Below are 57671 nucleotides of genomic sequence, written 5' to 3'. Positions count from 1 at the left end.
CGCTTCCCTAGGGTCGCGGTCCCGTCTCCCGGGAATGCTTCAGCCTGCCTCGGCGATCTTACCCTGCAGACTTAATAAAAGAACCGGTTACTAAATTTGTTATAGATCATATCATATCTTGTTTATTTTTTAAGGGATTTGATTCCGGGTCAATAGTAGGGATTCGGTCCCCGGTCGAGGGCAAACACGAAGGATCCGGCAATCGATCAGGATTGGCTTTAACGCAACTCCCCCTGCCCTTCTTCGGCAGTTCCTTCCACCCCCGCTGCTTCTCCGGTATCCTTCCACTCGGGATGGTCCTGCCGGCGACCCTCCGCCTTGGCCCGCAGCCAGGCGCGCACGGCGGCCTTCCTCTCCTCGGGGTCCTCAAGGTCGTAGACGCGACCGTCTATCTCCAAGCGTCTTCCGTCCACCGCCCTCACCTTGACCGTAGTGGGTCGCCCGGGCTCCTTGCCGTGCCCGGTCGAGTCCGCCCCATCGCGGAAGCACATGTTGCGGCTCTTCTTGCCGCGGGTGAGTGCCTCGGGTTTCTCCGGCGCTGCTGAGAGGCCCGCCGGGACTCGTTCCCCACGCTTTAGATGTTACTCGGCTGGAAATCGGGCGGGCTTGACACGGGAAGGGATTTTGTCTGCCGGCCCAAGGCCGGGGTGGGATGAACGGGCTGAGGGCTCTATCGCGGCCAGGTCGCTTTGCAGCGGCTCATAGGGGCGAGTGCAAGGTTTCGTCCTCCTCTCGGGTCGGGGCTTCAGAGCCGGTCGGCCGAGGCGTCCGTATCAACCTCTGGAGGGGCGCGGGAGACCCAAGCGCTTCTGGCTCAAGGCGGCCAGCTTGAGCAGCCAGGGATACTGGCGGGCCCTGATCCCCAGGAAGCGGGTCTGGATGAACTCCAGGATCACCCCCACGGAGTCCAGGGTATCGAGGTAGGCGTAATCGATGGTCATCCCCAACTGTTTTAGGGTACCCCTCTGGAGTATCCCAATCCCCGCCGCCCTGGCCGCCTCCAACCTTTCCTCCAGGTTGTCCACCGCGAAGCCCAGGTGGTGGAGCCCTTCATCCCTGTCCCCCAGGGTGTGGAGGTGAAAGCTGTCCCCTTCCAGTATCTGGATGAGCTCCAGCTGGATCCTCCCGCTGTACCCCATGGCGATACGTCCCTTGAGGGTGGTCTCCCTCCCGCGGTCCAGACAGTAAGCCGTCTCGCCCTCGAGAACCAGCCAGGGTCCGATGCCGAAGACCTCCTCGAAACGGCGGATGGTGCTCTCCATGTCCCTGACCACCAGGCCTATCTGGGCCAGGCGCGGCATGTGCAGGAGTTCCCTCGAGGACATGGCCCCTCCTTTCAGCGACGGCGGGGCGGGAGTTGGGCGAGGATGTTGGCCACCCCGCGCACCAGGTTCTCCTCGTATACCTCCCGTGGGTATTTGCGGAAGTTCATCCAGTGGATGACCGTCGATTCCACCATGCCCACGATCATAACCGCGGTGATATAGATGCGTTCCGGAGGCACGGCGTCGGTGTCCGTGTAGTAGGTTATGCGGTCCTTCACCAGGTCTATGATGGAGGACCTGATTTCGGCCACTCTCTCCTGGGAACGCTTGTCCACATTGAGGTCGGTATCGTAGATCAGGCGGAACCCGGATTCGGAATAATCCACGAAGTCGAAGTAGGACCGCACCCCGCTGCGGATAGCGGTTATCCAGTCCACTTCGGAAGTGTCCGGTTTGAGCAGCGACTGGCGGAGGTTCTCTCCTGCCCTATCGATGATGGCCAGGAGGAGGTCGAGCTTGCTCGGGAAATGCCGGTAGAGTATGGGCTTGGTCACCTGCGCCCTCTCGGCGATGGTGTCCATGAGAGCGCCGTGGTATCCGAATTCGGCGAAGGTTTCCAGGGCGGCGTCAAGGATGACCTTTTTCCGCTCCGGGGCCGGAAGGCGTTTCTTCACCCGGTTGTTCCCTGAATCTCTCATGTCTTCTTCCATGTTTCCACCCGGTAATATATTACCATCGGGTGAAGTCGCATAAAACCTCTCCCGCATCCGTTTCCTTCTTGGAGCGGCCTCCTCATTACGCTCGCGGCACCGCTATGGCGGTAGTCTAAGACGGGGCGGGGCACGGGCCGAGCCGGGATCAATCAGGGACGGAGAAGGAGAAGACGCTTCCCTCGCCGGGCGTGGATTCCACCTCCAGGCGCCCCTTCCAGCGGCTCACTATGCGTCGCACGGTGGATAGGCCAATGCCGAGCCCTGGAGATGAATCGTCCATCCTCTGGAAGGGCTCGAAGAGGCGCCCGAGTTGTTCCTCCGGGATCCCCGGCCCGTTGTCCTTCACGCACACCACCGTCTCCCCGCCCTTTTTCCGCGAGCCGACCCGTACCAGGGGGGAGGGGTGGCGGAGGTTGAACTTCACCGCGTTGTCCAGCAGGTTGGCCATCACCTGCTTGAGGAGGGCGGGGTCCGCGTTAACCGTGCGCCGGTCGAGCTCCAGTTCCAGGCGTGCGGAGGGAGCCCGCTCCTTCATGCCGAGCTCCTCCCACACCTGGAGCACCAGCTCCTCCAGATCCACCTCCCTCCAATTTTCCGGCTGCAGGCCGGACCTTGCCATCTCCAGGATGGAGGAGATGATGTCCTCCATCCCCCGGCAGGCCCTGGAGATGTATTCGAAGTACTCCATCTCCCCGGGTTCGAGTTTTCCCTCCGCGGCGGCTCGAGCCAGGGCGGCGAAACCCTCGATGCTGGTCAGGGGGGCCCGCAGGTCATGGGAGACCATCTGGGCGAAGGCCTCCAGGTCCTGGTTGCGTTCCTGAAGCTCGATTTCCAGGCTCTTCCTTTCGGTGATGTCCAGGTCCATGCAGAAGACCTCCTTGCATTCCCCTCCTCTCCTTATGGGGAAGATGGTCGAGTACACCCAGCGCGTCCGTCCATCCCTGTCGCGCGTGGCCCATTCCCGGGGCGGCGCCGGCTCACCGCCCGCCCAGAGCCGCTCCAGTTCGCGTATGAACTCCCCCGCGTCTTCCGGGGTGAGGATGAGCTGGTCCAGCGTCTTCCCGAGAGCTTCCTCCCGGCTGTAACCGTAGAGGGCCTAAGACGCCCTGTTCCAGAAGGTGACCCTGCCCTCGCGGTCGTAGCCCTGCACGGCAACCAGGGGAGCCTGGTCGACGGCCGCCTCGAAGCGCTCTCTGGCCTCCAGGGCCACTTTCTCCTCGAAGGCGGTGGCGTCGATGGCCTCGGGTATCTCCTTGACCAGGCTGAGGAAGAGAGGCCGTTCGCTTCTCTTGATCACTGTCCCCGTGACCGCGCACCTCTTGCGGCTTCCGTCCTTGCACAGGCCGGTGCCCACGAAACCGAAGAACTCGCCCCAGCGTGTCTTGAGCAACTCCTGCTCGGAGAGGCTCCTCTCGTCGGGGATGTGGAGGTCCTGCACTCGCATGGAAAGGAGTTCCCCCTCGGAATAGCCGGTGAGCTCCGTGGCCGCGGGATTGACCTCCAGGATGTTCCCCTCCAGGTCGTGGAGGAAGATGGCGTCGCTGGCCTGTTCGAAGAGCAGCTGCAGCCTCTCCTCGGCCTGCTCGGCTCGCCGCTCGGCGAGCTTCTGGGCGGTCAGGTCCCTGAGGACCGCCAGGGTATACACCCCGTGTTCGTCGTGCATGATGGAGGCGGTCAGCTCCAGGCACATCTCCCGTCCATCCTTGTGGTACACCCATATCTCGTAGGTGGGAGGGAGCTCCTCGCCCGCCTGGCGCCGACGGTACCTGTCCATGACCTCCTCCCGGTAGGCGGGGACCACGAACTCCAGAAAGGGTCGGGAGGTGAGTTCCTCGGCCGTGTACCCGGTCATCTCGCAGAGCTTGGGGTTCACGTAAACGAACCTGTCGCCTCTGGCCAGGGCGATACCGGCGTTGACGTTCTCCACCAGATGGCGGTAGCGCTCCTCCGCTTCCCGACGCTCCATGCGGGCCCGGTAGGCCTCCCACTGGCGCCTCACGGTGAGCGCCACCCGCTTGAACTGCAGGAGCCCCGAACGTTTGATGACGTAATCGTCGGCTCCCTCGCGTAGGGCCAGAGAGGCCACCTCCTCGTTGCCCTGGCCGGTCAGGAGGATGAAGGGCAGCTCGGGATCCCTTTTCCTCACCTCCTTCAGGAGGTCGATACCGTTCATCCCCGGCCCCAGGACGTAGTCGCTGATCACCACCTGGAACCCGTCCTCGTCGAGCATCCGCAGCGCTTCCTCCGCCGTGGCCGCGGAGGTTATCTCCAGGCCGGAATCCTCCCTTTCCAAGCTGCGGCGGATGAGCAGGGCGTGATCCGGGTTGTCCTCCACGTGCAGGACACGTATCTTCTCTTCCATAAGGACCCCGATGCATTATTACCGCGAGACCGCGGTGTACGATGCCCACAATTGGGCCTAAAACCATTTTATAGGAAAGTGAAATATTTCGGACTCTTTATTGTCAGCCTGGCCCCTCGGTTATGTGGTCGCTGGTCATGGGCGGAATTACGGCGAGGGCATTCCGGCTTTTCCCGATGGGTTCTTCCTTCCCGCTTCCGGTCTCCGCGTTCGTTTCCGCCGCTACTCACCGCCGATCTCCGTCGGCGCGGAAGACCTCTTTACTTTGGGTCGTTCAAAGGATTCGGAGATCGGCTTGCCCTTTCCGTCGCTCGGATGTCGGTTTTTTGATTGTCAAGCCAATCCTGCGGTGGTGTCCGTGGACTGTCCTCTATAGAGACCGGCCGCGCTCCCCATATACGGATGCACGTCTATAATACTTGCATGGTCGATTTCATGTACGTGGACGATGCCGAGAGCCTCCGGGAGGCGGTCCGTCACCTCGGACGTTGCCGCCGCTTATCGGTGGACCTGGAATCGGACAGCTTTCACCATTACGGGGACCGCATCTCTCTCCTGCAGTTCAGCGACGGTCGCCGGGCATACATCGTCGACACCTTGAGGGTGGACCCGCATCCCCTGTCCGAGCTTCTGGGAGACGTTTCCAGGGAAAAGGTCTTCCACGACGCGGACTACGACGGACGCATGATACTGACCTTTCTGGGGGTGAGGCCCTCGCCCGTCTTCGATACCATGATCGCCGCGCGCATATTGGGAAAGGAAAAGGTGGGCTTGGCCGACCTCATGGAGGAGTACCTGGGCATCGCCATGGACAAGGCCCTCCAGAAGGCGGACTGGTCCCGCCGCCCCCTGGCGCGGGAAATGCTCCACTACGCCGCCTTGGACGTGCTGTACCTCCTCGAGATAAGGGACAGGATGGAGGAGGAGATGGCTAGGCTGGGGCGGTTGGAATGGGCACGGGAGGAGTTCCGGCTCGTGGTGGAAGGACTCTCTCCCATGCGGGAACGGAAGCCCGATTTCACCCGGGTGAAAGGAGCCAGGGAATTGGATCCCCACCGCCTGGCCGTTCTCCAGAAGCTTCTGGAATGGAGGGAGGAACGGGCGAGGAGGATGGACCTCCCCCCCTTCAAGGTGGTCGGGGCGGAAAGGCTGCTCAAGCTGGCGGAGACCGTTCCCCGCAACCGCCGGGAACTGGAGGCTTCCGGCGCCCTCTCACCCCGCCAGATACGGAGCTTCGGCGAGGAGGTATTGAGGGTCGTGGAGGGAGGTTGGAGGGAACCGCCGGAACGCTGGCCTCGCTTTCCGGCCCCCGAGAGGGTCAAGAGGGACCTGGAGGCGGAGAGGCTGTTGCGCCGGTTCAAGGAGGCCAGGGACCGCCGCGCGGCGGAGCTGGGCCTGGACCCCGGTTTCCTCCTCCCCAACGCCTCCCTCAAGGAGCTCGCCCGGAGGAAGCCGCGCGGGCTGGAGGACATCCGGAAAAGCGGCATCCTCAAGGAATGGCAGCTCAAGGAGATGGGCGCCGCCCTGGCGGCGTGCATCGGGTGAGGGTCCTTTGGTTCGACCTAGGGCACCCTCCGGTTCGGTTGCCAGAAAATGGTTGAAGGCACGAGAAATCCGGCTTCACCGGTAACCGTCTTCGAGGGCTGTATCGGGGACTGGCTTTGGTATGCTAAAATTGGCAACTATGGAACTCAAGGGCCTTATCCTTTCAGGCGGGGAAGGGACGCGCCTGCGTCCCATAACCCACACCAGCGCCAAGCAACTGGTGCCGGTGGCCAACAAGCCGATCCTCTTCTACGGGCTGGAAGCCCTTCGCGACGCCGGCCTGCGGGACATCGGCATCATCGTCGGCGACACCGAGGAGGAGATCCGCGAGGCGGTGGGCGACGGCTCGCGCTGGGGTGTTAGGATCACCTACATCAGGCAAGAGGCCCCGCTGGGGCTGGCCCACGCCGTGCTCACGGCCGCCGATTTCCTGGGGGACACGCCTTTCGTGATGTACCTGGGGGACAACCTGATAAAGGAGGGGATCACCGCCTTCGTGGAGGAGTTCCGCAGCAAGGAGGTGGACGCCCTCATCCTCCTGGCCCACGTCGTCGATCCCCAGAGGTTCGGCGTTGCCCGCCTGGAGGGAAACCGGGTCGTGGAGCTGGTTGAGAAACCCAAGGACCCTCCCAGCGACCTGGCCCTGGTGGGCGCATACATGTTCCGGCCGGTCATCCTGGAAGCGGCCCGGGCCATCAAGCCCTCCTGGCGCAACGAGCTGGAGATAACCGACGCCATACAGCACCTCATCAACCACGGTTACCGCGTGGAGGCCCACATCATAAAGGGCTGGTGGAAGGACACCGGGCGCCTTGAGGACCTCCTGGAGGCCAACCGTATGGTCCTTGAGGACCTGGAGCCCCGTTGCGACGGGGAGGTGGACGGGGAGAGCCGCGTGCTGGGGAGGGTAGTGGTGGAGGAGGGAGCGGAGATAATCCGCTCCACGCTGCGAGGGCCTTCCATCATCGGACGCGGTTCCCGTATCGTGGATTCCTATATCGGGCCCTTCACCTCCATCTATTATGAGGTCACCGTGGAGGGCAGTGAGCTGGAACACTCCATCATCATGGAGAACAGCGTAATCCGGAACATACCCGGTCGCATCGAGGACAGCCTCATAGGGAAGAACGTGGAGATCACCAGGTCCTTCGACCTCCCCAAGACCTTCCGCTTCATGCTGGGAGACAATTCCAAGGTAGGGCTGATATGAGGTCCAGGGTGGGGCTGATATGAGGTGGCGGGGATGATCGAGGGGCTGCGGGTAAGGGAGCTGCCGTCCCGGTCGCATGTCCGGGGCTACACGGTGGACCTCTGGCAGGGAGAAGAAGCGCCCCCCGCCTCATATGCCAGACTGCATCACGTCTTTCCCGGATGCGTCGAGGCTTGGTGGGTGAGGGAGATCACGCCGGAACGTGTCGTCTGCCTGCGGGGCATGATCAAACTGGTGGTATTCGACCGCCGGGAGGGATCTCCCACCCGTGAGGAAGTGGTGGAGGTCTACCTGGGGGAGTACCGCTTCCGGGAGGTGGAGATACCGCCCGGCGTGCTCCTGGGGTGGAAGGCTGTGGGGCACGAGCCCGCCCTTGTGCTCCGGTACGCGGAGGCCGCGGAGGAGGGACGGAGGCTGAGCCCGGAGGAGGCCGGTGTGCCCTACGACTGGGAGATCGTCATGCGTTGAGGGAAGAGAGGGAAGAGGAAAGCGGCCCATGCGTTTGCTGGTCACCGGGGGATGCGGGTTCATCGGCAGCAATTTCATCCGCCACCTCATGCGGGAACATCCCGAGGACGAGGTGTTGAACCTGGACAAGCTCACCTACGCCGGGAATCCCGAGAACCTGCGCGACGTGGAGGGTGATCCGCGCTACACGTTCCTCAAAGGGGACATCTGCGAGGAGGCGGATGTGGGGAAGGCCTTCGAATGGGGGCCGGAGGCGGTGGTCAACTTCGCCGCCGAGACGCACGTGGACCGCAGCATCACCGACCCCGAGGCCTTCGTGCGCACGGACGTCCTGGGGACCTTCCGGCTGCTCGAAGCGGTCCGGGGGGCGGGTGTCCGATTGGTGCACATAAGCACGGACGAGGTCTACGGGAGCATCGCCGAGGGGTCCTTCACCGAGGAGAGCCCCCTGCGGCCCAACAGCCCGTACGCGGCCTCCAAGGCGGGAGCGGACCTCCTGGTGCGCTCCTACGTGCGCACTTACGGGATAGACGCGTTGATCGTGCGCAGCTCCAACAACTACGGGCCTTACCAGTACCCCGAGAAGGTCATCCCCCTGTTCATAACCAACCTCCTGGAGGGGAGGAAGGTCCCCCTCTACGGCGAGGGAGCCAACGTGAGGGACTGGCTCTTCGTGGAGGACAACTGTCGGGCTATCGACCTGGTGCTCCGCAGGGGGGAGAGCGGCGGGGTGTACAACGTGGGAGCCGGGCAGGAGAGGAGCAACCTGGAGCTGACCCGCTCCATACTGGCCCTTCTGGGTATGGGTGAGGAGCACATCCAGAAGGTCCCCGACCGGCCGGGCCACGACTTCCGCTACTCCCTGGACTGCACCAGGATACGCTCCCTGGGATGGGAGCCCCTCTATGACCTGGAGAGGGGCCTGCGGGAGACGGTCCGCTGGTACCGCGAGAACCGAGACTGGTGGATGCCCATAAAGAGCGGCGAGTTCCGGGAATATTACCGACGCCGCTACGGGGACATCTGAGCGGGACGGCCCCTTACCCGCTGGGCGGCCAGGGGCTCTTGCTCCGGGGAGGAGCAGATGAGGAGGGCTCCCGGACCGTGGACCTCGTCGGGGGTATGACCTGGGGCGGGCGGTCACGTTTCCTCACCTTGCAACGACGCGGAAGGCCGCCCCGTCCGTGGTCATCAACCGTTTCCGGCGCATCATGGCGACTGTCTGGAATGGAAACCATCCCCTTTTCTCGAACTATTATTTATGGAATGTAGTGATTAGAATAAGCCCGTCGGGATCGACGGACCTTGACTTGCGGAGGTAGGGGAGATGAAGCTTTCCGTGGTCATCCCCGTTTACAACGAACGAAACACCATAAAGGAGGTACTGAGGCGGGTTCGCCAGGTGGACCTGGGAGACATAGAGAAGGAGATCGTGGTGGTGGACGACGGCTCCACGGACGGGACGCGGGACATCCTGGCCATGGAGGAGAACTCCGCCACCCGGGTGATCTACCACCCGGAGAACAGGGGGAAGGGCGCCGCGGTGCGCACGGGGCTCCAGGCGGCCACCGGCGACCTGATCATCATCCAGGACGCCGACCTGGAATATGATCCCGAGGACTACCCCAAGCTCATGGAGCCCATCCTCAAGGGCAAGGCGGAGGTGGTCTACGGTTCCCGCTTCACCGGCCCGCGCAAGAACATGCTCTTCTGGCATTACGTGGGGAACCGTTTCCTGGCCCTGGTGACCAACATCCTCTACAACACCACCCTCTCGGACATGGAGACCTGTTACAAGCTCTTCACCCGCAAGGCGCTGGAGGGGATAACCCTCAGGTCGGACCGCTTCGACATCGAGCCGGAGATAACCGCCAAGATATTGAAGAAGAAGATCCGCATCTTCGAGGTGCCCATCTCCTATTCGGGGCGGGAGATTGAGGAAGGCAAGAAGATTACCTGGAGGGACGGCTTTCCCGCCCTCTGGGCGCTCATCAAGTACCGTTTCGTGGATTGACGGAAGAAACGGCGGGGGCACGTCGAGGCGCCCCCGCCGTCATTCTACTTCGCGCGTCCGCTACTTCAGGCTCTCGATGAAGGTATCCACGTCGATGGCCGGGAGGGTCATGATGCGCACCGTCCCGCGCGAAGCGAGCTGGACCGAGATGCGGGCGATGGTCTCGTTGTTGGGGGCCTCCACGATGTTGATGAAGTCGTACTGTCCGAGCACCACGTACTGCCCGACCACCTTCCCCCCCATAGCCTCCACGTCCTTGTTCACTTCCTTGATGCGGTCCGGGTTCTTGGTGAGGGTGGCGCAGCCCTCGTCGGTGAGCCGGCTGATGAGGATGTAGGTCGCCATCTGCCCTCCTCCTTTCTCTTCCCTTTTGCTTTTTGCCCCGACAATAACACTTAATACCCTGTGAACCGGCGACCTAAACGGGCGGACGGCCCCCTCTTCGCCCGTCGCGCCGCTTTTTCGCCGCGAGATCGTCACCGTTTTCCTTCGGGCTCACCGTCATATGCCCGCGGCCGTGTGAAGGGAATAGGGATATGGGGGATGAATAGATGCTATGGTTATGGGTGAAGACGGGACTCGGAGGTAGGGATATATGCCAGCCGAGGGGAAGAGGTGCAAGGTGATAGTGGTCTACCACCCGGATTTCGCCGCCCAGGGATACCCGGCGCTGCGGGAGAGGATCGCCCCCGCCTTCGAGGAGCTGAGGACAAGGGGCCTCCTGGATAAAGAGGGGGTAAGCCTTATGGAGCCCAGGCCGGCGGAGGAGGAGCTGGCCGAGGAGGTGCACACGGAGGGGCACATACAGGGAGTGAAGAGGAGCGGATATTACCAGGTGGCACTGCTGTCCGCGGGTTCGGTGATCCTCGGGGCGGAGGAGGTGGCAAGCGGGAAGGCGGACGCGGCCTTCTGTTTCACGGGCACCGCTGGCCATCACGCCTCGAGGGACGGATTCTGGGGGTTCTGCTACCTGAACGACGTGGCCATGGCCCTGGTCCGGCTGCGCCGGGAGGGCCGGGGGAGGAGGGTGGCCATCCTGGACATCGACCCGCATTTCGGTGACGGCACGAGGGACATCCTGGGAGAGGACCCGAAGGTCCTGCACGTGAACCTCCATTCCGGGTATGTGATGCGGGGGTCAGGCGGCTCGAACAACCTGGACCTGGCCCTCTTCCATGATGCCGGGGATGCCCAGTTCCTGCACGCCGTGGACAGGGCTCTGGAGGCGGTGGGGAGATTCCGGCCCGAACTGTTGTTCGTGGTCTTCGGGCACGACAGCCACCGCGACGATTACGGGGCCTTTGAGCTGAGCGACGGGGTGTACCGGGAATTCGCCCTCCGGGTCAAGAGGTCCTTTCCCTCCGGGGTCGTCTACGTCCTCTCAGGCGGTGCCCGTCCCCACGTCGCCAGGCGGGCCATCGGAGACGTGGTGGAGGTCCTCGCCGCGACAAGCCCGTAGGATGATGGACGGCGAAACGAGGTGCAGGGAAGGATGAGGAGGATGCTCGGAGGAGCAAGACGGGGGAACGGCGGAGGGGATGGAAAGCAGGCGAAGAGCGCCTCAAGGGCGGTGAGGTCGCGGGTCCGGGCCATGCCCTTGGTCTTGCTGGCCTCCCTTTTCCTGGCCGGGGGGCTCGGCCTTTCGGTCCCCGGAGCCGCGCGCCCGGTCGCCTACGCCGCCTCTCCTCCCCGCGTCGCCCTGACCTTCGACGACGGATACGGGCTGGACCACCGTTTGCTGGAATTTCTTTCCTCCCAGGGCATTAGGGCCAGCGCATTCCTCATCGGTTCCTGGGCGCAGCGGAATCCTTCCCTGGTGCAGGAGATGAACGCCCTCGGGTGGGACGTGTGCAACCACACCTGGAGCCATTCCTTCCTCACCCGGGTCCCCGATGAACAGATAGTGTCCGAGCTCAACGCCTGTCAGGCGGTCATCGGGTCCCTCACCGGCCAGCACTGGCCTCTCTTCCGGCCCCCTGGAGGATTTATCGACGACCGGGTGAGGGCAGTGGCTGCGGCGGCGGGATATACCCCGGTGATGTGGGACCTGGACAGCGGCGACTCCCGAGGGGTGGAGTATTCCGTGCCCGAGAGGGTCTCCTTCATGGTCAACGCCTCCCGAGACGGCAGCATCCTGCTCTTCCATTTCGGGGGCAAGCACACCTACGAGCTGGTGACCGGTGTGGTCCAGGGCTTGCGGCAGAGGGGGTTCTGCTTCGTCACGGTCACCGAGCTCTACGGGCTGAAGAACCTGGTGAGGGGAGGAGACTCCGGGCCCGGACAGGCCGCGCCGTCGCGGGAATTCATATTCGCCGAGGGGTGCACCAGCGAGGGCTTCGCGGAGAGGATACTGGTCTTCAACCCCCATTCGGAGGCGGTCAGGCTGAGGGCGGACCTCCATTCCGGCGGAGAGGTACGGTCGGTGGAATGCGAGGTGCCTCCCCTCCGGCGCATAACCATCGACGTGAACCGGGAGCTTCCAGGCCGCGGCGAGGTGGCCGCCGTGCTGTTGGCTGATGGGGAAGTGGTTGCCGAGAGGACGGTCCTTTTCAACCGGGGTGCGGGCCTCACCGGCGGTTTCACCGCGACCGGCATCTCCTGTCCCTCCCGCATCCATTACTTCCCCGAGGGGACGGCCCTGGAGGGTTTCGAGGAGTACCTGGCTCTCTTCAACCCCGGCCCCATGGACGCGAGGGCCGAGTTGGAACTCGTGGCGGACGGCGCGTCCAGGTCGGAGAGCGTGGAGGTCCCGGCGAGGCGAAGGGTCACCGTGGGTTTGAAAGGCCTGGCCCCTCAGCCGGAATATTCCCTTGTGGTGAGGTCGGACAACCCCCTGGCGGCCGAGAGGTCCCGCTATTTCACATTCCAGAATCTGGTAACAGGTGGAAGTGTTTCCGGGGGAGAAGCGCAGCCCCGGCCGGAATGGTTCTTCGCCGACGGGACCACCCGAGGAGGATTTCAAGCCTTCCTCAGCGTTTATAACCCGTGCACCGAGACCACCTGGGTGAGCGTTTCCCTGAAAGGCGGCGGGGAAGAGGCGGCAGAGGAGCGCTTTCTGCTCCCCGCAGGGGCCAGGAGAAGCCTCTCCCTGAATCCGCTGCTCCCTCCGGACACGGATTATACCCTGAGGGTGCGGAGCCTGCTCCCCATAATCGCGGAGCGCTCCTTTTATTTCCGCAAGGGAAACATCGTGGGGGGTTCCGGAACCCAGGGGACGCGGGAGCCCGCGGAGAGCTGGTATTTCGCGGAGGGGAGCACCGACGGCGGCTTCTCGGAGTCGCTCGTGCTCTGGAACCCCTGGAAGGTGGAGGAGGAGGCGGAGGTCAGGTTCTATACCGGTGACGGCATGGTGGAGAGGTCCTACCTCCTTCCCGAGGAGGGCAAGCTGGTCGTGGACGTCGCCGCCGAGGCGGGCCGGTGCCCGGAGTTGTCCGTAGAGGTGAGGTCCTCCCCCGGAGTGGTCGCCGAAAGGCTCCTCTATTTCGAGGCCGACCTCAGGCGGTGATCGACGGCTGTCGGGATTTGATCGGCGCCTCGTGGTCCTTGCCCTGATGGTCCTTGCCCTAATGGAAATGAAAGTCGTTTTCCGTCTCCCCTCCTTGCCGGGCGGAGGACTTGCCCGCCATGCTTGCGGCGGAGGCTTAAAAATTTCATGAATACCGGGACCTCGGCTCTTTTTTCGAAGAAGGGGATCGATCTCGGCAAGAGCTTTATGAGTAGAAAAAGATCGGGAGAAAACCCTTGCGGTTCGGATGAACAGCGAATAAATGCGATAAAAAGGATGCCGTATCGTTTCGGCGGGCATTTCGTGTTTGAAGAGAGTGGAACCCCACTCATACTGGCAAAACGAGCGAAGTCGGTATAACCAAAATGTAAAGAAAACGGGGATCTTTACATGTTCTATCCTGGGTAAACGGCATTATCCCGGGCTTGTGAAGCGAAGAGTCCGGGGGTACTGGAGCAGAGAAGGAAAGTTGCGACGCCTGCCGTTCCGTGGTGATATTATCTTGAAGTACGGGGCGTTTAGCTCAGCGGGAGAGCGCCTGCCTTACAAGCAGGAGGTCGTGGGTTCAAATCCCGCAACGCCCACCAGATAGAGGGCCTTGCAGGGGCATCGATGTCCCGGCGGGCTTTTCTTTTTTCTCTCCGAGGTTCGGGGTCCGATGCGAGGCTTATTGCCGGATTTCGTGAGGTACCGTCGTTTTGGGAAGACGGAAAGAGGGCAAAGCGGGAGGAAAAGAAATAAAAAGTTTACTCAAAGGTAGAAAATTATAATTCAAGTGTTGGGTAATTTAGATTAATTGGTTATGATAGATAAATAGATAAAAGGATAAAAAGAGCAAGAAGCCGAGATTAAAATTACTAAAAAGTAGAAAAATTCATTTCTGTCTTGCGCAACATATTTGCGCCCTCAGGCGAAAGGTGAGGGATGACCAAGACCAGTTGGCCCGAGATCCTGAAAAAGTCCGCGGAGCTCTTCAGCAGGAAGGGGTACGGCGCCACCACCCTGGAGGACATTGCCCGGGAGCTGGGGATAACCAAGCCCACGCTCTACCACTATATAGAGACCAAGAGCGATCTGCTCTACTGCATCTGCGACCAGGCCGTGAGCAGGCTGCTCGACAGGGCCAGGGAGATCCAGGCCTCGGATATGGAAGCGGAGGAGAAGCTGGGAGAGCTCATACGCCTGCACCTCTCCCTGTTCTCGGAATACGGGGACTTCGCCAGCGTCTTCTTCGCCGAGGAGAAGGAGCTCCCGGAGCGCCAGCGGGCGCGCATCCGCTCCCTGAGCCGGGAGTACGAAAGGATCCTTCGCGCCACGCTGCGGCAGGCGGTGGAGGAGGGAGTATTCCGGGAGATGGACGTGCCCATGACCGCGCGCATCATCTCGGGCATGTGCAACTGGCTCCCGGCTTGGTACAAGAGGAGCGGCCCCCTGTCCACGGACGAGATCGCCTCGATGTTCCTGGAGTTCGTGGTGCGCGCCTGCGAGAGGCGCCCCGAAGACGAGGCGGGAGGCAAAGACAAGCAAAGGACCAAGAGCGGAGGGAGGGAGCGGAGATGAGGACCGGAAGCGAGTACCTGCAGAGCATAAGGGAGATGAACCTCCCGCTGTACATCGACGGGGGGAAGGTGGACAACGCCCTGGACCACCCGGCGGTGAGGGCCGCTGCGGAGGCGGTGGCCTTCACCTTCGACCTAGTGAGCGACGAGAGGTACAGGGACATGATGACCAGGACATCGCACCTCACCGGCGAACCGGTACCCATATTCCAGCACGTGCCCCAGAGCGTCGACGACCTGGTGGCCAAGGTCAAGGTGACGCGCTTCTGTAACCGTCGGCTGGGGATATGCTCCTTCCGCTGCATCCAGAACGCCTACGCTCCCCTGCTCTATATCACCGCAAAGGTGGACGCGGAGAGGGGCACCTCCTACCATCGCCACGCGGTGAACTGGATACGGTACATGCAGGAGAACGATTTTTTGGCCTGCCCGGCCATAACCGACCCCAAAGGTCACCGCAAGATAAGGGCCTGCGATCAGCCGGACCCCGACATGTACCTCCGGGTAGTGAAGAAAGACAGTGAGGGGATAGTGCTCAGGGGCGCCAAGCTCCACCAGACGGGTGCGGCCATCTCCCACGAGAAACTGGTGCTGCCCTGCACCACGCACCGCCGGGGCTCGGAGGACTACGCCGTAGCCTGCGCCATACCGACCACCACCCCGGGTCTCATCCACATCTCCGTGCGCCATTCGCAGGACGACCGCCGGGTGGAGGGGGCGGAGATCGACCTGGGGAACTTCCGCTACGGAGTCCACGAGTGCGTGGTCATCTTCGACGACGTCTTCGTCCCCTGGGAGCGGGTGTTCCTCTGCGGGGAGGTGGATTACCTGGATGAGTTCGTGGGCCTATTCGGTTCCTCGCATCGTCCGACCACCGGGGGTTGTAAGGCGGGGTGGGCCGACGTCCTCATAGCCGCCACCCAGCTGGTGGCGCGGTATCACGGGTTGGAGGACGCTTCCCACGTCCGGGACAAGCTGTCGGACATGATGGCCATATCCGAGACCATGTATTCCTGTGGCGTCGCCGCGGCCATGCATGGCTACGAGCTGCCCAACGGGGGTTACGTGGCCGATCCGGTGCTGGCCAACAACACCAAGTACTACGCCTCGCGCGCGGTCTTCGACCTCATCCGCCTCGCCGAGGACATAACCGGCGGTATCCTCGCCTGCTGTCCGAGCGAGAAGGAACTGAGGAACCCGGAGATAGGTCATTACCTGGAGCGCTTCTTCAAGGGAGCGCATGACGTCCCGGCGGAGCACAGGATCCGTATGGTGCGGCTCATTGAGAACATCTCCTGGGGTCTGGGCTCCATCCTACATTCCGCCACCCACGGCGGTGGGTCAGGGCAGGCGTGCAAGATGGAGCTCTTCGAGTTCTCCAGGCACGCCCCTCACCGCGCGGAGGCCATGGAGTACGCCCAGCGCCTCTGCGGCGTCATGCAGTGAACAACGTGGCCCTCAAACCCTGTCAAGGGTCGGCCGTTCTCCTTTGGCTTAAGGGCAAGGAGGGCTCCGAGGCCCGGGCCAAGGCCTGAGAATCAGTACTTGCGGGTGGTGGGAACGGCGGTCCTTGACCCCCATGTTCAGGCTTTGATCCTTATGATAAGGAGACTGGGGAACACATCCCGTCTCCGCGAGGGCGGTTGCCCGGAGCGTCACACCCGAGGTTTTCGTGAAAGACCGGGCGCTCCCGACACGGCGCCTTCCTCCTTGCGGGCACAAGCAGTGCGGGTATCGCCGCCTTCAACGATCGTACGTGTCTCTGGTTTCTTACCTTATTATTTCTTATATTAAATCAATCAAAACGGCATCAAAATTAGCCGAAATACAATTCTATTTAAAGGGGAAAAACAATAAGCATCAGAAGATTGGTGGTGTATGGGCGGAGGGAGCAGTGTTTTCGATGAGCGGTCCGGCTTACGGTAAGTCAGACGTGGTGGATCAGGGGAGACACATCGTCGCCGTCTATGCGAAGGATGAGGATTACCTGGACGGGGCTCTCTTCTTCGCCGAGCAGGGGGTAAGGAGAAAAGAGAAGGTATTTTTGGTGACCGACACCTTCCCGTCCGAGGCCGTCGCGGACCATCTTAAGGGATCCGGGAGATTCGACGTCCGAAAGGCCGTCGACACGGGACAGATCCGGTTCCTGCATTTCAGGGAGGCTTATCTATATGAGGGGAGATTTGAACCCCAGCGTATCTTCGAGCTCATACGCTGGGCATCCGCGCAATCGCTGGAGGAAGGGTTTTCGGGGATCCGCGTCCTCTCGGAGATGAGCCATGCTCTCTGCGATGCGGTCGGTCCGGAAGGGCTGGTGGAGTACGAGGCCAGGGCGAACCTCCATATCCCCGGATGTGCCTGCACCGCCGTGTGCCTATACGATCGGAGGAGGTTCGAGCCCAGGTTGCTCCTGGACCTCTTCTCGATTCACCCTTACGTGGCCGTGGACAGGCATGTCTATGAGAACCGCTTCTTCCTCGCTCCGGAGGAATGCCTGGAGGGGAATCTGCACCAGGCGATACTCGACCGGTTGATCGGCAGTGTCATGTCCGTAAAGTTGCCGGAACGTCGATTGGAAAGGGAGTGGGATCTCACCCGCGAGCTCCTCGAATCCATACCTGCCTTTTGCGTGGCGCTCGACGGGGAAGGGAGGACCGTCTTCGCCAACCGGACCATGCTCGACAGGTTGGGATACACTCTCCAGGAGGTTGAGGGAAAGGGCTACTTGGAGACCTTCGTGCCGCCGGAGGAGCGCGCCTCCGTCGCGGAGGAGTTGAAGCTCCTGGCCGCGTCCGAAGGCCATAGAAAGGGCAGGAGTCGCGTAGTTTCCCGGGACGGCCGGGAGTTCCTCGTGGAATGGTATGGAAAGCGCGTGGTGGCGGAGGACGGCTCTCCGGGATTCCTTTTTTGCATCGGGTTGACTGTCTCCGAGAGCATGGGCATGCGGGAAGCCGTTCCGGAGAGGACCCTGCGGGGGAGCGATCGGACGTACAGAACTGTGTTCGAGACCACCGGTACGGCCATGTTCATAATCGGGAGGGATGGGACGCTCACCGACGTCAACCACACGGCGGAGAGGATGCTCGGCCGGACGCGAGAGGAGATGGTGAGGAGGTGCAGATACACGGATTTCCTCCACCCGGAGGATGCGAGGAAGGTCGCGGAGTCCCTCTCGCTCCTGTGGCGCGGCGAAGTAAACGGCCCGCTCCAATTGGAGATCAGGGCCGGGAGTGGAGCGAAGGGGTTCATACCCGCCCTCGCCACGATGAGCGTGTCGCCCGGCGGCGAGGTGGGCGTGGTTTCCCTAATGGACATATCGAAGGAGAAGGAGAGGGAACGGGTTCTGGAGGAGAAGGCAAAGCAGATGAGGGACTTGCTGGCCATCGCCTCTCACGAACTCCGTCATCCCCTGACCTTGGTGCAGGGATATGCAGCCTTTCTCCGCAAGAGCGGGGATTCGCTCGATGCGGAGAGCTACGATCGAGCCTTGCAGGGGATTCAGGAAGGCGCGGGTCGTCTGACGAGGCTTGTGGAAGGGCTCTTGGACGTCAACCTCATCGAGCGCGGGGTCTACCCGGCCCGGCGACGCCCCACGGACCTGCGCCTTGTGGTAGAGAAGGTGGCAGAGGAGTTCCGCGTGAAAGAGCGAAGGGAGATAGCGCTCGACCTAAGAGGCGAACTCGAGAGGGTATGCCTGGATCCGGAGATGATCTCCCAGCTCCTGGTCATCCTCCTGGAGAACGCGTGCAAGTTCTCGCCGTCCGACACGGCCGTCGAGGTGAGGGGAGAAGGGCGTGAGGGAAGGGTGCGGATTTCGGTCCTCGACCGGGGGATCGGCGTCCCATCCGAGGAACGGGAGAGGATCTTCGAGCTCTTTTACCAGGTCGAGAAGGTCATGCACCATTCCATACCGGGTCTCGGCATCGGGCTGTACATAGCGCGTAAGATAGTCGAAGCCCATGATGGAAGGATCTGGCATAGGGATCGCGAGGGCGGTGGTTCCGAGTTCACCTTTGAGTTCCCGGCTGAGCCGCCGGGATCGCGCGACCCTCGGGTCCCGTGAGGGGTTCGCAAGCTCGGCAACCCGTCGATGACCAAGAAAAACCGCCATACCGCCAAGGCATGAGGATGGAAGCAACACCCTGCCGACATGGCAAGCCCGTTAAAATCGAAGTTGATTTATCGGCCGGCGGGGTATATAGTTTAGCTGCATTGGTTTTTGAGGTGTTACGTGGATACGTCCCGAGGAGACCGGCTCCTCGGGACTTTTTTAGAGCGAAGGAGGTGAAAAGGTGAAGATATACGTGGGGAACCTGAGTTACTCGACGGATTCCGAGGAACTCCAGAGGGCCTTCGAGAGGTTCGGGAAAGTGGATTCCGCGGAGGTGGTCATGGACCGCCATACCAACCGCTCGCGCGGATTTGGGTTCGTGGAGATGCCCGACGACAGCGAGGCCCGTGCGGCCATATCCGGCCTCAACGGCAAGGATATGGACGGCAGAACCTTAAAGGTCAACCAGGCCAAGCCCAGGAGCGTGGAGAGCAGGAGCGCCTACCGCTTCTAAGACCACGTCTTCTCAGAGTGCGGCGCGGCTTTTCAGCTTTGACCGGACTCGAAAGGAGCGGGGGTGAAACCCCGCTCCTCTTACTCCCTGAATCTCACCGTCCATCCCCAGCGAGAATCCCCCTTCCGTGCACACCGGCTTGATCTGACCCGTTCACCTTGCGTTTCTCGCAGCCTGACGTCTTCACCTTCCTCGCCCCAGGGCCGATGTGATGCCGAAGACAGGGATGACCGGCATAAGAAAGCCAAACACTTCTGGAAGTACGGAGTCTTGTGAGCTTCGCGGTTTATCTTCTCTGCCGGCCACTGGCCCCTGCGCGCTCCCCTGCTACGGCCAATGCAGGCCCTGCTGCGGGATGCCGGGTTCAACCCGTCCACGGGTGAAAGGGGTGCGGAATAGGGCCTTGGATATCAATTTGCGGGCTGTGGTTCCCCTTTCCTTGCCCGCCGCATACCCTTAGGCGGAAGAATGGGAGGGTTCCGGGCGCGGAGAAAGGGATATGGTGGGGCGAATGCTCCCTCTGAACACCTCCTCCTGCGTACTTGGTTCTAGGAAGGCTGCCTGGTTCAGCGTCGGCCCGTCGAGGGAGCGGGTGCCGCTCCGCCTCGAAGGTCAAGGCGGGTAAAGTTGACCGGCCTAAAAACGTGGACATATCATGTTTTTGCGTGTCAATAGGAGCATGGAGGTCGAGAGATGGAGATGAAGCCGGAGGAAAAGGCCGAACTGCTCATGGAGCTGGCGGAGGCGCCGCTGACCCGCCTGGAGGCGGAACTGGCCTTCCGACACCTCTACCGACACCTGGAGGGGGACCTGAAGCGGAGCGGCGGGGAGTTGAGCGTGCTGGACGTGGGGAGCGGCCTGGGCGAGGTGGCCCTGCGATTTGCCGCCCTGGGCCACCGGGTGACCATGCTGGAACCTCAGGCCTGCCTCCTCAAGACCGCGGAAGAGAGGGCAAGGGAGCAGTTGCCGGACCGCGCTTCTTACCTCCGCTTTCTCAACGAGCGCATCGAGAACCTCGAGGAGTGCATAGCCGAGGATTTCGACCTCATCATCTGCCACGAGACCATAGAGTACGTGGATGATCCCCTGCGCGCCCTGAACGTCATCACCAAGGTGCTGCGCCCCAGGGGGAAGCTCTCCTTGGTCTTCCTCAACCGGTACGGGTTCATCATGGAGAAGGTGATCATGGAGGGGAACGTCCGTCTGGCCATGGAAGCCTTTGATATGGAAGAATTTCCCACTCCACTGCACCGCGGGCGCGGGCACCTTTACTCGGATGCCGAGATCCTGGCCCTTCTGGACCCCCTGGGCTACAACCTGGAAGGCCAGTATGGCCTCCTGGTCTTCTCCGAATTCGTGGACTGCTCCCTGTTCGAGGAGGGACAGTGCTACAAGGGGCTTATAGAGCTGGAGTTGAGAGCCGGACAGGAGCCCCATCTCAAGGGGGTCGGCAAATACGTGCAGTTGATATGCTCGAAGGCCTGAGCCGGTCCCCATGCGCGACGGCCTCAATCGGCCCTTTCCCTCAAGGGCGCCTGTGAGGGGAAGCGGCGCAGGGAGGCGGTGTAACCGTGTAGGCCCTTCTTCACCGCCGCGTAGGTGAGCAGCTGCTGGTAGAGGCTCTGGTCGGCAAGGTCCCGCCAGCGCAGCTGCCGACGCGTGCGGGTGAGGAAGAGCATGGGTATCCAGGTTCCCGTGTTTATGTAATATTTTCCCTTCCTCCCCTCCAGGACCGGCTGCATCTCGTTGGAGTAATAGCGGTGGTCATGCCCGAAGACGACCACGTCGATGCCCTGGTCGGAGAGGAGCAGGTCGCGGGCGGCCACGGAGAGGGCGTCTTCCCGCGTGGCCAGGGGGTCGAGGTGCAGGTCCTCGGATTCCCTCTCCTCCTCCACGGCCTCCTCGGCGGGGAGGCGGTGGCTGAGCATCTCCGCCTCCTGCAGGCCCTGGACCTCCACGCGTGCCCTTCCGGTCATGAAGCCCAGGGCCCTTTTAAGTGAGTAGCCCCAGGTGTCCAGCCTCCCTTCGCGGCGTTTTCTCTGCAACTCGCGGCTCTCCCGGAAGGGAGGGAAACCCACTTTGGCCATGAAGCGCGCCAGCTTGAAGCCGTAGGCCGCCTTAAACCACCAGCTCTCGTCCTGGATGCCCAGAAAGACCATGTTGGGTATGGGTCTCACGTTGTTGATGAAGGGGTTCCGTTCGCTCATCATGCCGTTGGCGAAGTACTCGAGGAAACAGTTGCTCCAGCTCCTTTCCAGCCGGAGTTCCCCGCTCTTCGGGTCGCGCAGAAAGGGATGGGTGAAGTTCTCGAAGGCGCTGTCGGCGTAATACTGGTTCCCGTGCTCCACGTACAGCCCGCCGTCCCGGTAAAACCCCGTGTAGGCGAAGTGGAAGTGTTCGGAATCCGGGAGGCCCAACTCCTCCAGGAGGCGCTCCCGGACGCGGGGCCAGAAAAGGTCCACATCGTGGTTCCCGGGGACCAGGACCAGGCGATGCCCGCTCTCCATGAAGCGGCGCAGGGCGGCGAAGCAGTCCCTGTGCGCTTCCATGATGCGTTCCAGCTTCGCCAGGGATTCCTCCTCCGTGCACCCCAGGCGGGAAAAGGGCTTGGCGGAGCTCCTGTCCAGGTTGACGGCTACGAAATCCAGGAAATCGCCGTCGATTATCAGCTCGGAGTGGCGTCGCTCGCCGATGGTCTCCACGAAGGAGCGGAAGGTGGCGTCCTGGTTGAACTCGTCCAGGTGGTCGCCTGCTCCGAGGTGGAGGTCGCTGATCACGAACCTGGTCCTGGCCATCATGAGACCGCCTTTCGCACTCGAGCAATCTTGCGCACTCGAGCAATAATTGAGTATAGCACTCGTCCGGCGGAACGGGTTCCGGCGCTTGCACCGGGAGCAGAGGTCCATTATCCGGTTTTCGGGTGAGGTGTGCCCGGGTGCTCGAGGGACAGGGATCCCCTTCGCCTGGAGGCCTCAGTCGGGAAGCCGCTCGTAGATGGCTGCGAAGTCCCGCTCCCGCTTGCGAAACACATCCAGCACCCGGGGGTCGAAGTGATCCGGCATGCTCCTGCCGTCACCCTGGAGGATGATCTCCACCGCCTTCTGATGGGAAAGCCCCGGCTTGTAGGACCTCCGGCTGCGCAGGGCGTCATAGACGTCGGCGAGGGCCACGATGCGGCCGGTAAGGGGGATCTCCTCCTCCCTTAGGCCGCGGGGATAGCCGGAACCGTCCCACTTCTCGTGATGGCTGAGGGCTATCTCCGCGGCCACGGCCAGCCGGGGGTGGTTCCCCAGGATGTGGGCCCCCGCCTCGCAGTGCTTTCTGATCTCCTCCCATTCCTCCGCCGTGAGCGGGCCCTTCTTGCGCAGGATGTCGGGATGCACGTGTATCTTCCCCACGTCGTGCATTTGGGCGGAGTACCCGATGGTCTCCACCTCGCGAGAGAGAAGGCCGATCTCCTCGGCTATCAGGGCCGATTAGTGGTTGACCCTCTTGATATGCTCGCCGGTGAGCTCGTCGCTCACCTCGGCGGCCCTGGCCAGCGCCTCTATGGTGTAGAGGAACGCGTCCTCGGTTTCCTTCGCGTACCTGGCGAGTGACCGGAAAAAGGACACGGCGAGGAAGAAGGTCTTCAGGGCTTCCCGGTCGAAGTCGGTGACTTCCCCCGGATAGTCGACGGCCAGGACCAGGAGGGAGCCGTCGCTCACCCAGGCCGATGGCGAAAGCCTCCCCGGGTGAAGCCAGGCCGCCCGCGATTCCCCCTCCGTGATACCGGGCATGGGAGATGCCGCCTTTTCCCTCGACCCTACGGGAGGCATCTCCGCGGGGGGTATGGAGTACGGCTCCCCTTCGGCAAAAGCCCCTTTATCCCTGACCAGTATGCCTTCGGCACCCGTGCCTTCCCGTATCTGGCCGATGAACAGCGCTTTGGGATTTTTTCTTATCTGCTCGGATGAGATGAAGGAAAAAGCCAGCTCCGTTCCCACGTCCCTGGACAGGAATTGCTGTTCGTCAGCCATCCTGAGAAGGCTGGTGCTGAGATGGGTCACCGAGGCCATGGCCTGGTAGGCGTCTTCCAGCCGGTCGCGGAGGAACTTGAGGCGCAGCAGCGACCTGGTTCGCGCCAGGAGCTCCTGGCGGTCCACAGGCTTGGAGAGGAAATCGTCCGCGCCCGCGTCTATGGCCCTCACGCGGTCGGAGACGGCATCCAGTGCGGTGACCATGACCACGGGGATGAAGGCCGTGGAGGTGCCCTCCTTGAGGCGCCTGCACACCTCCACGCCGTCGAGCCCTGGCATGAGGATGTCCAGAAGGACCAGGTCGACCTTCCGGGGACCCATCGTGGCCAGTGCCTCCTCGCCGTTCCGTGCCGTGATCACCAGGTAACCTTCCGGTTCCAGGAGAGCCTTCAACAGGTCGAGGTTCACGGGCTCGTCGTCCACAACCAATATCACCGCTTGTGATTCGCCTGAGCTCATGGGATCCTCCCGCGCCCATTCAAGGTCGGTCTTCATGCCCCCCGGATCGCTCCTGGCCGGAGCTTCTCTCCTCGGCTTCCGCCGCCGGTCTTGCCGGTATGGTGAAGGAGAAGGTGGTCCCCCTTCCCGGTTCGCTGCTCAGCCAGATGCGGCCTCCATGCAACTCGACGAGCTGCTTGCACAGCGCCAGCCCCAGCCCCGTGCCCCCCACGGCATGGACGGACTCCCCCACCTGGGAGAACTCGAGGAAGAGCTTTCCCTGATCCTCCGGCTTGATGCCGATCCCCGTATCGCTCACTTCCACCAGGAGATCGCCGTCGGCGCTCGCAGCACGCAGGAGGACGCTGCCGCCCGAGGGAGTGAACTTGAGGGCGTTGGATAAAAGGTTCAGTATTGTCTGTCGCAGACGGCGCGAATCGGCGGTGATACGTGCCGGTGGGTCCTCCGCCCTCATGGACAACTCGATCCCTCGGTCCTCCGCCTCCTTTCGCATGAGGTCCAGAGTGGAGGCCAGAGGGTTTCCGTGTCGATGTCCTCGAGTTGAAGGGCAAGGTGGCCCGCCTGGGCTTTCGTGTAGCCGAGGATGTCGTTGATGAGCGAGAGGAGGTGTTTCCCGCTTATATGGATGTTTTCCAGATATTTCCTCTGGTTTTCGTTGACCTCCCCGTAGGTGCCGGAGATCAATAATTCGGAGAAGCCGATCACTGCGTTGAGGGGCGTCTTCAACTCATGCGTCACGGAGGCCATGAAGCGGTTTTTCAGGCGGTTCAGTTCCTCCAGCTGTCTTTTCTCCTCCTCCAGCCGGATGAGCGCTTTCTCCTCCGTGACGTCCCTGATGACGTAGACAGTGCCCGCCACACCCTCCTCTTCCGTGCGGTAGGGAGTCTCCCGGGCGCGATAGGAACGGCCTTTACGGTCCTCGAGCTCGAAGGATTCGAGCCGGCCCTGCAATATCCGGTCCAAGTACCGGTCGTCCACCTCCCACCCCCGGCGGAGAACGTCCGCGATTCCCATACCGACAACGTCCTCCGGCCTGACGCCGAGGAAATCCACCAGGGCGCGGTTGGCCCGGCGAACGAGGCCGCCGGAACCCACCTGGATCACCATGTCGCGCATGGAGTCCACCGTGGCCTGCCAGTCCTGCCACGCGGAGCGGATGCTCTCGAAGAGTTGCAAGTTGTCCAGCGTGAGCCCTAACTGGAAGCCGATTATGGACAGGCATTCCTTGTGCCGGTTGCGCCAGGCGCGGCTATCGGTGAACCCCATGATCAGGACGCCTACCGGGCGGCGGTTGCTCTTCAGGGTCAGGAGCAGGAAATCCCCCTCCCCTCCTTTTCCGGTCACGTCCAGGAAGCGGCACCAGTCGAGGGCCCCGGGTTGCAATCGGAGGAGCAGGTCCCTCTCCAGATTATCCACTATGGAGAGCATCCCCCCGAAGACCTCACGGAGGATCGACTGACCCTGGGGAGACATGAGCGCGTTGAGCGCATGCTCGTCCAGGCCCCGGTGATGGACCAGTTTCCACGGGCCTTCGCCCTCGGAGGGCGAGAGCATCGCCAGATGGCGGGAGTCGAAAGCGAGGCCCAGTTCGCGTATCGCGGAAGGGAGGACCTGCGCGTCATCGAGGGTGCGGTCGAGAGCGCGTATCACGGAGTTGAGGCGGGAGATGGACTCGCGTGAGGCGGCGATCTCGGCTCTCATCCGCTGGTGTTCCTCGGCGAGGGCGAGGATTGCGCTTAAGGTCGAGGGATCGGGCCGGGTCAGAGGGACGATGACCGTGCCGTGAAGTCCCGGGGGGATGCTCCCCGGGGGTGCCGTATTTTAACATTGCGTGAACCGGGTGTCTTTCGAGACGCTCAAGCTGTCGTGGCGCGGGGAAACGCCTCCGAGGACCGCTTCGCTCGCCAGGGGCCGGCCGTGGCGACCGGGCCGTGACCCTCGAACACTTATAATGTGGGTGGCGTTAAAAGACGGGTGGAGCCTGGTGCATGGCCATGATCTTGGGCGAGGGAGGGGAATGGGAGCTATGGTTTGCGCGGTGAGCGACATCTGTGGTCTTATGGATGAACTCGCACCTCCCGAGCTGGCCGAGGAGTGGGATCGCGTGGGGCTGCAGTGCGGTTCGCCGGAGAGACGGGTGAGCGCGGTGCTGGTGGCCCTGGAGGTCAACGAAGAGGTGGCCAGAGAGGCGCTGGAGAGGGGAGCCGGCATGATAGTCTGTCATCACCCCCTTATCTTCGAGCCGTTGCCCCACTTGCGGGAGGACGGGTTCCCGGGCGCCCTGGTGTGTTCCGTGGTGAGGCGGGGTATCGCGGTTTTCGCCGCTCATACCAACCTGGACGCGGCGCCTTGGGGGGTGAACGCGGCCCTGGCGGAGTCCCTTGGGCTGCGGGAGCACTTGCCTCTGAGGGAGATGGCCACCAGGCCGGCATGCAAGCTGGTGACCTTCCTCCCCCCCGAACACCTGGAAGCGGTGAGCCGGGCCCTCTTCCAGGCCGGCGCCGGGGTGATCGGGGAGTACACGGGGTGTTCCTTTCGCTCCGAGGGGACGGGGACCTTCTACGCAGGCTTGGGGACCACCCCGGCCTACGGGGAGAAGGGGAAGATGAACGAGGTGCGTGAGGTCCGCCTGGAGGTCCAGGTGGAGGAGAGGCTGTTGGGGAAGGCTCTGCGGGCGCTCATCGACTCTCACCCCTACGAAGAGCCGGCGGTGGACGTCTATTCCATAAGGGTTCCCACCAAAGGCGGCCTGGGTCGGGTCGGCACGCTGGAAGGACCTCTGCGCCTCGAGGAGCTGGCGGACCTGTGCCGTGAGCGCCTGCAGAACCCGGCCGTCCGCTTCGCCGGCTCACCCGACCGGGAGGTGAGGCGGGTGGCGGTATGCGGCGGGCGGGGGGCGCACCTGGCCGCGGATGCCCTGCGGGCAGGGGCGGACGTTCTGGTCACCGGGGACGTGAGCCACCACCAGGCGGTGGCGGCCCTGAACATGGGCTTGGCGGTGGTGGATGCCGGACATTATCATACCGAGAGGACCTCGGTGCCTTTCCTGGCCCGCCTCCTCGGGGAGAGGGCGGAGAGGAAGGGGCTGGAGGTCGAGATCCTCGCTTCCCGCGTGGATACCTGTCCCTGGAAGGTCGGAGGTGCGAGTTGAGCGAGCTGGAGTCCCTATACCAGGTTCAACAGCTGGATACCAGGATATTCGAGCTCCGGGGGAGGCTGGAGGACAATCCTCTCAAGGAGGAGCTGGAGCGCCTGCGCGGGGAAGAGGCGGAATGCGCGGAGGAGCTTTCCAGGGTCGAGGAAGCCCTGGAAAAGTCTTCCAGAAAACAGGCCGCCCTTGAAGACGAGATACGGAGCCTGGACCAGAAGCTGTCCCGGGAGGAGGGGAAGCTTTACGGGGGCCAGGTCACCAACCCCAAGGAGCTCAGGGGCCTGCAGGCCGAGGTGCGATCGCTGAAGAGGAAGAAGGACGAGCTGGAGACGGAGCTCCTCGAGGAGATGGAGGGGCAGGACGGGGTGAGGGCCAGGCTGGAGGAGTTGAGGTCGAAGGACCGGGAGCTCCTGGCCCTCATCGAGGAGAAGAGCGCGCTGCTGGAAAGGGAGACGGGGGAGACGGCCTCCGAACTCGCAGAACTGGAAAGGGAGCGAGAGAAGTGGTCTTCCGGGGTGGGCGAGGAGCTCATGCGCCTCTACGAGAAGCTCCTCGCCGCCAAGCAGAACCTGGCCGTGGTGAAGGTCATCGAGGGCGTGTGCCAGGGTTGCAGGGTGGAGCTGCCGGGAAAGGAATACGACAGGTTCCTGAGGACGGAGGGCGTCTTCCGCTGCTCCAACTGCGGGCGCATACTCGTGCGGTGACCCCGGAGGCCCCGAGGGGGCGGATTCTTTGGAGAGGAGAAAGAGCAGGAAGAGCGTGGTAGAACCGGCATTCCAGGGAGCCAGGCGCTTCGAGGAGCTCCACGTCTTCATAGACGGGGCCGCCAGGGGCAATCCCGGGCCGGCGGCCATCGGTGTGGTGGTCCTGACCCGCCAGGGACGCCGGGTGGCCGCTTTCGGGGAGGCCATCGGCGAGGCCACCAACAACTTCGCCGAGTACACCGCCCTGGTGCATGCCCTGCGACTGCTATCCGTTTACGAGGTGGACCGGCTGCGCATCTATGCCGACAGCGAGCTCGTGGTGCGGCAGATACAGGGCCTGTACCGGGTGAAGGAGAGGTCCCTGCGCAGCCTGCATTCCCAGGTCATGTCCATGCTCGGCCGTTATCGTGACTGGAGCATCCAGCATATCCCACGCGAGGAGAACCGCGAGGCGGACCGCCTGGCCAACCAGGCACTGGACGGAGCCGCGGACATCTCTTCCGCGTCGGTCGGGCACGACCTGGGCCTGGAGGAGCAGCCCCCTCTCTTCCCCGAGGAGGAGGAAGGAGGAGGGGGGTAGTTGTTCGTCCTCGCCCATGCCGGCTTCGCCTTCGCTCCAGCCGCCGCCGTCTCCTCCTGGTGGAAGGATAACCGCGGTTTCCGTGACGGGGTGCCCGACATGAGGTGGCTGTTGGCGGGCACGGTCCTCCCGGACGTGGTGGACAAGGCGGTGGGGGAGGTGCTCTTCCGCTCCTATTTCCGGAACGGCCGTATCTTTTTCCATACCTACCTCTTCACCCTAATCTTCTTCCTGGCCGGAATCCTCGGATGGGCCAGGAAGAGGGACGCCAGCCTGCTCCTGCTCTCCTGCGGCATGGCTTCTCATCTGCTCCTGGACCGCATCTGGATAGAGCCCACCACCGCCCTGTGGCCGTCCCTGGGGCCCTTCCAGCGCCATCCTTCGGATCTGACCTTTCTCCAACAGGTCATGGAGTATCTGCGGGATCCCTTCTTCTGGGTCACGGAGGCGGCGGGAACCGGGGTGCTGGTGGCTTCCCTCCGCCGGCTGGGGGTGGATTCCCGGGCGGGATTGAAGGGATTTCTGCGCCACGGGACGCTGCCCGCGCTGCAATCCGGGGAAGCCACGGCGGGCGAGACCCGCTGAGCGGGCTCTTGGCACGCCGGGTGGGATGGGGCGACGGTTGGCCCGCCGGTTGTGGCGAAAACCCCGCTCCCGCGATCGCGTCGCCTTGCTGCCCCCGTGTGTCACGGCTAAAATAAGTGCGTCATGGGAACGGCTTATCTCTTGAGGCATGGAGAGACGGAATATCATGCGCAGCATCGCTTGCTGGGCCGTCTGGACATCGGGCTCAACGAGAGGGGAAGGGAACAGGCCCGGCGGGTGGTCGAGTTCTTCCGGGGCCTCAAGTTGGACGCCGTGTATTCCAGCCCCCTGAGACGCTGCCTGGAGACGGCGGCTCCGGTTGCCGAGGATCACGGGCTGTCCATCCAGGTACTGGAAGGGCTCATGGAGGTGGACATGGGCGAGTGGGACGGGCGTACCTTCGACGAGCTCTTCCGCGAGGAGGGGGAGATGGTGGGGAAGTGGATGCGCAATCCTTCCTCGGTGGCCATCCCCGGAGGGGAGGACTTCGGGACGGTACGCGATCGGGTGATGTCCGCGGTTCGGGAGATAACCAGTCGCCATCCCGGTGACCAGCGAGTGCTCGTAGTGACTCACGGTGGACCCATACGGGGCATCCTCTGCGAGGCGCTGGGCATGGAGCTGGACGGGATGTTCCGTATCCAGATCGACCTTGCCTCCATCTCCGCCGTCAAGTACTTCGACGGCGGGATCCCCGAGACGGCCATGGTGACCCTGGTCAACGAGACATATCACCTGCGGTAAGGATTTCCTCCGCGAAGCGCCTGAAGGGACGCCCGGGGAGAGGGCGGAGGGCGCGGCCGCGGGAGCCGGGGTCATGAAGGGCACGTGCATATCGCACGGTCGATCTTCCGATCCTGAGGCGCCGAAAAGGAAGGGGACGAGGCTTTCTTGCCGGGAAACGCAGCCCGGAGGATACGGGAACGGAAGAGGGATGAAAAGAGATACCGAATACCTGCTCTTCGACCTTGACGGAACGCTGGTGGACACCATCCGGCTCATCCTGCGCGCCTTCCGGGAGACCTTCCGGGCCCTGGGACTTCCTCCCCGTGACGACCGGGAGATGCTCATGGAGGTGGGAAAGCCGCTCTACCGGCAGGCCCTGGACATAGACCCCGGGAGAGCGGATGAGATATTCCGGGTCTACCAGGAGATGTACGACAAGTATTATAAGGAACTGGTAAAAGAATACCCAGGTGTCCGAGAGGCGCTGGCCGGGTTGAAGGAGCGAGGCTACCGGCTGGCGGTGGTGACCTCCAAGCGATTCTCCAATGCGAGCCTGGACCTGGAGAGGTTCGGGCTCATACCCTACCTGGACGTCCTGGTGACGGCGGAGGACACCGAGAACCACAAGCCGGATCCCGAGCCGGTCTTCAAGGCCCTGGAGAAACTGGGGGGTAGCGCGGAGAAGGCCGTCTTCATCGGGGACAGCCCTTACGATATCCGGAGCGCCCATGCCGCCGGGGTCCGGGGAGGAGCCGCGGCTTGGGGGCCCTTTCCCCGTGAGGTGCTGGAGGCGGAGAGGCCGGACTACTGGATACCGGATCCGCCCTCCCTCCTGCGCATCTTCCAATGACCGGCCGGGATGAAGCTTTCGCCGTTGATATGTGTGATGAGGTGACGGGGAGACGCAAGGATGCGCGACGGAGAGGAACTGCGAAGGATTCTGCGGCGCATAGACGGCAGGGGCTACAAGGCCTACAAGGACATCGAGGGGCAGTACGACTTCCGGAGCTACGTGCTGTGGATCGAGCACGTGCAGGGCGACCCCTTCGCCGCTCCCAGCAACGTCATCGTCAGGGTACCCCAGGAGAAGGCGCGTTTCCCCCGTGACACCTTCTCCGGCCGCAGCCGGGAAGTGGGGCTGCGGGATTTCCTCACCCGGAGGTTCCATGACCTTGCCGAGCAGGTCAGGGAGGGGAAGAGGGGAAGCGGCAAGAGCGGGCTCATCGCCATCGACCGACCCCACCAGGAGATACTGGAGAGGACCTCGGTTCTCGTGGACGAGAGGTGGGTGGAGGCCCGCATAGCCGTTGGCCTTCCGGCCTACGGGCGCAGCATCGCCGGGAGGGAGGCGGAGGAGATGTTCTTCCGGGAGCTCCCTCATATCGTGGCCGGGTCGCTCTTCTTCGAGAGGCTCGACCGGGGGGCCTTGTACGAGCACGTGGAGACCAACGAGGACGCCGATTATCTGAGGGGAAAGCTCCGGGAACTGGGCCTGGCGGCCTTCATCGCCGACGGAGCCGTCCTTCCGCGCAGGAGCGGGGTGGATCCCCGCCCTCTGACCACGGGGAAGGTCATACCCTTCCAGTCGCCTCCCTCCCTGCGGGTCGAGGTGGAGCTTCCCAACCGCGGCAAAGTGTCCGGCATGGGCATACCGGTCGGGATCACCCTCATCGTGGGCGGCGGTTATCATGGAAAATCCACCGTGTTGAACGCCCTGGAGCTGGGGGTGTACAACCACATCCCCGGGGACGGCAGGGAGCTGGTGGTGGCCGATCCGGGGGCGGTGAAGATCAGGGCGGAAGACGGGAGGCGCATCGAGAAGGTGGACATATCCAACTTCATCCGCGGCCTTCCCTTCGGCCAGGACACCACGGCGTTCTGCACGGACAACGCCAGCGGGAGCACCTCCCAGGCGGCGAACATCATCGAGGCCCTGGAGGTGGGGGCCACGCTGTTGCTTATCGACGAGGACACCTCGGCCACCAACTTCATGATCCGGGACGAGCGCATGCAGAAGCTGGTACCCAAGGAGTTCGAGCCCATAACCCCCTTCATCGACAAAGCGGGGCAGCTCTTCCGGGATTACGGCGTCTCCGTCATCCTGGTCATAGGGGGATCCGGGGACTACTTCGACGTCGCGCACCACGTGGTGTGCATGGTCAATTACGAGCCCCGCGACGTCACGGAGCAGGCCCGGGCCATCGCTGCCGAGCACGTGGCCCGCAGGGCGGCCGAGGGCGGCGAGTCCTTCGGCGAGCTGAGGCACCGCGTTCCCCTGGCCCGGAGCGTCGACCCCCAGAGAAGGGGCAAGGTCAAGATACGCGCCCACGGCACGCGGGCCATCGAGTTCGGGAGCGAGAACATCGACCTCTCCAGCGTGGAACAGCTGGTGGACGAGAGCCAGACGCGGGCCATCGGGCACGCCCTGTACTACGCCACCCGTTACATGGACGGCAGGGCCACGGTGAGGGAGGTGGTGGACAGGGTCATGGAGGACGTGAACCGGCAGGGGCTGGATGTCATAGGTCCACCCAACCGGGGTGACCTCGCCGCTTTCCGCGGTTTCGAACTGGCGGCGGCCATGAACCGGCTGCGCTCCTTCACCGTGAAGGCCTGAGATCCCTCCCGGCACATGGGGTGCGCGTTGACACCCCTTGCGGGGCATGTTAACTTGATAGTCGTCCGCGCGCCGTTTATCCCATAGTTTCTCGCATGTCTTCCCTTCACCCAAGGTCTTCCGGCGCTCGAATAACTTCGAGGCGACATCTTTAGGGTGAGGGCCTTCCGTGGAGTTGTCCGTTTACCCCTCCCAGGACGCGCGCCATCAAGGGAAGGCCCCTCACCCGCCGAATCGACGACGGTTCCCGCTGGCCGCCCGTGGAGTCGTCCATCCCAAGGGGAAAGGCCTTCACCCAGGGGAGGACATTCCAGTCCGCTAGGGGAGAGAATAAGAACGGGAGAGATGGCGGGGGCCGATGCCGGTATAGGGGACAGGCGGGGAGATACGAAAAGGGACCGGGGATGGAAAGCGGAAAGGAGGATGCCATGCCCTATTTTCAGGATATCCGGGTGTTCTACGATCTGCTGACCGGGGTTTTCGACGCCTTGATGGAGGACCCTCAGATCCGCCAGAGGGCCCTGGATTCAAAGCTCCTGGTGAGGTTCGTCTATCGGAACCCGGAGGGGGAGTTCTGGGTGGACTGCCGCGGGGACGAGGTGAAGGTCTATCCCGGAGGCCCGGGAGAGGAGATGAATCCCGATGCGGTGATGTCCATGGAGCTAGACACAGCCCACCGCTTCTGGTGCGGGCAGCTCAACCTGCTGGGAGCCCTTTCCAGCGGGGAGATCGAGGCCCAGGGTTCCATGCCCCGCCTCCTCAAGATGCTCCCGGTCATCAAGCCGGCATACGACATATACAAGGGCCTGCTTCGGGAAAAGGGCCTCGAGGACCTCATCGTGGAGGAGGAAGAGGAGGACTGAGGCGGGGCCGTCCGCCTCGCTCTTCCCCGCCCTTATGTCCCTCCCTCTATGCGTCCCCGGCATGGGGCGTACTCCGGGTCGCCGGGTTCGCGGGGGGCGACGGGAATCCGTGAAGGGCGGACGGGCCCTGTCTTCTGGATGCGCTCGAACCAAAGCACCGCGGGAGGTGAGCCGGTTTGCCCACCGTTCCCTGGGCGGGATGGCTGGACAGGGTGGAGCGGGAGGCTTCCCGCGATAGGCAGGCGGCGCTACTGCGAAATCAGGTCCGGGACCGAGTGCTCTCTCAGGCCGGCTTGAGTCCCCGAGCGGTGGTCGTGGACCTGGGATGTGGGCTGGGGCTCCTTTCCCAGGAGGCCGCTCGCCTTGTTGGGCCGGAAGGCAGGGTTTACGCCGTGGATTCGGACCTGGAAGCTCTGAAAGGGCTCGGCAAAAAGGTCGGAGAGACCGGCCTGCTCAATGTCATCCCGGTGCGTGCGGATCTTTCGGACCTTCCGCTGCCGGGGGGAGAGGCGGATGCGGTTGTGGCCAGGTCAGTCCTCTCCTACCTGGAAGAACGCAAGAAAGCCCTCCAGGAGTGCTTTCGCGTCCTCCGGCCCGGAGGAAGGCTTTCCATATGCGAGCCCCTGCTGGCCGAGGAAGAGCTTTTGGTTAACTGGGACCTCGAACTTCCCCTTTGGGAGAAGGCGATGGCCATACTTAGGGCCAGCCACCCGGCCTATTCCTTCCGGCGCCCGGATCTTGTCCGGGAGGTCCGGGAGGTGGGGTTTGAGGAGGTGGATTACTTCGTCTGGTACGCGGATGTGACACGACCCTTCCTTGATTTGCAGGAGGTTAAGGAAGAGCTGGAGAGCGCTTTACCGGGCAGGCTCTCCATCCTCGGAAAACTACGGGCCGGAGGGATGAGCGAAGAGGAGATAGATCGGCTTGCGCTGCGGTGGGCCGAGGAGTCGCGGCGCTTCTCCTATCGCGACATTCTCCCCTGCTGCTTCGTATGGGGCCGGAAAGCCGCGGACGATGGAGGGGAGGCTGGAAAATCCCGATGGCGAGAAGGATGCCCGGGATCGGAGTGATCTCCCGTAGGCACCTTGAGCGAAGGGGCGGAGAAAACATTGGGAACAAGTCCTGTTTTCCGGCTTTGCGGGGCGGTGTGATATTAGGCTTTTAACGGTTCGACCGTCTCGAGAGGGCGTGAGACAGGGCGGCTCGACGCATGGGCAAGAGGGACCGGATGATGAAGGCGGTGGCAAAAAGACAAGCGAGGAGGAACGAGGATGAGAGGTTTCTGCGGGAAATATCTTCTGGTTGACCTGACTAGCGGGAGGATGGAGGAAAGGAGCATCGAAGAGGGTGTCTTTCGTAAATACGTGGGAGGCACGGGGCTGGGCGCCTACCTTATGCTCAAGGAATTCGACCCCCTGGCCGACCCTCTGTCCCCCGGTGCTCCCCTCATGTTCCTCGACGGCCCCCTGACGGGCACCAATTTTCCGGGAAGCGGCCGCTCCTCCGTTGTGGCCCTCTCCCCTCTTACCGGGCTCTGGGGGGAGTGCAACGTGGGCGGCGCCTTCGGGGCGGCCATGAAGCTGGCCGGCCTGGACGGCGTGGTTGTCATCGGAAAGGCGGAGAAACCAGTTTATCTCTGGATAGACGGGGGGAAGGCGGAGATCCGCGACGCCTCCCATCTCTGGGGTCTGGACACCTACGCGACCCACAAGAGATTGGAAGAGGAGACCAGGGGAGACGGAGGACTGGTGCGCACCATGCAGATAGGGCCGGCCGGCGAGAATGGGGTGCGCTTCGCCAACATCGTCAACGAGATGGGCAGCGTGGCCGGCCGCTGCGGCCTGGGTGCGGTCATGGGCAGCAAGAACCTCAAGGCGCTGGCCGTCCGCGGCGGGGGGAAGATGGGGTACGCGGACCCGGAGAAAGCAAGCCAAGTCCGAAAGGCGATCGTCCAGAAACTGGAGAATCACCTCCTGGCCCAGACCCTCCACGAGATGGGGACCAACGGAGCCCTGGACACCGGGATGCTCTCCGGAGACGTCCCCATCCGCAACTGGAGCGTGGGGGAGTGGATGGAGGCCCTGGACACCCTGAACTCCTTCTACTACAACGACCACATCCTGGTGAAGATAGTGGGCTGTTACGCCTGCACGGTGCGCTGCAAGAGGGTGGTCAGGGTGGAGGAGGGCCCCTTCGCCATGGAGGAGAACGCCGGCCCGGAATACGAGACGGTGTGCATGATGGGCACCAACTTGCTCAACCCCAGCCTGGAGGCGGTGGCCAAGGCCAACGACCTGTGCAACCGAATGGGCATGGACACCATAGCCATGGGCTCGGTCATCGCCCTGCTCATGGAGGCCCAGGAGAGGGGCCTCGTCTTGCCCTCCGACACGGGACTTGACTTCTCCTGGGGAAACATGGAAACCGCCTTGGAAGCCATCCGTCTGACCGCTGCCCGGGAGGGCTTCGGAGAGCGCATGGCGCTGGGCTCACGGGCGCTGGCCGGGGAGCTGGGGGCTCCCGAGCTGGCGGTGACCGTGCGGGGCCTGGACTTCCCCGCCCACGACCCTCGCGGGTTCCACGGGTACGGGTTGGGGTACGCCGTGGGAGCGCGGGGTGCCTGCCACCTGAACACCACCAACCTTCTCGTCGAGGGCGGCATGGCCTCCTGGCCGGAGATCGGGCTAAAAGGTCCTTTTAAGGGCATGACCAGTAAGGGCAAGGCGGAACTCACCTGGAAATGCGTCTCCATCGGCCAGCTCTTCAACTCCCTCTGCATGTGCGAGTTCATCGGCGCCTTCCTCTCTCTCGACGACCAGGTGCAGATGATGCGCGCGACCACCGGTTTCGACTGGACCCTTGGCGAGCTCATGGAGTGCGGCTGGCGGATATGGTACCTGAAGCGCCACATCCTCAACCTGCGGGGCTCGGGCCGTGAGGACGACGTCCTGCCCCCCAAGGCCCTTACCCCCACCCGGGAGGGGGCCAACGCGGGGTCGGTCCCGGATATGGATCTGATGCTTGAGGAGTTCTACAGACTGGCAGGCCTGGACGAGGAGGGGAAGGTCCCTCCTGAGAAACTGGACCTATAGGAGCCCTTCAGCCCAGGAGGTTGGCGACGTAAAGGGCGCTTCCCGCCGCCTGCTCCGTTCCCACGCCCCGCGCCCCGGCGTCCGCGCCCACCAGCCAAAGGCCCTCGACCGGGGTCCATGGTTGGGGCTTGTGCACCCCGGTCTGTCCCACGCACTGGGCCAGACCGATGCACTCACCGGTGGGTTTGCCGGTGATGGAGGCGGTGTGGGCGATATGCGTGCGCATCTTCCACTCGACGTGTCCGGACATGTTGGGAAAGATTTCCATCAACCTCTCCTCCGCCCGGTCGAGTATACGCTCACACCACTCAACGTTCTCCCTGTTGACCTCGATGGGGCCGGGGACCCCCATGATCACCAGCTGCTTCCCCGGCGGAGCCGCGTAAGGATCCCATTCCGAGGGCAGGGGAGTGAAGAGGAAGGGATCCTCGGGAAGGCCTCCCTTCTCCAGGTAATCGAACATGTGATCGGGGTCCAGGTTGGGGATGTTGAAAAAACTCGGGGCAGGGAGATCTATAACCCGGCGGTCGAGCCCATACTTAACGGTGATGAAGGAATAGGAATACTCGAGACCCTTTACATAAGAGACGTATTCCTCGGGGAAGTTCTCCTCCCCGGCCATCTCCAGCGTCCTCTTGATGCCGGCGTTGGAGATGACCAGGTCCGCCGGGATCTCCTCGCCCTCCGCGGTGACCACTCCCCTTGCCCTGCCCTCTTTAACCACTATGCTCTTGACCTCGCAGTTCAGGCGCAGCTCCCCACCGTCGCGCAAGAAAGCCCGCAGGAAGGCGCCGGGTATCTCACGCGACCCGCCCCGGGGCACGCCAAGGGTCTTCTTGCGGAAGATATTGGTGACGCACCACAGGAATTCCCCGGCGCTCACCCGGTGGTAGGGGACCACCGTGAGGAGCATGGAGAGGGCGGCCATCCCCTGGAGCACCGTGCGGTCCTCGGTAACGCGGTGCAGGAACTCCTGCAGGCTTATCTCGTCCAGCTCCACGAGATAGGAGGGGTTCAAGCGCGCTATCTTCGCCGCCGCCAGGAGCGATTCCAGGAAGGTGCTCCGCTTTGAGGCACGGTAGACCTCGTTCTGCAGTTCGGCTATGCCCGGACCCTTTTTCTCGCGGCGGATTATCCTGTCCCGCAGCATCGCGATCTGTGAGACGGCGTTGTGCAGCGCCATGCGGGGGTCGAAGGGGCTCTGATAGAGGTTTATGCGATATTTTCCGCCGATGAGCAGGTGTTCGCTGGGCTGGTCGGTGAGCCACTCCAGGTCCCCGCGTACCCGGCGGTTGATGTCCCCGTGCTGCCCGGAAGCACCCATGGAGAACATGTGCACACCGGAATCCACCAGGAAACCGTCCTTCTCGAAAGACCAGCACTTCCCGCCGTAGAACCCGTTCTTTTCCAGAAGGGTCACCCGGTGCCCCCTGGCCTGCAGGAGCGCGGCCACCCCGGCCCCTCCCACTCCCGAACCTATGACCACTACTTTTTTAGCCTTGTAAGCCATCATCTCACCTCCCTCTGTTCACGTGCCGGGTATGACCGTTGGTCTCCTCCTCGAATCGGCTACCGACCGTAGAAGCAAAAAGGCTGGCGCCGCCGTTTCCTCCGGGGAAAAGGTTTCGGTACCCGGGGATGCTCTCCACAAGGATTTTCTGAGCCGCTTTCCGCCTCTCGAAACGGCTGAAGACGGCACGGAACCCCAGGACGTTGAGCTTAGCGGGGACCAGCTCTTTGAGGCGAGCCGCGCCGTAGGCGGCATAATAGGGGCGCACGCAGCGGCGAAATTCCCTCCAGGCCCTTTCTCGGTCCTCCACGGCCAGGGCGGCTATCTTCCCCGAGACCAGGGCGCCCTGCAGGCCGAAAAAGGCGAAGGGGTCCATGGCGCCGGAAAGGGTTCCGGCCAGGATGGCTCTTCCGGCGAAAAGTCGCGGTGTGCGCACCGATGCGGCGGGCACCGGAAAGGTGAAGCTGTTCCACCGCGGTACCTCGAAACCCTCAAAGCGGGCCACCTGTTCGGCGAAACGGTCGCGGTCCCGCAGGGATATCGGGCGGCGGCGGTTGAAAAGGTGGACGTAGAAGATGCCGCGGAAAGCCGCCACGTACCCGTAGTCGCTTGTATAAGCGTCGTGGTACATGTGCACGAAGTTGAGATCAGGGTCGCATGTGCCCCGGTAGGTGAAGTGGTGGGACGTGAGGTAGGGTACCCCGAAGGCGTCGAAGCCTTCGAAGTGCAGACCGGTGGCCACGATGCACTGCGGGTAGTAGTCCCAGAGTTCCTCAGGCGATAGAACAGGCGAGGAGAATCGGAATTCCACCCCCGCCTCCTGAGCCAAACGGTAAAGGTGGCTGTCCAGGCTCGTCTCACGCGGTCCCCTCTCGAAGAAGAAAGCTTTGATGAGCCGGGGGTCGAGGGGGAAGGCCTTCCCACCCGCGATCTCCGACATCTCCCTGATGGGCTCCACACCCGGGGAGATGTCCAGATCGAGATACGCGCGCAGCTCCTTAAACCTCAGGGGGCTTCCTTGGCAGGAAGGATGGTAGAGGGGGGACCCTCCGATTCTCTCCTCCCTTTCCAGGACCACGACATCATGTCCACGCCGCGCCAGGCTGATGGCGGCCACCAGTCCCGCCAGCCCGGCACCCACCACCTTCACCTCGGCCATCGCCACTCCCTCCCTTCAGTCTTCCGCCCTCTCGCGTTTCGTTTCCGCCCCGCCGGAGAGGACCCACGCGGAATCGGAAACCTTTCCCTGTCTCCGGCCCTTCCGCTGTTCTTTTTTCCGCGACCTCGCGTTCGCCGCCCTGTGTGAAGGCCGGCCACGGGTGCACGGCCTTCCGACGGTCGGGGCAGCGCGGTTCGCACCCCAAGCCGTAAAAGCAAAACGGCTGTAGTTCGCCCGTAGGCCATCAGAACCGACTTAATATCGAAAAGCATAAAGCAGGAGCTAGCTTTGATTTCACTTTAATTAAGCTAATTTTGAACTGTTTTCCGCTTGACATTCATTCCCGCCCCTGCATATAATTGCTTTATAGATGACTGACCAGTCGTTCATGCAATTATATAATACATAGAATGATTGTATGCAATAAACTCGAGCGAGGAACTTGGGGAATCAATATTCCGGAAAGTGGCGCCCGGGGAAGGCTGCGAGGGAGATCCGTCAAGAACAAGCGCACGATCCGCCGTTAGGGGGATCGTCCTTCCCGTTTTTGGGTGGGGGGCGTGCGGCAGGTCGAGGAGGCCGTGAGCGTCAAACGGTCTCGTGGATAGAACGAGGGAGGGAGGGCCATGACGGTGGGCACCGTTCTGGGGGAGGTCAGGGACATCGTAGGGGCGGAGAACGTCAGCCGGGAAGCTTCCGCCATAGGTAAATATTTCCAGGATAAAGTGGATGTGGGCCGGCTGACCCTGGTGCGTCCCGGGGACGAGTACGAGCTCAGCGAGGTGGTGGCCCTCGCCGGGAAGAAGGGCATCCCCGTATATTCCGTGCGCAGGGAGAGGATGGAGGTCGCCCCGGCGAAAGGGGAAGGGTTCATCATCGACCTCTCCCGCATGGACGGGATAAAGGAGATAGACAGACGCAACCTCATGGGTCACATCTACGCCGGTGTGACCTACGAACGCCTGCAGGAAGAATGCCTCAAGAAGGACTGCAGGCTCCTTCTGCCCGCCGCCGCCGAGTCGCGTTCCGTCCTCCGTTCCTACCTTGACCGCGACGTCCTTAACGGCAACGCCGTGTATCGTTTTCCAAACCTTTCCATCTTCCACGCCGTGCTCGCCGACGGGCGCATATGGGTCTCCGGCTCGCAGCAGCTCACCTCGGAGGGGATAGCCGATTTCAGGGAGGACCAGGGACCCCAATTCTCCCTTTTCTTCGGCGGCAGCGAGGACATCTTCGGCATACCCTTCTACGGCATTGTGTATCTTTATCCCCTGCGGGAGGAGAGGCGCGTGCTCCTCTTCGGCTTCGATGCCCTGGAGCCGGCCCTGCAGCTCGCCTACAAGGTGAACCGGGAGGAGCACTGCTTCGAGTGCCTCATCGCCAACGCGCGCTATCTGTCCGTGCTCCTGTCGAGGGACGCGGAGGGGGCGGAGAGGTTGCGCGCCAAGCTGCCCGCCTGGGTTACCGCCTTCAGCCTGGAGCACCACGTGGAGCTGGTGGACCTCTGGGAGAAGTACGTCCGGTCGGACGCGGAAGCGATGGGCGCGCGGCAGCTGGACGGGGAGTTGGCCGCCGCCGTGGATGCGCAGTTCAAGAAGCCCTGGTACATCTTCGACCGCGATTACCTGCGGGGCCGGACGGCGGTCATCCGGCATTACGACTTCAAGAGCCGCGCCCCAAGCCTTCTTTCCGGGCTGCGTGAGCTGGCGTCGAAAAAGGGGTATCCCGCCGATGAGCTGGGTCAGGCTCTCATACCCGTCTACTTCGGCGGGTCCTTCTACTGCGAGACGGACCTCTATTTCCGGCCCTCGGACGAGGGGGAGAGAAATCGCGTGGAGGAGACAGTGCGTGAGGGCTATCGTTACCTCCTGGACGAGAAGAGCTTCGTGGACCGTCCCCGGGGGGAGGTGGCGGAGATGGTCTTCGCCAGTGCGCACCCCGGATATCTGAAGGTCATGAAGACCTTCAAGGACATCGTGGACCCGGGGGGGATAATGAACCCCGGGCAGCTCCTCAAGGAGGTGTGAGTGATGAAGAAGCGCATCACCGCTCCCCGGGAGGTCCTGCACGAGCTGCAGCAGGACTACTTCATCTGCACCAAGTGCAAGATATGTCAGGCGGTTCACGTGCAGTTCTGTACCGAGTCCCGCTTCTGGCGCAACTGCCCCTCGGGGACCCGTTTCCGCTGGGACGCGTACTACGCCTCCGGGAAGATGGAGATCGCTCGCGGGCTGCACATCCATGAGATAGAACCCTCCGAGTCCCTGCGCCACATACTCTATACCTGCATGCTCTGTTCCTCCTGCCAGGAGCAGTGCTGGGAGGTGAAACAGCTCCATCCCACGCGGGTCTTCGAGCTCATGCGGGAGAAGGCGGTGCGCGAGGGGTGGGGCCCCATGCCGGAACACGAGCCGCTGCGCGAGAGCCTGGAAAAGAACGACAATCCCTTCGGGGTGGAGGCCAAGAAGAGGGGGGAATGGGCCAAGGAGCTCCAGGCCAAGCACCTTCCCAAGGAGAAAGCAGAGGTCCTCTTCTTCGCCGGGGATGCCTATTCCACGGATCCCGCCCTGTTCCCGGCCGTGCGCTCCGCGTTCCGTGCCCTGCAGAGGGGGGGTATAGACCTCGGTATCCTCGGCGCCAAGGAGAAGAGCGACGGTGCCCTGATGCTCCTTATCGGGGATCGCGATTTCTTCGAGACCTTCGCCTTTGACAACATCGAGACCTTCAACGGGCTGGGCGTGAGGACGATCGTCACTCCCGACGCTCACGCCGCCTGGGTGTTCAAGGAGGAGTACGCGCGGGAGCTGAACCCGGAGATAAAGGTGCGCCACATAAGCGAGGTGTTGGACCGCATGATCCGCAAGGGGGAGCTGAAACCGGCGAAAGAAGTCCCTCTGAAGGTCGTCTATCACGATCCCTGCAAGCTGGGAAGGCGCTTCGACATATACGAGCCGCCACGCCGGGTCCTGCGGTCCATACCCGGATTGGAGCTCCTGGAGTTCCAGCGGGCCACCTTCAACTCCCTTTGCTGCGGGGGAGGGGGCGGGGTCCCCTACGCCTTCCCGGATTACGCCCTGTGGACGGCCAGGGAGAGGCTCTACGAGGCGGAGTGGACGGGAGCGGAGGCGGTGGTCACCAGCTGTCCCTACTGCCTCCAGATGTTCCGCAAGGCGGTGGAGGCCACAGGTAGTCCCCTTAAGGTCTACGACCTCGCCGAACCGCTGCTCATGTCGCTGGGGGAGGAGGTGTAGGGAGATGTGGATACGTGACGTGGCCAGGGATATAAAGGAACGGCGGGTCTCAGGGATAATCTTCCAGCATGAGGCCGAGCCGTTCCACAATCGCCCCGAGGACCTGGCCCGGGCCAAAGAGATGCTCGCCGAGGCCCTGGGCGAGGAATGGGTGACCGACGACCCGGTCATCCTCATCGGGTACTCGCGGGACCAGGGGCCGCTGCCCGCCCAGTATCCCCATCTGGTGGTCATGCCCGAGAGCACGGAGGAGGTCGCCGAGGTCTACCGCATCGCCAACGAGTGCCGGATAGACGTCATCCCCATGGGCACCGGCCTCACCACCATGGCCCTTCACATCCCCATGTACGGGGGGATCATCATGGACCTCCGGCGCATGGACAAGATCCTCGAGGTGGACGGGGAGAACATGTACATGGTCATCCAGCCGGGTGTGAACTACCTGGCCGCTCAGGTGGAGGCGCAGAAGGTAAGATGCCGTGTCCTCAACCCCTCGACGGCAGCCACAGCCGGCGTCATCTCCAATCACGCCTTCTGCAACATCAACACCCTGGCCTCCAAGTACGGGTTCGGCATCGACAACATCATAGACATGACCATGGTCATGCCCGACGGCACTATCCTCAAGACCGGCCCCGCCGCTTACGGGGCAGTGAAGGCCCACGTTCCGGGACCCGGACCGGACATGGCCTCCCTCTTCCGCTATGCCTACGGCACCCTGGGCACGGTCACGGAGATGACCTTACGCCTCTATCCGGAGCCGGAACACATCTACCAGATCTTCCCAGCATATGAGAAGGACGACCTCAAGTGCGTCATCGACGTCCTGTACAAGGTGGCCAACGAGAACCTGACCCTGGAGCTGGCCCACATGCAGAACTCCTTCTTCGGCATCTTCGTGGGGGCCACCAACGCCCAGGCCAGCGCCATCGCCGGCACCTTCCCCCGCAACAACCTGTTCACCATTTTCGCCGGCTCCACACCCGAGGAGGCGCGCCTCAAGGCGGAGATCATCCAGCGGGAGATCCTGAAGATTGACCCCGAATGGGAGTTCCTGCCGCCGGAGGCGGTGGAGGACCTCACGGGGGACCTGCGCAGCGTCAACCTGGACCGCTGGCAGAAGTACTTCAACGTCACCGTGCGCGTCATGCGCGTGCGCGGCTCCTTCCTCATCGGGGCCCTCATCGGCCACCTGGACAACTTCCTTGAGGCGGAGCGCAGCATGCGGGTGGTCACCAGCGACCAGGCGGGGCACACCGACGACAACCTGCCCCCGGACGACGCCTCTACCTATCTCCAGCCCTACCACATGGGGCGCTCCGCCTACATGGAATACGACCTCTACTCCAACCAGGGGGACAAGGACGACAACATGCGCATGCTCATGACCTATTTCCGGGCCATGTTCCAGGGACAGCTGGCCCACGGCCTGGTGCTTGCGGCGGGGGCCCTCCCTCTCTACAAGGGGATGCCGGCACCCCTGCCGGAGGGCATGCCCAAGATAGACGACCTCATACCCCTGATCATGCCCAACGTGGCTCCTTACGTGGACACCTTCACCGCCTTCAAGATGGCCGTGGATCCCAACAACATAGCCAACCGCCGATGGGATTACCAAACCGGGCTCTGCAAGAAGATTTACCTGTAAGGGAAAGAGCCGGGTTGGTCGGCATGGAGGGAGGTGATAGGAGAGAGGAAGACCGGTACGGGAAGGGAGGCGGCGAGGCGGCGCGCGGACCGATCGCCCCGTCGCTTCTTCCGGCGAAGCGGAAAACGGCGATTCTGGGTTCGGGAGACCGCCCGCCGTATCCGGACGCGGCGGGCGGTCCGAGCCCCGGCCGGAAGCGATGGGATTTTCTCCCAGGTCTGGAGGATTCGAACTCTTGGCTTGGAGGGATTCGGAAAAACCCTTCGTATCGACAGTCGATGGGTAGGGGCCAAAAGAAGGAGGGTAAAGGGTTCTTCTTTAAAGTGGCGATAATTACCACCATTTCGAGAGGTGAACGGGCGTCCTGTGGGAATCCATATCCTCCGCTCACACGTTCTGGATATGAGCAGGGTTCCGGAACGACTTACGAAGAGGACGCCCGATATCCTCAACGCTTTTGGTGGTGGGGGTTTGGTATCCATCGCCCGTACGGGAGTGAAAAGTAAAAAAGAGGGGTTCAGGGTGTGGCTCGAAATAAGAGGCCGTGACAGGGCGGGAGGTCAGTACCATTGGCCGAGGTCATCGTGGTAGGGGCGGGGCTGGCGGGCCTGGTGGCGGCCATTAACTGTGCACGCTCCGGCCACAGGGTAAGGGTGTTGGAGAAGAGGGAGAGCGTGGGAGGAGACCCGAGCATCAGGCCCACGATAGACGTGACCCCCATGGAGCCGGAGAAGCTCGGCCGTTTCATCGGCGTGGAGCTTCCCCCTCCCTATGTGGTGCCTACCGAGGAGTTCGTGGTGGACGTTTACGGAAGGAGGTTCGTCTTTCCCGGCGGCTATTTTCACCTCCACTCCGTGGAGAGGGGAAGACGCTCCACTTCCCTTGACGCCTACCTATACGGGCTGGCAAGGGAAGCCGGCGTGGAGTTCGAGTTCGGGGCGGACGTGGGCTCCGGTGAGGGGTTAGCGCGCCTTCCGGCGAACACCATCGTGGCCACCGGCCTGGAGGCGGAGCCCTTCCTGGCCCTGGGAAGGCCCTTCCTGGACGTCTTCGGTTTCGTGGCCGTGGCCGACCACCAGGGCCCTCCCCGCATCTTGGGGTACTTCGACCGTCATACCAGTTATTACCATTACTGCGCCAACCTCAACGGCACGGCCTTCGCCCTGGCTTTCGATAGGCGCCCCGTGCCGGAATCCGCCTGTCGCCAGTGGGCTGAGAGGCTGGAGGAGGAAGGATTTCGTTTCCGTGAGTGGAGAGCGCATAAAGGCGTGGTGGCCACGGCGCGCTTGACCGCCCCCGCTCTCTTCGCCGGGGACAAGATACTGGCCGGGACCCTGGCCGGCGTGCAGGATCCCCTCTTTCTGTTCGGGGTGCACGGATCGCTGGCCTCGGGGAAGATGGCGGCCATGGCCGTCGAGGACAAGGAACGCGCCTGGCGGGTATTCCGCCGCTTCACCTCAGCATATCCCTACATGTGGCTTTACAAGAAGGCCTTCGACCTCCAGCCTCACCCCTTGCGGCGGCCCGCCTTGAGCCTGGCTTTCGGGTGCCTCTCGAGGTTCCCGGCCCTCTTCCACCCTCTTCTGGATCAGGCCCTACGTTCCGTTCCCGGCTTCGGGAAACTGGAGCGGGGAGAGGAGGGATGAGGCGTGGCGGTTAAGAGGACGGTCATCATCGGAGCCGGCCTGGCGGGGCTGTGCGCGGCCATCACGGCGAGGAAGCTGGGTTACGAAGTCCACTGCGTGGACCGTTTCAACAGGGTGGGGGGGATGCCCGGAGCCCACCCGTTCGTCGATTCCACCCCGTTCGACCCCCTGCTCATGTCCCGTTTCCTGGGCGTGCCCGTGGGTGAACCGCAGGTAGGTCCGTGCGAGAACTTTCACATCTACTCCTTCGGGAAGCTCTACCGCCTGGACCCCCGCCTATCCGGCCTGCACAACGTGGAAAGAGGCCCCAGGAAGACGGCCATCGACCGCTATCTCCACGATGTGGCCAAGGAGATGGGGGTGACCTTCGAGTGGGGAAACCCGGTACTGTCCAGGAAAGACCTGGCCCAGTTCCCCCCCGGCACCATCGTGGCCACGGGGCCCTACCCTGAGGTCTTCGAGGCCCTGCGCATCCCGCACGAGACGGCCTACGGATACGTGATGAGCGGTATCTACCGTCCCTGGGGGGAGAGGTCCTTCGCCCGCCGATGCGCCGTGTACTTCGACCGCTACACGCGCGACTACTGCTACCTCCCCGCGGCCAACGGCATAGTGGCGGGACTCTTCTTCGCGCGCCGCCCGGTGGGAGAGGAGCAGCGCGCGGTGTGGGAGAGGCAGATAAGGGAGACGGAAGGGGTGGAGTTCAAGACCTGGAGGATGGAGAGGGGCTGCTTCGCCTCCCGCCATCCTCGCCAGCCCAGGCTCTTTGCCGGGGACAAGATACTGGCCGGGACCCTGGCCGGGGCACAGGACCCGGGGACCTACTTCGGCTGTCACGGGGCGATGATCTCGGGAAAGATAGCCGCCATCGCCCTTGAGGACAAGGCCTTGGCCCAGGAGATGTTCGACCTCTGCAACCGGAGTTTCGACTACATGTGGTTCCTGCGGCGGGTGGCCATCAACTACATGCCGGAATCCCTGCGCCGGGCCTTCCTGGGGACCGCTCTGGGGATGGTCACCAGGTCGCAGCTACTGGCCAAAATGCAGGGCAGGAGCTTCCGGCGCATGATCCCCGGATACCTGCTCCTGCTGCGGATGGATAAATATGCCAAATATTTGAACATTTAAGCCGCCGAGGGGCGCTTTCTCGTGAGGGTCGAGGACGGGCGCCGGCGGATCCTTCTGAGCCGGCGGCCAAAAGGCGCTCCAGGCCTGTTCAGTGGGCGCAAGGGGGGAGGACGATGAAAGACAAGGGCCCCATTTACGTGGTGGGAGCCGGCTTGGCGGGGCTGACGGCGGCCATCAACCTCGCCCGGCGGGGAAGGGAGGTCGTGGTCCTGGAGAAAGGAAAGCGGGTGGGCGGCCTTGCCGTCTACAATCCGTCGCCCCACGGCACACCCATGGACGCCGAGGCCATGTCCCGGTACACGGGGATAGACCTCCGGCCGGCCATGGTCCCCCTCGAGGAAGGGGTGATATCCGTCTGGGGCAAGAGATACCGCCAGAGGTTCCCCCGCAACGTGCGGGCCTGGATGATCGAGAGGGGGCCGCGCCGGACCTCCATGGACCATTACCTCTACCGGCTGGCGGTGGAGGAAGGGGTGCGCTTCGAGTTCGATCAGCCCGTGGTGAGCGACCGCCAGGTAAACGAGCTGCCCCGCAACTCCATAGTGGCCACCGGACTCCACGTGGACGGCTTCGAGGCCGCCAACGTGCCCTACCAGATCCTGCACGGCTATTTCGCCAAGTGCCGGGTGCCCTGGAAGGAGGCGCGGGTCACCATGTACTTCGACGATTACACGCCGGATTACGCCTTCACCTGCTCGGTCAACGGGATAGCATTCGCCCTCATCTTCAACCGCCACCGGCCGGTGGCCCGCTGGGAGATGGAGAAGTTCGCCGAGCAAGCCGTGGTCGAGGACGGCTACCCCTTCAAGAGGTTTCAGGTCCTCGAAGGGGGAGCCGCGCCGGTGCGGCATGTCAGCAATCCCAGGCTTTTCCAGGGGAACGTGATCCTGGCGGGAACGGTGGCCGGGATGATGGACCCCATCCTCTTCTTCGGCATGCACGGGGCCTTCCTCTCCGGGAAGATAGCCGCGCGGGCGGTCGATGACCCGGCCGGGGCCTACGACGAGTTCCGCCGCCTCAACGTCACCTTCTACCCCGTGCTCCTGGCCAAGAGGCTATTGGACTTGAGCCCCCGGGACCTGGTCATCAAGTACCCGGCGCGCATGGCCATGCGTCTCATGCCCCTCTTCGGCCCCCTGCTCATGCGGCAGGCCTTCAAGGTGAACGTGACGGGATACGGAAGGATTTGACGCAAAGCCCCGGCGTCAAGGCTCTTAGGAGGCGCCGCATTCCTCCATGACCCGGCGGGCGAATTCCCGAGCCCTCTCCAAGCACGTATCGTCCGGTTGCCCCTTGGTCTGGGGGCCGTATTCGGCGAACTGGCGGTGCTTGGGGTTGTCGCTCCTTGCCAGCAGGTCGATGACCGCCTGGGCCAGCTCTCCCTGGCAGTCGAACATTCCCACCAGCTGAACATCGTTCAGGGAGCACCTGCAATTCTCCAGATAACCCCGCACCTCCTCGTGGTCCTCGGGGGCGGCGTGGGTGACGAAGAGGGCCACCCTCTTGCCTCTGGCCTTATCCTCCAGGAAGGCCTTGGCCTCGCCAGCCGGGTTGGAGGCGTGGATGGGGAAACCTATGAAGGCCAGGTCATACCCCTCCAGGCTCTGCACCTCGGATAGGGGTTTGATCTCCTTTTGGGCGTCGATCGCCCCGTAGATGGCCTCCGCCACCCGCCTGGTGTTCCCGGTCTGGGACAGGTAAGCGACCAGGACTTTCATAGTTTACCTCCCGTTTGGGCATTTTCGTCATCACGATTTTTCCGCTATGCTGATTCTAACACCGAACGCATGCGCCCTCATCCTCCCTGTCCTCGCCGATGACGGCTTTGTTTCTGGCGTACGGCTTGTGGGCCGTGGCTTTTCGACTCATGGCGTACTTCCGCCTCGCATGACGGGGAGAGAGTGGGGGCCGTGTCCGTAACGTCTGTGGAACGCGAGACTGGCAGCACGGTATCGTTCATCCACTCTACCAATATATGTTAAATCCACTCAAGGATGGCCCGTCACCCATTTTCCTCCCCGAGGAGCATAAAAAGGTCGCGTCAAAGCCCGTGGGCCGAACATGGTTTCCCGTCATCTCGGAGGTTTTGTTATCATGCGCTTGTAGAGGGGTTTCGGGAAGTACTCGTCCGGAGGAGGTGCGCTTTGAACCATAGAGACCCTGTCAGGATGTTTTTCGAGCTAGTTTTAGCCGCCTTGCTGGCCCTCTTTCTCCTGGCCCATCTGGCGGGTTGTGGAAAAAGCGGCAAAAGCTGGTGGGAGTTCTCTGAGCAGGGCGGGGGAGGCTCTGAGGGGGAGGAGAGAGGCGGCGGTTTCGCGGGGATAGCCTTCGTCCGCGATGATCACATCTACCTGGCCGATCTCGGCGGGGGAGGCGCGAGGAGGCTCACCTCCCGGGAGGGAGGTTATAGGGACCTGGCCTTCTCTCCCCGGGCGGAAAAGCTGGCCGCCATCCTGGTGGAGGGCGATGCCCTTCCCTCGCTGCTGGTGCTGGAGGTGGGAACGGGAAAGGCGACCGACGTCTCCTGGCACAACCCGGAGTATTCCGGCGCCTGGAGGGCGGCGGGGGTCACGCCCTGGTTCGGGTCCCTGGCCTGGCAGGACGAGGACACCCTTTTCGCCACCGCCGTGGAGGAGAGGGGCGGCTACTACCATACAAAGGTGGTGAGAGTGGAGCTGTCCGGACCCTCCGTGGAGGTGGTGGCCGAAGAGGCCATGGATCCCGCGCTGAGCCCGGACGGGTCCACGCTGGCATACGTTGCCAAGCCGCAGGACTGGAGCCAGGTGCGGGGTGAGGCGGAAATGCGTATTGGGGATGCCGGGGAGCTGGTGATGCGGGATCTGGAGAGCGGAAGGGAGAAAAGGATCCCCCTGACCTACGCAGGCGGGAGAAGGGTCTACGGTTGGGAGATGTGCTTCGCTCCGGACGGAGGGAGCCTGGTGATGGTGTGTTTCGACGACCCTTACACCTTCCTCGGCGTGGTGGACCTGCGTAGCGGAGAGGTGCGCCGTACAATTGAGCATGTGGCGACCTCGGGTACCCTGGGACACCCTTCCATATCCCCGGACGGGGAATGGCTGCTCTACGACTGGCCGCGGGGAGACAGTCCGCAGGGAAGGCCGCTGCACGACGTCAAGGCCGTTCACCTCCCGGAAGAGGACGCGGTCGGCGTGACCCTGGGCGAGGGGGGAGACCCCACCTGGAGCCCTCTGGCGCCCTCCGGTTTAGACCTGGAGGACCTCCAGGCGCTATGGGGCTCGGCGGGTGACGAGAGGGACGAGGTGGAAGCGGCCATGATACGCTTCGTGAAGGAGAATTCCGCCCCGGGCCTGGAGTTCAGGATAGTGGGCCTCCAGATCAAGGGCGACGAGGCCGTGGCCACCGCCCTCTGTACCAACAGGGATATAGGCGGGGTACTGGTGGTCATGAGGAAGGGGCCGCGGGGCTGGGAAGGCGTGGATATGGGAAGCGACATCGAACCCCCTTCCTGGTACCGGTGGTAGTCGGATCGTTGAGCGGCGTACCGGCTGTCTCCGGCTGTGAAAACAGGAAGGAGGAGCGTGAGGGTTCCCGGTAGCGAGGATCCATTAATGCCTTATCCGGTCAGCCCGAGAGACTGTCGATGATCGGAAAGCACGGCCATCGGAGTCGGTGCGTTAGAATGTTTAGCGGTCTTCCGGTGTGTGCGCAGGGCCCGTATGCAGGGCCAAGGGCGCAACCCTTCATCGATACTCGTCCGCGCCCGCCATACTCATATCCTTTCCGGACGCACCCGGTACGAAGACTACGCAGGTATGCGCATGACGACGGTCAAGGACCGGCGGGCGAATGGATGAAACAATAATGGCTGACGATGCCCGAGAGACGGTTTCCCGGTGAGAGCTTGGAAACGAGGAACGGAGCTGTCGAATATGGATAGAAGGGAATTCCTGGAAAAGTTCGGGAAAGCCGCCCTGGGCTTGAGCGGGATCTACCTGGCGGCCCTCCTGCCCGGATGTGGCAGCGGGGAGCAACCTTGTCCCGTGGAGGAGGGCCCGGAGGGCTCGCCGGAGGAGATACCGGCTCCGGTAGAGGGAAAGGCCCCCTCCGGCCTGGTGGTGGTAAGGGGAAAGGACCCCGCCGCGATGCTCCGTGCCGGCCTCCGGGAATGGGGAGGGTTGGAGAGGCTGGAACCCGCGGGGAAGAGGGTTCTTCTGAAGGTGAACGCCGCCTTCGCCAGGCCTCCGGAGGATGCCGCAACCACCGATCCGCGCCTGGTGGCCGAGGCCGTGCGGCTTTTCCTTGAGGCGGGGGCGTCGGAAGTGGTGGTCTACGACCACATACTGCAGGACCTTGTGGAGCCCACCCTGGAGCGGAACGGCATAGGGCCCGCGGCGCGCCGGGCGGGTGCCGCCCTTGCCGTCTACGCGGTGAGGAAACCGGGGCCTTCCCGTGTGGTCCAGGTTCCCGGAGGGCACGCCCTTCCCTCGGTGGGGATACTGGAGGAGATATTTCAGGCCCAGATCATCGTCAACATGCCCAAGGCCAAGCATCACAGCGGGGCAGGCCTCACCATGGCCATGAAAAACCTCATCGGCTGCACCCAGAACATGGGCCGCATGCATGACGTCGACCTGCACAGGGCGATAGCGGAGCTGAACACGGTGATCCGGCCTTCCCTTGTCCTCATGGACGCCACCAGCATCCTGCTGGACAACGGGCCAGGCGGTCCGGGGACCGTGGGCCGGCCGGAAAGGGTGATCATCGGGACCGACCCGGTGGCCGTCGACGCATATACGTGCGGGTTTTTCGGAAGGTCTCCGAGCGAGATAAGGTATCTGGCCTACGGGGAGGAGCTTGGCGTGGGGACCGTTGATTTTGGTTCCCTGGGTGTGAGGGAAGTGGAAGGTTGATGGAAGATGATACTGGAGAGCGGAAGGATTCCACGTAGTCGCAGATCCGCCCCGGGGACGGGGGCGATGCCGTTTTAAACGTAGGCTCCTGTGAGGGCGGTGGCGAAGGCGGCCTGCCGGAGAGGTCGCATGGGGGTTGAGCCGAACCCGGAATGGGGTAAACCTCTTGAGGTGAATCTCTCAGGGAAAGATTTAAGGACGAGGGCCGTGGAAACAGGTCATACCAAGGGAAAGAGAAGTCCACGCCTCCTTTCCTGGACAAGGAGGGCGGTCCAGGCCCTCTTCCTGGCGCTCTTCGCCGTCCTGGCCTGGTCGGCTTCCTATCCTCCGGGAAGGGTGAGCGAGAACCTCTTCCTGCGTCTCGACCCCCTGGCCGCTTTCGTGGCGCTGTCCTGGAGCGGCCTCTGGTCCTATCTTCTGCCGGCCTGGATCCTGATGCTGGCCACCGTCTTCAGCGGGCGCTTCTTCTGCGGGTGGGTATGCCCCCTGGGCACGGTCCTGGAGTGGACCCCTTCCATCCGCCGTAGGGCCCGGATGAGATTCTCCCGGCTCCGCCCCGTGGACGTCACGGGCAAGGTCATCGGGGCGGGGGAGAGGAGGTTCCGGCTCAAGTACGCCTTCCTGGCCCTGTTCCTGGCCCTCTCCCTTGGAGGAATAAACCTGGCCTGGGCCTACGATCCCCTGGTCATCGCCAACCGGGCACTGGCCTTCGTCCTCGCCGGCGGCATCCCCGTCATCTTCATCGCTTTGCTGGCCCTGGCCGTGCTCGCCGGCTCGCGGTTCTGGTGCCGCGAGATGTGCCCCCTGGGAGCCTGCCTCTCCCTCGTCGGCATGGCCGGTTCCAGGCTTCCTGCGGCGGCCAGCCCGCTCTCCCTGGTGAAGGACGAGGAATCCTGCGTCCACTGCGGCAGGTGCGCCCTGGCCTGCCCCTTCGAGGTCACCGAGGTGGCGGACGTCCGCAGGACGGGTCGGCTGTCCATCCCTGACTGCGCGCTGTGCGGGGAGTGCGTGGCCGCTTGCCCGTGCACGGGAGCCCTGACCCTGCGTTCCTTCGGCCGGGTCCTTCTGGAATCGGGCCGCCGGAAGAGGCGGAAGGGCACGGGAAAGAAGGAGGTGGACGCGGAATGCGCAGGCTGAGGCTGGAGCGTCGCGAGTTTCTGGCCTGGGGCCTAGCCGGGGCGGCGACGGCGCTCACCTATGCACTGTGGCCGCGGAAGGCGGCGCCCTCGCCCCTCCTCAGGCCTCCGGGGGCGCAGGACGAGGATGACTTCATCTCCCGCTGCCTGCGCTGCCAGGAGTGCGTGCGCGCCTGCATGACCGGCTGCCTGGAACCGGCAGGGAGGGAGTTCGGGGCGGAGAGGATGTGGACGCCACGCTTCAGCCCCGCCCTGGCCAAGTGCGAGTTCGAGCTCTGCGGCAGGGCATGCGCCCTTGCCTGTCCGGTGGGAGCCATTCGACGTCCGAGGGACGATGAGGTACGCATCGGGACGGCGCGCGTGAACCGCGAGAAGTGCATCGCTTGGGCCCAGGGGAAGGATTGCCTGGTCTGCCACGAGCGCTGTTCATACGGGGCCATCGAGCCGGATTCGAGAGGGCGGCCTCGTGTCAGGGAAGAGCGGTGCACGGGTTGCGGGGCCTGCCAGAACACCTGTGTCACCTGCCCGGACCCGGCCATCGTGGTCTATCCGCCGGGGAGTTCTCCGGGGGCTGGACGTGGGGGGAAGCAAGGCGGCGGGAAGTAACACCGAGGCCTGGTCGCAGTTACCATCTCTAACGCATCATCCTATTACTCGCCTCTTTTCGTTTGCGTCGGAAATCGCGATTGCGAACATTTCTTCAGTATCCCAGGGTGGGACCATTGGAGCGGGAGCATAGTGGTAAGCCCGATGGACGCCGTTCGATGACCTGGGTATAAGTGAAAAAGCAGGCGCAGACCCATGGGAGGCAGGCGCCTCTCCCGGTCAGGAGTGGCATTAAGTGGAAGGGTTTCAGTATGAAGAAGGGGGGAGATGGCATTGTCTAGGGCGAGGAAAGTATGTCTATCACTTGTAATCCTCATCCTGGCTCTGGTATCGTCAGTCGGCTGCGGGAAGGGGAGGTCGATCTGGTCCGGTTTGATAGAGGAAGAGGAACGGGAGGGTGAAGAGGTTTCCCTCCCTGCGCCCCCGCTTCCGGGCGGAGAAGAGATCCTCAAGAACGGTGATTTTTCCCGCGGTCTGGAGGATTGGGTGGTCATCGACCAGGGAGGTTCGCGCTATCACGGGCTCAACCGGGTGGAGCTTGTGGGCGGACCGGAGGGCGGAAAGGCTTTGTACATGTTTCGGCGCTGCCCGGAGGTAGACGGCGGTGCATCCGGCTTGCGACAGGAGTTGAACTTGAGGGCGGAACCCGGCCGGGAGCTCTATCTCACCGGACGTGTGAGGGCCGATTACCAGAACGGCGGGGCTCTGGCGGGATGCGACCCCCGCTGGCACCCGGAAAGTGCGGTACAGTTTCGGATCTTCTTTCGGCGGGCGGACGGTACGGAAGGCGAATGGTACCACGGCTTCTATTACGGGGAGGTGCGAGGGGCGGATACCGTTCACTTCACCCGGGTGGAGCGGGGCAGGTGGCACGATTACAGCTCGGGGGACATCCTCTCGGAAATAGCATCCGGCGTTTCTGACAGGGGCGTGGAACTCCTTGCCTTTCAGGTCTACGGTTTCGGGTGGGATTTCGACGGTTACGCTTGTAATATATCCTTGGTCATTAAATGACACCGAAATCCGCTAAGCGGACTGAAGGGCTGTCCGCCGTGGCCAACCGCAAGTATAGGGGATTCTCCGTCTGGCTGTTAAAATTAAGAAAATATTCCCCGGACAGCGCTGCAAGGAAAGGAGCGCCATGGATATCCGAACCGTCGTCGGCGAGTGCCTGGAGATGTGGAGGAATCCCTATCCCTACCTGGCCCGTTTGCGGGAGGAGGGAGAAAGACCGGTGGCCTTCTTCTGTTCCTATACCCCGGAGGAGATACTGCATGCTGCCGGATTGACCCCGGTGCGCCTCATGGGAGCCGTGCGCACCATAACCCACGCCGATGCCCACCTGCAGTCCTACTGCTGCTCCCTGGCCCGTACCGACCTGGACATGGCTCTGGCGGGTGAGTTGGATTACCTGGAAGGGGCGGTTTTCGTGCAGACCTGCGACACCATGATGCGCCTCTCGGACATCTGGCGCCGCAATACATCCTTCCCCTTCCACGGGGACTTGGTGCTGCCCATCCGTATGGGGGAAGAGGTCTCCCTTCCCTTCCTGGTGGAGGAAATACGGATCTTCCGCCAGAAGGTGGAGGAATTTATTGGAAGGAGCATATGGGACGACGCTCTGGAGGAGAGCATCCACGTCTACAACCGCAACCGGCGGCTGGCGGATAGGCTCTACAGGCTGCGCCGCGAGAAGCCGGGGGCACTTGACGGGCTGACGGCCACTGCCTGCCTAGTGGCGGGATTCTGGATGCGCCGCGAGAGGCATAACGAGCTCCTGCACCAGCTCCTGGAGGACGCGGAGGGCAGGGAAGCGGTGGAGACGGACAGGCTGCCTCTCCTGGTCAGCGGGAGCGTCTGTGCCACGCCGGACCTCTACGAACTCCTGGCCGAACTGGATGCCGAGGTGGTTGACGACGACCTGTGCTGCGGGCACCGTTATTTCGATGCCTATACCGACGAGAGCATATCCCCGGAGGAGGCCCTGGCGCGGCGCATGTGGGAACGGGTGAACTGCCCGGCCAAGCACCAGTGCCTGGAGGACCGCGCGGACCGCCTGATGAGGCAGGTGGGAGACAGCGGGGCGCGGGGAGTGGTTTTCTTCCTCCAGTCCTTCTGCGAGCCGCACCTCTTCGACATCCCTTATTTGAGGAACCGGCTGCAAGAGGAGCTCGGGGTGCCTTCGCTGGTCCTGGAGAGCGAGCTGCAGTCCTTCTCCCGGGGACAGCTGCGTACCAGGCTGCAGGCCTTCCTGGAGACCATCCGGGGGGTGTGAGGCCGCGACCGTGGGGTGGAGCGAGGAAGGCGATGCATCTCCATGCTCGAGGCCTGCCGTCTTGAAGGCGGCAGGGTGGCTGTTCAATAAGCTGGTAAATATTGGATGATAGTCGGTTGACTTGAGGAAGTGGATCTCATATCCGCGAGCGGGTTCAAGGAGGTTGGGGATGAGCAACGGTGACGAGCGGCGGGAGGAGATGGAGAAGGAGGAGAAGGAAAGGCGCCGCATCAAGTCGGGCGCGGCCATGCGGGAGCTGATGACCAAATATTATATGGAGGCCAAGGCGGCGGAGGGCACGGAGAGGCACATCGCCTGGATAACCAGCGGGGGCCCGGTGGAGCCCCTCATCGCCTTCGACGTCATCCCCGTCTATCCCGAGAACCACGGGGCCATGTGCGGGGCCGCCCACATGAACGTGGAGCTCTGCGAGGTTGCGGAGTCCCGCGGCTTCTCCCGCGACCTGTGCTCCTACGCCCGCGGGGACATAGGCAGCGCCATAACCAAGGGCGGGCCCATCGGCGGCCTTCCGCGCCCCACCTTCCTGGTGGCCTGCAACAACATCTGCAACACGGTCTTCAAGTGGTACGAGGAGCTCTCTCGGTTCTTCGACGTGCCCTTGTTCGTCTTCGACACCCCTTTCGTGCGCGGGGAGCTCCCGCCCCACCACCTCAAGTACGCCCGCGCCCAGATGGAGGAGTACATATCCTTCCTGGAAAGGATTACCGGCAGGGAATACGATGAGGTGCATTTCGTGGAGGTCGCCGCCAGATCATTGACCGCTTCCGGCCTGTGGGCCGAGATACTGGCCTGCAACGAGAGCCGTCCCGCGCCCATGACCTGTTTCGACGCCTTCATCCTCATGGCCCCCATCGTCACCCTCCGCGGGACCCAGGAGGTGGTGGATTTCTACCAGGGGCTGCTCGGAGAGATGCGGGAGCGTGTGGAACAGGGCATCGGCATATTGCCCTCCGAGAAGTACCGCCTGCTGTGGGACAACATACCGGTGTGGTACGAGATGCGCAACCTGGGCCGCTTGTTCATGGAGCTGGAGGCCTGCCTGGTGGCCGACACCTACACCAGCGCCTGGACCTTCCAGGGGGTGGAGACCGAGGACCCCCTGGAGGCCATGGCCGCCATCTACACCGAGGTCTACTTGAACATCAACCTGGAACGCATGGCGGACAAGATAGAATCCCTGGCCCGGCGGTTCGAGGTGGACGGCATGGTCATGCACTCCAACCGGAGCTGCAAACCCTACTCCCTGGGGCAGTACGACCTGGCCAGGGAGTTCACGCGGCGTACCGGAAAGCCGGCCCTCATAATGGAGGCCGACCATACCGATTCCCGCTGGTACAACCGAGCAGAGGTGGAGGGCCGTATCCGCGACTTCGTGGAGAACCTGCTGAGCCAGGGCGCGACCGTGTGAGGCCGCCTGGACACGGTGTTCCAGCATGCGCTGGATGCATCACGGGGGAAGCCACGAAATACAAACTCGCCCACAATCTTACCTCTTGGCACGGGATGTCCTTGGTCCGGATTTCCCTCCTTTCCGTCAAGCAGCGGCCAAAAGCGGTATGCGTAACACCCGTCGCCTTCGACCGGAGAGACGAATCCCCACTCCAGGCCACGGACACGGCCGGGCACGGCATCCGGAACCGTCATCATAGAGGTTATTATATGTAAAGTGCCCTAAACAGGGTTCCGCGGGAAGGTCGAGCCGGAGATCGCCTGGAGCACATGACCATGTTCACTCCCGAAGGGAAAGGTTTCCCGCAAGGGCTTTCGGAACGGGAAGCGGCGCGCCGCCTCGAGGAGGAGGGCCCCAACCTCATACCATCCGCGGAAAGGAGGACTTCCGCACGCATATTCCTGGACATCCTCCGGGAGCCCATGTTCCTCCTGCTCATCCTTGCCGGCGGCGTGTACCTGGTACTTGGCGACCTCCAGGAAGCCCTGATACTCATGAGTTTCGTGGTCCTGGTGGCGGGCATCACCTTCTTCCAGGAGAGGAGAACGGAGAAGGCGCTTGAGGCGCTGTGCAATCTGTCCAGTCCCAGGGCCCTGGTGGTGAGGGAAGGCAAGAAGCGCAGGATCGCCGGGACAGAGGTCGTGCGGGGAGACATAGTCCTCCTGTCCGAAGGGGATCGCGTGCCTGCGGACGGGGTAATCGTGGAGTGCTCTTACCTCCAGGTTGACGAATCGCTGCTCACCGGCGAATCGCTTACGGTCCACAAGATCTCCGCCCCCGAGGTTTCCGAGATGGGTCCTCCGGGCGGCGGGGACTCTCCGTACGTGTACGCCGGAACCCTCGTGGTCGGAGGACAGGGTATCTGCCGGGTCCTGGCCACCGGTCCCCGCACGGAGATAGGGAAGATAGGCGGGGCGTTGCGGGAGATAACGCCTCGGCCTACCCGC

Annotated in this window: 50 protein-coding genes, 1 tRNA gene and 1 pseudogene; 37 read left to right on the top strand and 15 right to left on the bottom strand. The window is 63.1% G+C overall.

Annotated elements, in window-relative coordinates; translation table 11 throughout:
• Nucleotides 1-218: 218 nt before the first annotated feature.
• The 6 genes and pseudogenes from H7007_RS03255 to H7007_RS03230 all read right to left on the bottom strand — a co-directional run bounded on the left by H7007_RS03255 (nt 219) and on the right by H7007_RS03230 (nt 4340).
• Complete coding sequence (locus H7007_RS03255) at nt 219-491, bottom strand: hypothetical protein (RefSeq protein ID WP_287153060.1); 273 nt, start codon at nt 489-491, stop codon at nt 219-221.
• A 282-nt stretch (nt 492-773) separates the two neighbouring features.
• Nucleotides 774-1325 carry a VOC family protein gene (locus H7007_RS03250; protein WP_287153059.1) on the bottom strand — a complete coding sequence of 184 codons (552 nt, stop codon included), beginning with the start codon at nt 1323-1325 and terminating at the stop codon, nt 774-776.
• 11 nt (nt 1326-1336) lie between these two features.
• Entirely contained in the window at nt 1337-1963 is a 627-nt protein-coding gene (locus H7007_RS03245) for a TetR/AcrR family transcriptional regulator (protein WP_287153058.1), read from the bottom strand.
• Between the two features lie 160 nt (nt 1964-2123).
• Entirely contained in the window at nt 2124-2780 is a 657-nt protein-coding gene (locus H7007_RS13665; protein WP_350340613.1) for a sensor histidine kinase, read from the bottom strand.
• A gap of 33 nt (nt 2781-2813) precedes the next feature.
• A pseudogene (locus H7007_RS13660) lies at nt 2814-3059 on the bottom strand (PAS domain-containing protein); the annotation flags it as partial.
• A 15-nt stretch (nt 3060-3074) separates the two neighbouring features.
• Nucleotides 3075-4340: a PAS domain-containing response regulator gene (locus tag H7007_RS03230; RefSeq protein ID WP_287153057.1), complete on the bottom strand. Its 1266-nt coding sequence runs from the start codon at nt 4338-4340 to the stop codon at nt 3075-3077.
• A gap of 435 nt (nt 4341-4775) precedes the next feature.
• Here H7007_RS03230 and H7007_RS03225 point away from each other — a divergent pair, with 435 nt between their 5' ends.
• The 5 genes from H7007_RS03225 (at nt 4776) to H7007_RS03205 (ending at nt 9577) form a co-directional block, all read left to right on the top strand.
• Nucleotides 4776-5885 carry a ribonuclease D gene (locus H7007_RS03225; RefSeq protein ID WP_287153056.1) on the top strand — a complete coding sequence of 370 codons (1110 nt, stop codon included), beginning with the start codon at nt 4776-4778 and terminating at the stop codon, nt 5883-5885.
• A 121-nt stretch (nt 5886-6006) separates the two neighbouring features.
• Nucleotides 6007-7095: a glucose-1-phosphate thymidylyltransferase gene (locus H7007_RS03220; RefSeq protein ID WP_287153055.1), complete on the top strand. Its 1089-nt coding sequence runs from the start codon at nt 6007-6009 to the stop codon at nt 7093-7095.
• A 33-nt stretch (nt 7096-7128) separates the two neighbouring features.
• The gene (locus H7007_RS03215) at nt 7129-7563 is read left to right on the top strand and encodes a dTDP-4-dehydrorhamnose 3,5-epimerase family protein (protein WP_287153054.1); all 435 of its coding nucleotides are present in this window, start codon (nt 7129-7131) and stop codon (nt 7561-7563) included.
• A gap of 28 nt (nt 7564-7591) precedes the next feature.
• Nucleotides 7592-8590, top strand: coding sequence for a dTDP-glucose 4,6-dehydratase (gene rfbB, locus H7007_RS03210; protein ID WP_287153053.1), 999 nt, complete (start codon nt 7592-7594; stop codon nt 8588-8590).
• Nucleotides 8591-8890: 300 nt separating this feature from the next.
• Nucleotides 8891-9577, top strand: a complete 687-nt coding sequence (locus H7007_RS03205; RefSeq protein ID WP_287153052.1) for a glycosyltransferase family 2 protein — start codon at nt 8891-8893, stop codon at nt 9575-9577.
• Between the two features lie 60 nt (nt 9578-9637).
• On the opposite strand, the gene H7007_RS03200 is transcribed toward H7007_RS03205, so the two are convergent.
• Nucleotides 9638-9922, bottom strand: a complete 285-nt coding sequence (locus H7007_RS03200; RefSeq protein WP_287153051.1) for a GYD domain-containing protein — start codon at nt 9920-9922, stop codon at nt 9638-9640.
• Between the two features lie 250 nt (nt 9923-10172).
• On the opposite strand from H7007_RS03200, the gene H7007_RS03195 reads away from it, so the two are divergent.
• From H7007_RS03195 to H7007_RS03160, 8 genes are all read left to right on the top strand, one after another.
• Nucleotides 10173-11036 (top strand): arginase family protein, encoded by an 864-nt coding sequence (locus tag H7007_RS03195; protein ID WP_287153050.1) that lies wholly within the window; start codon nt 10173-10175, stop codon nt 11034-11036.
• 33 nt (nt 11037-11069) lie between these two features.
• Nucleotides 11070-13082: a polysaccharide deacetylase family protein gene (locus tag H7007_RS03190; protein ID WP_287153049.1), complete on the top strand. Its 2013-nt coding sequence runs from the start codon at nt 11070-11072 to the stop codon at nt 13080-13082.
• A gap of 512 nt (nt 13083-13594) precedes the next feature.
• Nucleotides 13595-13669, top strand: a tRNA-Val gene (locus H7007_RS03185).
• Between the two features lie 337 nt (nt 13670-14006).
• Nucleotides 14007-14642, top strand: coding sequence for a TetR/AcrR family transcriptional regulator (locus H7007_RS03180; protein WP_287153048.1), 636 nt, complete (start codon nt 14007-14009; stop codon nt 14640-14642).
• The gene (locus tag H7007_RS03175; protein WP_287153047.1) at nt 14639-16087 is read left to right on the top strand and encodes a 4-hydroxyphenylacetate 3-hydroxylase N-terminal domain-containing protein; all 1449 of its coding nucleotides are present in this window, start codon (nt 14639-14641) and stop codon (nt 16085-16087) included. The genes H7007_RS03180 and H7007_RS03175 overlap by 4 nt, the downstream gene beginning before the upstream one ends.
• Before the next feature lie 226 nt (nt 16088-16313).
• The gene (locus H7007_RS03170; RefSeq protein ID WP_287153046.1) at nt 16314-18704 is read left to right on the top strand and encodes an MEDS domain-containing protein; all 2391 of its coding nucleotides are present in this window, start codon (nt 16314-16316) and stop codon (nt 18702-18704) included.
• 229 nt (nt 18705-18933) lie between these two features.
• Nucleotides 18934-19206 carry an RNA-binding regulator gene (gene rbp / locus H7007_RS03165; protein WP_287153045.1) on the top strand — a complete coding sequence of 91 codons (273 nt, stop codon included), beginning with the start codon at nt 18934-18936 and terminating at the stop codon, nt 19204-19206.
• Between the two features lie 693 nt (nt 19207-19899).
• Complete coding sequence (locus tag H7007_RS03160) at nt 19900-20691, top strand: methyltransferase domain-containing protein (RefSeq protein WP_287153044.1); 792 nt, start codon at nt 19900-19902, stop codon at nt 20689-20691.
• Nucleotides 20692-20714: 23 nt separating this feature from the next.
• Here H7007_RS03160 and H7007_RS03155 read toward each other — a convergent pair whose 3' ends face one another.
• The 5 genes from H7007_RS03155 to H7007_RS03135 all read right to left on the bottom strand — a co-directional run bounded on the left by H7007_RS03155 (nt 20715) and on the right by H7007_RS03135 (nt 25385).
• Entirely contained in the window at nt 20715-22001 is a 1287-nt protein-coding gene (locus H7007_RS03155; protein WP_287153043.1) for a metallophosphoesterase, read from the bottom strand.
• Between the two features lie 177 nt (nt 22002-22178).
• Nucleotides 22179-22673 (bottom strand): HD-GYP domain-containing protein, encoded by a 495-nt coding sequence (locus H7007_RS03150; RefSeq protein WP_287153076.1) that lies wholly within the window; start codon nt 22671-22673, stop codon nt 22179-22181.
• 9 nt (nt 22674-22682) lie between these two features.
• On the bottom strand, nt 22683-23684 hold the full coding sequence (locus H7007_RS03145) for a response regulator (RefSeq protein ID WP_287153042.1): 1002 nt from the start codon (nt 23682-23684) through the stop codon (nt 22683-22685).
• Nucleotides 23685-23703: 19 nt separating this feature from the next.
• Entirely contained in the window at nt 23704-24138 is a 435-nt protein-coding gene (locus H7007_RS03140; protein ID WP_287153041.1) for a sensor histidine kinase, read from the bottom strand.
• The gene (locus tag H7007_RS03135) at nt 24135-25385 is read right to left on the bottom strand and encodes a sensor histidine kinase (protein WP_287153040.1); all 1251 of its coding nucleotides are present in this window, start codon (nt 25383-25385) and stop codon (nt 24135-24137) included. The genes H7007_RS03140 and H7007_RS03135 overlap by 4 nt, the downstream gene beginning before the upstream one ends.
• Nucleotides 25386-25701: 316 nt before the next feature.
• On the opposite strand from H7007_RS03135, the gene H7007_RS03130 reads away from it, so the two are divergent.
• From H7007_RS03130 to H7007_RS03085, 10 genes are all read left to right on the top strand, one after another.
• Nucleotides 25702-26835: a Nif3-like dinuclear metal center hexameric protein gene (locus H7007_RS03130; protein WP_287153039.1), complete on the top strand. Its 1134-nt coding sequence runs from the start codon at nt 25702-25704 to the stop codon at nt 26833-26835.
• Nucleotides 26832-27539, top strand: coding sequence for a zinc ribbon domain-containing protein (locus H7007_RS03125; RefSeq protein WP_287153038.1), 708 nt, complete (start codon nt 26832-26834; stop codon nt 27537-27539). Before H7007_RS03130 ends, H7007_RS03125 begins: the two co-directional genes overlap by 4 nt.
• A 28-nt stretch (nt 27540-27567) precedes the next feature.
• On the top strand, nt 27568-28119 hold the full coding sequence (locus tag H7007_RS03120) for a ribonuclease HI family protein (RefSeq protein WP_287153037.1): 552 nt from the start codon (nt 27568-27570) through the stop codon (nt 28117-28119).
• A complete protein-coding gene (locus H7007_RS03115; RefSeq protein ID WP_287153036.1) occupies nt 28120-28704 on the top strand; it encodes a metal-dependent hydrolase in 585 nt (194 codons plus the stop codon).
• A 123-nt stretch (nt 28705-28827) separates the two neighbouring features.
• Nucleotides 28828-29448: a histidine phosphatase family protein gene (locus H7007_RS03110; protein WP_287153035.1), complete on the top strand. Its 621-nt coding sequence runs from the start codon at nt 28828-28830 to the stop codon at nt 29446-29448.
• Between the two features lie 190 nt (nt 29449-29638).
• On the top strand, nt 29639-30280 hold the full coding sequence (locus tag H7007_RS03105) for an HAD-IA family hydrolase (RefSeq protein WP_287153034.1): 642 nt from the start codon (nt 29639-29641) through the stop codon (nt 30278-30280).
• A gap of 60 nt (nt 30281-30340) precedes the next feature.
• The gene (locus H7007_RS03100; RefSeq protein WP_287153033.1) at nt 30341-32047 is read left to right on the top strand and encodes an ABC-ATPase domain-containing protein; all 1707 of its coding nucleotides are present in this window, start codon (nt 30341-30343) and stop codon (nt 32045-32047) included.
• Nucleotides 32048-32475: 428 nt separating this feature from the next.
• Nucleotides 32476-32910, top strand: a complete 435-nt coding sequence (locus H7007_RS03095) for an SCP2 sterol-binding domain-containing protein (RefSeq protein ID WP_287153032.1) — start codon at nt 32476-32478, stop codon at nt 32908-32910.
• 176 nt (nt 32911-33086) lie between these two features.
• Nucleotides 33087-33980: a class I SAM-dependent methyltransferase gene (locus H7007_RS03090; protein WP_287153031.1), complete on the top strand. Its 894-nt coding sequence runs from the start codon at nt 33087-33089 to the stop codon at nt 33978-33980.
• 201 nt (nt 33981-34181) lie between these two features.
• Nucleotides 34182-36002: an aldehyde ferredoxin oxidoreductase family protein gene (locus H7007_RS03085; protein ID WP_287153030.1), complete on the top strand. Its 1821-nt coding sequence runs from the start codon at nt 34182-34184 to the stop codon at nt 36000-36002.
• Nucleotides 36003-36009: 7 nt separating this feature from the next.
• On the opposite strand, the gene H7007_RS03080 is transcribed toward H7007_RS03085, so the two are convergent.
• Together H7007_RS03080 and H7007_RS03075 are read right to left on the bottom strand one after the other, a co-directional pair.
• Nucleotides 36010-37515 carry a phytoene desaturase family protein gene (locus tag H7007_RS03080; RefSeq protein ID WP_287153029.1) on the bottom strand — a complete coding sequence of 502 codons (1506 nt, stop codon included), beginning with the start codon at nt 37513-37515 and terminating at the stop codon, nt 36010-36012.
• Between the two features lies 1 nt (nt 37516).
• Nucleotides 37517-38671, bottom strand: coding sequence for an NAD(P)/FAD-dependent oxidoreductase (locus H7007_RS03075; RefSeq protein ID WP_287153028.1), 1155 nt, complete (start codon nt 38669-38671; stop codon nt 37517-37519).
• A 626-nt stretch (nt 38672-39297) separates the two neighbouring features.
• On the opposite strand from H7007_RS03075, the gene H7007_RS03070 reads away from it, so the two are divergent.
• The 6 genes from H7007_RS03070 (at nt 39298) to H7007_RS03045 (ending at nt 47534) form a co-directional block, all read left to right on the top strand.
• On the top strand, nt 39298-40698 hold the full coding sequence (locus H7007_RS03070) for an FAD-binding oxidoreductase (protein WP_287153027.1): 1401 nt from the start codon (nt 39298-39300) through the stop codon (nt 40696-40698).
• Nucleotides 40699-40701: 3 nt separating this feature from the next.
• Nucleotides 40702-41922, top strand: a complete 1221-nt coding sequence (locus H7007_RS03065; protein ID WP_287153075.1) for a (Fe-S)-binding protein — start codon at nt 40702-40704, stop codon at nt 41920-41922.
• Between the two features lie 4 nt (nt 41923-41926).
• Nucleotides 41927-43570: an FAD-binding oxidoreductase gene (locus H7007_RS03060; protein WP_287153026.1), complete on the top strand. Its 1644-nt coding sequence runs from the start codon at nt 41927-41929 to the stop codon at nt 43568-43570.
• Nucleotides 43571-44139: 569 nt separating this feature from the next.
• On the top strand, nt 44140-45216 hold the full coding sequence (locus tag H7007_RS03055; protein ID WP_287153025.1) for an NAD(P)/FAD-dependent oxidoreductase: 1077 nt from the start codon (nt 44140-44142) through the stop codon (nt 45214-45216).
• Nucleotides 45217-45219: 3 nt separating this feature from the next.
• A complete protein-coding gene (locus H7007_RS03050) occupies nt 45220-46344 on the top strand; it encodes an NAD(P)/FAD-dependent oxidoreductase (protein ID WP_287153024.1) in 1125 nt (374 codons plus the stop codon).
• 113 nt (nt 46345-46457) lie between these two features.
• Nucleotides 46458-47534, top strand: coding sequence for an NAD(P)/FAD-dependent oxidoreductase (locus tag H7007_RS03045; RefSeq protein WP_287153023.1), 1077 nt, complete (start codon nt 46458-46460; stop codon nt 47532-47534).
• A gap of 24 nt (nt 47535-47558) precedes the next feature.
• Here the strand turns inward: H7007_RS03045 and H7007_RS03040 are convergent, their stop codons facing one another.
• Nucleotides 47559-48062, bottom strand: a complete 504-nt coding sequence (locus tag H7007_RS03040) for a flavodoxin family protein (protein ID WP_287153022.1) — start codon at nt 48060-48062, stop codon at nt 47559-47561.
• Nucleotides 48063-48488: 426 nt separating this feature from the next.
• Between H7007_RS03040 and H7007_RS03035 the strand changes: the two genes are divergently transcribed.
• From H7007_RS03035 to H7007_RS03000, 8 genes are all read left to right on the top strand, one after another.
• The gene (locus H7007_RS03035; RefSeq protein WP_287153021.1) at nt 48489-49847 is read left to right on the top strand and encodes a TolB family protein; all 1359 of its coding nucleotides are present in this window, start codon (nt 48489-48491) and stop codon (nt 49845-49847) included.
• Between the two features lie 408 nt (nt 49848-50255).
• Nucleotides 50256-51236 carry a DUF362 domain-containing protein gene (locus H7007_RS03030; protein WP_287153020.1) on the top strand — a complete coding sequence of 327 codons (981 nt, stop codon included), beginning with the start codon at nt 50256-50258 and terminating at the stop codon, nt 51234-51236.
• Between the two features lie 207 nt (nt 51237-51443).
• Complete coding sequence (locus H7007_RS03025) at nt 51444-52373, top strand: 4Fe-4S binding protein (RefSeq protein WP_287153019.1); 930 nt, start codon at nt 51444-51446, stop codon at nt 52371-52373.
• Complete coding sequence (locus H7007_RS03020; protein ID WP_287153018.1) at nt 52361-52978, top strand: 4Fe-4S dicluster domain-containing protein; 618 nt, start codon at nt 52361-52363, stop codon at nt 52976-52978. Before H7007_RS03025 ends, H7007_RS03020 begins: the two co-directional genes overlap by 13 nt.
• A gap of 267 nt (nt 52979-53245) precedes the next feature.
• Nucleotides 53246-53992, top strand: coding sequence for a hypothetical protein (locus H7007_RS03015; RefSeq protein WP_287153017.1), 747 nt, complete (start codon nt 53246-53248; stop codon nt 53990-53992).
• 127 nt (nt 53993-54119) lie between these two features.
• Nucleotides 54120-55253, top strand: coding sequence for a 2-hydroxyacyl-CoA dehydratase subunit D (locus H7007_RS03010; RefSeq protein ID WP_287153016.1), 1134 nt, complete (start codon nt 54120-54122; stop codon nt 55251-55253).
• Nucleotides 55254-55422: 169 nt separating this feature from the next.
• On the top strand, nt 55423-56682 hold the full coding sequence (locus H7007_RS03005) for a 2-hydroxyacyl-CoA dehydratase subunit D (RefSeq protein WP_287153015.1): 1260 nt from the start codon (nt 55423-55425) through the stop codon (nt 56680-56682).
• Between the two features lie 317 nt (nt 56683-56999).
• Nucleotides 57000-57671, top strand: a 672-nt coding sequence (locus tag H7007_RS03000; RefSeq protein ID WP_287153014.1) for an HAD-IC family P-type ATPase, incomplete at its 3' end; no start/stop codon positions are given.

This window comes from Candidatus Solincola tengchongensis (assembly GCF_015711935.1).
GTDB lineage: Bacteria > Actinomycetota > Geothermincolia > Geothermincolales > RBG-13-55-18 > Solincola_A > Solincola_A tengchongensis.
This window is presented reverse-complemented; position numbering and strand designations above follow the sequence as displayed.

Bases quoted from the DNA above. Each gene is read 5' to 3' on its own strand.
- H7007_RS03255 (WP_287153060.1), bottom strand. From the start codon at position 491: ATGTGCTTCCGCGATGGGGCGGACTCGACCGGGCACGGCAAGGAGCCC.
- H7007_RS03250 (WP_287153059.1), bottom strand. From the start codon at position 1,325: ATGTCCTCGAGGGAACTCCTGCACATGCCGCGCCTGGCCCAGATAGGC.
- H7007_RS03245 (WP_287153058.1), bottom strand. From the start codon at position 1,963: ATGAGAGATTCAGGGAACAACCGGGTGAAGAAACGCCTTCCGGCCCCG.
- H7007_RS03230 (WP_287153057.1), bottom strand. From the start codon at position 4,340: ATGGAAGAGAAGATACGTGTCCTGCACGTGGAGGACAACCCGGATCAC.
- H7007_RS03225 (WP_287153056.1), top strand. From the start codon at position 4,776: ATGTACGTGGACGATGCCGAGAGCCTCCGGGAGGCGGTCCGTCACCTC.
- H7007_RS03220 (WP_287153055.1), top strand. From the start codon at position 6,007: ATGCTAAAATTGGCAACTATGGAACTCAAGGGCCTTATCCTTTCAGGC.
- H7007_RS03215 (WP_287153054.1), top strand. From the start codon at position 7,129: ATGATCGAGGGGCTGCGGGTAAGGGAGCTGCCGTCCCGGTCGCATGTC.
- rfbB (WP_287153053.1), top strand. From the start codon at position 7,592: ATGCGTTTGCTGGTCACCGGGGGATGCGGGTTCATCGGCAGCAATTTC.
- H7007_RS03205 (WP_287153052.1), top strand. From the start codon at position 8,891: ATGAAGCTTTCCGTGGTCATCCCCGTTTACAACGAACGAAACACCATA.
- H7007_RS03200 (WP_287153051.1), bottom strand. From the start codon at position 9,922: ATGGCGACCTACATCCTCATCAGCCGGCTCACCGACGAGGGCTGCGCC.
- H7007_RS03195 (WP_287153050.1), top strand. From the start codon at position 10,173: ATGCCAGCCGAGGGGAAGAGGTGCAAGGTGATAGTGGTCTACCACCCG.
- H7007_RS03190 (WP_287153049.1), top strand. From the start codon at position 11,070: ATGAGGAGGATGCTCGGAGGAGCAAGACGGGGGAACGGCGGAGGGGAT.
- H7007_RS03180 (WP_287153048.1), top strand. From the start codon at position 14,007: ATGACCAAGACCAGTTGGCCCGAGATCCTGAAAAAGTCCGCGGAGCTC.
- H7007_RS03175 (WP_287153047.1), top strand. From the start codon at position 14,639: ATGAGGACCGGAAGCGAGTACCTGCAGAGCATAAGGGAGATGAACCTC.
- H7007_RS03160 (WP_287153044.1), top strand. From the start codon at position 19,900: ATGGAGATGAAGCCGGAGGAAAAGGCCGAACTGCTCATGGAGCTGGCG.
- H7007_RS03155 (WP_287153043.1), bottom strand. From the start codon at position 22,001: ATGGCCAGGACCAGGTTCGTGATCAGCGACCTCCACCTCGGAGCAGGC.
- H7007_RS03145 (WP_287153042.1), bottom strand. From the start codon at position 23,684: ATGAGCTCAGGCGAATCACAAGCGGTGATATTGGTTGTGGACGACGAG.
- H7007_RS03140 (WP_287153041.1), bottom strand. From the start codon at position 24,138: ATGAGGGCGGAGGACCCACCGGCACGTATCACCGCCGATTCGCGCCGT.
- H7007_RS03135 (WP_287153040.1), bottom strand. From the start codon at position 25,385: ATGAGAGCCGAGATCGCCGCCTCACGCGAGTCCATCTCCCGCCTCAAC.
- H7007_RS03130 (WP_287153039.1), top strand. From the start codon at position 25,702: ATGGGAGCTATGGTTTGCGCGGTGAGCGACATCTGTGGTCTTATGGAT.
- H7007_RS03110 (WP_287153035.1), top strand. From the start codon at position 28,828: ATGGGAACGGCTTATCTCTTGAGGCATGGAGAGACGGAATATCATGCG.
- H7007_RS03105 (WP_287153034.1), top strand. From the start codon at position 29,639: ATGAAAAGAGATACCGAATACCTGCTCTTCGACCTTGACGGAACGCTG.
- H7007_RS03100 (WP_287153033.1), top strand. From the start codon at position 30,341: ATGCGCGACGGAGAGGAACTGCGAAGGATTCTGCGGCGCATAGACGGC.
- H7007_RS03095 (WP_287153032.1), top strand. From the start codon at position 32,476: ATGCCCTATTTTCAGGATATCCGGGTGTTCTACGATCTGCTGACCGGG.
- H7007_RS03085 (WP_287153030.1), top strand. From the start codon at position 34,182: ATGAGAGGTTTCTGCGGGAAATATCTTCTGGTTGACCTGACTAGCGGG.
- H7007_RS03080 (WP_287153029.1), bottom strand. From the start codon at position 37,515: ATGATGGCTTACAAGGCTAAAAAAGTAGTGGTCATAGGTTCGGGAGTG.
- H7007_RS03075 (WP_287153028.1), bottom strand. From the start codon at position 38,671: ATGGCCGAGGTGAAGGTGGTGGGTGCCGGGCTGGCGGGACTGGTGGCC.
- H7007_RS03070 (WP_287153027.1), top strand. From the start codon at position 39,298: ATGACGGTGGGCACCGTTCTGGGGGAGGTCAGGGACATCGTAGGGGCG.
- H7007_RS03065 (WP_287153075.1), top strand. From the start codon at position 40,702: ATGAAGAAGCGCATCACCGCTCCCCGGGAGGTCCTGCACGAGCTGCAG.
- H7007_RS03060 (WP_287153026.1), top strand. From the start codon at position 41,927: ATGTGGATACGTGACGTGGCCAGGGATATAAAGGAACGGCGGGTCTCA.
- H7007_RS03045 (WP_287153023.1), top strand. From the start codon at position 46,458: ATGAAAGACAAGGGCCCCATTTACGTGGTGGGAGCCGGCTTGGCGGGG.
- H7007_RS03040 (WP_287153022.1), bottom strand. From the start codon at position 48,062: ATGAAAGTCCTGGTCGCTTACCTGTCCCAGACCGGGAACACCAGGCGG.
- H7007_RS03030 (WP_287153020.1), top strand. From the start codon at position 50,256: ATGGATAGAAGGGAATTCCTGGAAAAGTTCGGGAAAGCCGCCCTGGGC.
- H7007_RS03020 (WP_287153018.1), top strand. From the start codon at position 52,361: ATGCGCAGGCTGAGGCTGGAGCGTCGCGAGTTTCTGGCCTGGGGCCTA.
- H7007_RS03015 (WP_287153017.1), top strand. From the start codon at position 53,246: ATGGCATTGTCTAGGGCGAGGAAAGTATGTCTATCACTTGTAATCCTC.
- H7007_RS03010 (WP_287153016.1), top strand. From the start codon at position 54,120: ATGGATATCCGAACCGTCGTCGGCGAGTGCCTGGAGATGTGGAGGAAT.
- H7007_RS03005 (WP_287153015.1), top strand. From the start codon at position 55,423: ATGAGCAACGGTGACGAGCGGCGGGAGGAGATGGAGAAGGAGGAGAAG.